41 protein-coding genes (1 of these 41 running past the window's edge) are annotated in these 47,638 nt (G+C 72.0%); 18 read left to right on the top strand and 23 right to left on the bottom strand.

Translation table 11 applies throughout. The features are described 5' to 3' along the window. Window positions 1-2,251: Tex family protein (locus ABZT17_RS08740; RefSeq protein ID WP_356345479.1), on the top strand; the 2,251-nt coding region annotated here is incomplete at its 5' end. A gap of 55 nt (window positions 2,252-2,306) precedes the next feature. On the opposite strand, the gene ABZT17_RS08735 is transcribed toward ABZT17_RS08740, so the two are convergent. From ABZT17_RS08735 to ABZT17_RS08720, 4 genes are all read right to left on the bottom strand, one after another. Next, window positions 2,307-2,762 (bottom strand): DUF1003 domain-containing protein, encoded by a 456-nt coding sequence (locus tag ABZT17_RS08735; protein WP_356345477.1) that lies wholly within the window; start codon window positions 2,760-2,762, stop codon window positions 2,307-2,309. A 32-nt stretch (window positions 2,763-2,794) separates the two neighbouring features. After that, window positions 2,795-4,435 (bottom strand): ABC-F family ATP-binding cassette domain-containing protein, encoded by a 1,641-nt coding sequence (locus ABZT17_RS08730; protein WP_356345474.1) that lies wholly within the window; start codon window positions 4,433-4,435, stop codon window positions 2,795-2,797. Window positions 4,436-4,503: 68 nt separating this feature from the next. Next, window positions 4,504-5,526, bottom strand: a complete 1,023-nt coding sequence (locus ABZT17_RS08725) for an oxidoreductase (protein ID WP_356345472.1) — start codon at window positions 5,524-5,526, stop codon at window positions 4,504-4,506. Window positions 5,527-5,767: 241 nt separating this feature from the next. Next, window positions 5,768-7,720: a Xaa-Pro dipeptidyl-peptidase gene (locus tag ABZT17_RS08720; RefSeq protein ID WP_356345469.1), complete on the bottom strand. Its 1,953-nt coding sequence runs from the start codon at window positions 7,718-7,720 to the stop codon at window positions 5,768-5,770. 269 nt (window positions 7,721-7,989) lie between these two features. Between ABZT17_RS08720 and ABZT17_RS08715 the strand changes: the two genes are divergently transcribed. Next, entirely contained in the window at window positions 7,990-9,438 is a 1,449-nt protein-coding gene (locus ABZT17_RS08715) for a M1 family metallopeptidase (RefSeq protein WP_356345497.1), read from the top strand. Window positions 9,439-9,461: 23 nt separating this feature from the next. Here ABZT17_RS08715 and ABZT17_RS08710 read toward each other — a convergent pair whose 3' ends face one another. Both ABZT17_RS08710 and ABZT17_RS08705 read right to left on the bottom strand, forming a co-directional pair. Beyond that, window positions 9,462-10,361, bottom strand: coding sequence for a PfkB family carbohydrate kinase (locus ABZT17_RS08710; RefSeq protein WP_356345466.1), 900 nt, complete (start codon window positions 10,359-10,361; stop codon window positions 9,462-9,464). Then, window positions 10,358-10,846 carry a macro domain-containing protein gene (locus ABZT17_RS08705; RefSeq protein WP_356345463.1) on the bottom strand — a complete coding sequence of 163 codons (489 nt, stop codon included), beginning with the start codon at window positions 10,844-10,846 and terminating at the stop codon, window positions 10,358-10,360. Before ABZT17_RS08705 ends, ABZT17_RS08710 begins: the two co-directional genes overlap by 4 nt. A gap of 104 nt (window positions 10,847-10,950) precedes the next feature. On the opposite strand from ABZT17_RS08705, the gene ABZT17_RS08700 reads away from it, so the two are divergent. Continuing rightward, the gene (locus tag ABZT17_RS08700; RefSeq protein WP_356345461.1) at window positions 10,951-11,667 is read left to right on the top strand and encodes a MerR family transcriptional regulator; all 717 of its coding nucleotides are present in this window, start codon (window positions 10,951-10,953) and stop codon (window positions 11,665-11,667) included. 108 nt (window positions 11,668-11,775) lie between these two features. Here the strand turns inward: ABZT17_RS08700 and ABZT17_RS08695 are convergent, their stop codons facing one another. Genes ABZT17_RS08695 through ABZT17_RS08680 form a run of 4 tightly spaced genes read right to left on the bottom strand, consistent with a single transcriptional unit; the run spans window position 11,776 to window position 17,506 of the window. Beyond that, entirely contained in the window at window positions 11,776-13,950 is a 2,175-nt protein-coding gene (locus ABZT17_RS08695) for a 3-hydroxyacyl-CoA dehydrogenase NAD-binding domain-containing protein (protein ID WP_356345458.1), read from the bottom strand. Between the two features lie 50 nt (window positions 13,951-14,000). Next, a complete protein-coding gene (locus ABZT17_RS08690; protein WP_356345456.1) occupies window positions 14,001-15,215 on the bottom strand; it encodes an acetyl-CoA C-acetyltransferase in 1,215 nt (404 codons plus the stop codon). A 21-nt stretch (window positions 15,216-15,236) separates the two neighbouring features. After that, window positions 15,237-16,379, bottom strand: a complete 1,143-nt coding sequence (locus ABZT17_RS08685; protein ID WP_356345454.1) for an acyl-CoA dehydrogenase family protein — start codon at window positions 16,377-16,379, stop codon at window positions 15,237-15,239. Beyond that, window positions 16,376-17,506, bottom strand: coding sequence for a CaiB/BaiF CoA-transferase family protein (locus ABZT17_RS08680; protein WP_356345451.1), 1,131 nt, complete (start codon window positions 17,504-17,506; stop codon window positions 16,376-16,378). The genes ABZT17_RS08685 and ABZT17_RS08680 overlap by 4 nt, the downstream gene beginning before the upstream one ends. Window positions 17,507-17,709: 203 nt before the next feature. Here ABZT17_RS08680 and ABZT17_RS08675 point away from each other — a divergent pair, with 203 nt between their 5' ends. Next, window positions 17,710-18,888 (top strand): saccharopine dehydrogenase NADP-binding domain-containing protein, encoded by a 1,179-nt coding sequence (locus ABZT17_RS08675; protein ID WP_356345448.1) that lies wholly within the window; start codon window positions 17,710-17,712, stop codon window positions 18,886-18,888. Window positions 18,889-18,925: 37 nt separating this feature from the next. Here ABZT17_RS08675 and ABZT17_RS08670 read toward each other — a convergent pair whose 3' ends face one another. The 4 genes from ABZT17_RS08670 to ABZT17_RS08655 form a co-directional block, all read right to left on the bottom strand. Then, on the bottom strand, window positions 18,926-19,072 hold the full coding sequence (locus ABZT17_RS08670; RefSeq protein ID WP_356345446.1) for a hypothetical protein: 147 nt from the start codon (window positions 19,070-19,072) through the stop codon (window positions 18,926-18,928). A 112-nt stretch (window positions 19,073-19,184) separates the two neighbouring features. Further along, the gene (locus ABZT17_RS08665) at window positions 19,185-19,508 is read right to left on the bottom strand and encodes an endonuclease V (RefSeq protein ID WP_356345444.1); all 324 of its coding nucleotides are present in this window, start codon (window positions 19,506-19,508) and stop codon (window positions 19,185-19,187) included. Between the two features lie 56 nt (window positions 19,509-19,564). Next, window positions 19,565-19,897, bottom strand: a complete 333-nt coding sequence (locus ABZT17_RS08660; protein WP_356345442.1) for a plasmid stabilization protein — start codon at window positions 19,895-19,897, stop codon at window positions 19,565-19,567. 67 nt (window positions 19,898-19,964) lie between these two features. Continuing rightward, window positions 19,965-21,059 (bottom strand): oxidoreductase, encoded by a 1,095-nt coding sequence (locus ABZT17_RS08655; protein ID WP_356345439.1) that lies wholly within the window; start codon window positions 21,057-21,059, stop codon window positions 19,965-19,967. A 249-nt stretch (window positions 21,060-21,308) separates the two neighbouring features. Between ABZT17_RS08655 and ABZT17_RS08650 the strand changes: the two genes are divergently transcribed. Beyond that, window positions 21,309-21,722, top strand: coding sequence for an SsgA family sporulation/cell division regulator (locus tag ABZT17_RS08650; protein WP_356345437.1), 414 nt, complete (start codon window positions 21,309-21,311; stop codon window positions 21,720-21,722). 61 nt (window positions 21,723-21,783) lie between these two features. Here the strand turns inward: ABZT17_RS08650 and ABZT17_RS08645 are convergent, their stop codons facing one another. After that, window positions 21,784-22,398: a GPP34 family phosphoprotein gene (locus ABZT17_RS08645; protein WP_356345435.1), complete on the bottom strand. Its 615-nt coding sequence runs from the start codon at window positions 22,396-22,398 to the stop codon at window positions 21,784-21,786. A gap of 299 nt (window positions 22,399-22,697) precedes the next feature. Between ABZT17_RS08645 and ABZT17_RS08640 the strand changes: the two genes are divergently transcribed. From ABZT17_RS08640 to ABZT17_RS08630, 3 genes are all read left to right on the top strand, one after another. After that, a complete protein-coding gene (locus ABZT17_RS08640; RefSeq protein ID WP_356345432.1) occupies window positions 22,698-24,311 on the top strand; it encodes an ABC-F family ATP-binding cassette domain-containing protein in 1,614 nt (537 codons plus the stop codon). 131 nt (window positions 24,312-24,442) lie between these two features. After that, window positions 24,443-25,219, top strand: coding sequence for a dimethylargininase (ddaH, locus tag ABZT17_RS08635; protein WP_356345428.1), 777 nt, complete (start codon window positions 24,443-24,445; stop codon window positions 25,217-25,219). A gap of 215 nt (window positions 25,220-25,434) precedes the next feature. Then, window positions 25,435-26,409 carry an acyl-ACP desaturase gene (locus ABZT17_RS08630; protein WP_356345426.1) on the top strand — a complete coding sequence of 325 codons (975 nt, stop codon included), beginning with the start codon at window positions 25,435-25,437 and terminating at the stop codon, window positions 26,407-26,409. A gap of 6 nt (window positions 26,410-26,415) precedes the next feature. Here the strand turns inward: ABZT17_RS08630 and ABZT17_RS08625 are convergent, their stop codons facing one another. Beyond that, the gene (locus ABZT17_RS08625; RefSeq protein WP_356345423.1) at window positions 26,416-29,772 is read right to left on the bottom strand and encodes a hypothetical protein; all 3,357 of its coding nucleotides are present in this window, start codon (window positions 29,770-29,772) and stop codon (window positions 26,416-26,418) included. A gap of 103 nt (window positions 29,773-29,875) precedes the next feature. After that, entirely contained in the window at window positions 29,876-30,121 is a 246-nt protein-coding gene (locus ABZT17_RS08620) for a WhiB family transcriptional regulator (protein ID WP_356345420.1), read from the bottom strand. Window positions 30,122-30,326: 205 nt separating this feature from the next. On the opposite strand from ABZT17_RS08620, the gene ABZT17_RS08615 reads away from it, so the two are divergent. Then, on the top strand, window positions 30,327-31,112 hold the full coding sequence (locus ABZT17_RS08615; protein ID WP_356345417.1) for a VOC family protein: 786 nt from the start codon (window positions 30,327-30,329) through the stop codon (window positions 31,110-31,112). Window positions 31,113-31,190: 78 nt separating this feature from the next. Here the strand turns inward: ABZT17_RS08615 and ABZT17_RS08610 are convergent, their stop codons facing one another. Both ABZT17_RS08610 and ligD read right to left on the bottom strand, forming a co-directional pair. After that, on the bottom strand, window positions 31,191-32,231 hold the full coding sequence (locus ABZT17_RS08610; protein ID WP_356345415.1) for a LacI family DNA-binding transcriptional regulator: 1,041 nt from the start codon (window positions 32,229-32,231) through the stop codon (window positions 31,191-31,193). A gap of 67 nt (window positions 32,232-32,298) precedes the next feature. Beyond that, window positions 32,299-33,345, bottom strand: a complete 1,047-nt coding sequence (ligD, locus tag ABZT17_RS08605; RefSeq protein WP_356345412.1) for a non-homologous end-joining DNA ligase — start codon at window positions 33,343-33,345, stop codon at window positions 32,299-32,301. A 74-nt stretch (window positions 33,346-33,419) separates the two neighbouring features. Between ligD and ABZT17_RS08600 the strand changes: the two genes are divergently transcribed. Continuing rightward, entirely contained in the window at window positions 33,420-34,487 is a 1,068-nt protein-coding gene (locus ABZT17_RS08600; protein WP_356345408.1) for an ATP-dependent DNA ligase, read from the top strand. A gap of 19 nt (window positions 34,488-34,506) precedes the next feature. Here ABZT17_RS08600 and ABZT17_RS08595 read toward each other — a convergent pair whose 3' ends face one another. After that, complete coding sequence (locus ABZT17_RS08595) at window positions 34,507-35,697, bottom strand: zinc-dependent alcohol dehydrogenase (RefSeq protein WP_356345406.1); 1,191 nt, start codon at window positions 35,695-35,697, stop codon at window positions 34,507-34,509. A gap of 220 nt (window positions 35,698-35,917) precedes the next feature. On the opposite strand from ABZT17_RS08595, the gene ABZT17_RS08590 reads away from it, so the two are divergent. After that, a complete protein-coding gene (locus ABZT17_RS08590; RefSeq protein ID WP_356345404.1) occupies window positions 35,918-36,913 on the top strand; it encodes a DUF3048 domain-containing protein in 996 nt (331 codons plus the stop codon). A gap of 16 nt (window positions 36,914-36,929) precedes the next feature. Here ABZT17_RS08590 and ABZT17_RS08585 read toward each other — a convergent pair whose 3' ends face one another. After that, window positions 36,930-37,394, bottom strand: coding sequence for a MarR family transcriptional regulator (locus ABZT17_RS08585; RefSeq protein ID WP_356345401.1), 465 nt, complete (start codon window positions 37,392-37,394; stop codon window positions 36,930-36,932). A gap of 203 nt (window positions 37,395-37,597) precedes the next feature. Between ABZT17_RS08585 and pcaH the strand changes: the two genes are divergently transcribed. From pcaH to ABZT17_RS08560, 5 genes are all read left to right on the top strand, one after another. Next, window positions 37,598-38,371, top strand: coding sequence for a protocatechuate 3,4-dioxygenase subunit beta (gene pcaH / locus ABZT17_RS08580; RefSeq protein WP_356345399.1), 774 nt, complete (start codon window positions 37,598-37,600; stop codon window positions 38,369-38,371). Between the two features lie 6 nt (window positions 38,372-38,377). Further along, window positions 38,378-38,983, top strand: coding sequence for a protocatechuate 3,4-dioxygenase subunit alpha (pcaG, locus tag ABZT17_RS08575; protein WP_356345396.1), 606 nt, complete (start codon window positions 38,378-38,380; stop codon window positions 38,981-38,983). Then, window positions 38,980-40,314, top strand: coding sequence for a 3-carboxy-cis,cis-muconate cycloisomerase (pcaB, locus tag ABZT17_RS08570; RefSeq protein ID WP_356345392.1), 1,335 nt, complete (start codon window positions 38,980-38,982; stop codon window positions 40,312-40,314). The genes pcaG and pcaB overlap by 4 nt, the downstream gene beginning before the upstream one ends. Next, window positions 40,311-41,450, top strand: a complete 1,140-nt coding sequence (pcaC, locus tag ABZT17_RS08565) for a 4-carboxymuconolactone decarboxylase (RefSeq protein ID WP_356345390.1) — start codon at window positions 40,311-40,313, stop codon at window positions 41,448-41,450. The genes pcaB and pcaC overlap by 4 nt, the downstream gene beginning before the upstream one ends. 64 nt (window positions 41,451-41,514) lie before the next feature. Further along, window positions 41,515-42,306: an SDR family NAD(P)-dependent oxidoreductase gene (locus ABZT17_RS08560; protein WP_356345387.1), complete on the top strand. Its 792-nt coding sequence runs from the start codon at window positions 41,515-41,517 to the stop codon at window positions 42,304-42,306. 42 nt (window positions 42,307-42,348) lie between these two features. Here ABZT17_RS08560 and ABZT17_RS08555 read toward each other — a convergent pair whose 3' ends face one another. After that, window positions 42,349-45,030: an AAA family ATPase gene (locus ABZT17_RS08555; protein WP_356345385.1), complete on the bottom strand. Its 2,682-nt coding sequence runs from the start codon at window positions 45,028-45,030 to the stop codon at window positions 42,349-42,351. A gap of 317 nt (window positions 45,031-45,347) precedes the next feature. Between ABZT17_RS08555 and ABZT17_RS08550 the strand changes: the two genes are divergently transcribed. Beyond that, complete coding sequence (locus tag ABZT17_RS08550; RefSeq protein ID WP_356345383.1) at window positions 45,348-46,394, top strand: DUF2510 domain-containing protein; 1,047 nt, start codon at window positions 45,348-45,350, stop codon at window positions 46,392-46,394. Window positions 46,395-46,529: 135 nt separating this feature from the next. Here ABZT17_RS08550 and ABZT17_RS08545 read toward each other — a convergent pair whose 3' ends face one another. Then, window positions 46,530-47,144 (bottom strand): TetR/AcrR family transcriptional regulator, encoded by a 615-nt coding sequence (locus ABZT17_RS08545; RefSeq protein ID WP_356345381.1) that lies wholly within the window; start codon window positions 47,142-47,144, stop codon window positions 46,530-46,532. A gap of 259 nt (window positions 47,145-47,403) precedes the next feature. On the opposite strand from ABZT17_RS08545, the gene ABZT17_RS08540 reads away from it, so the two are divergent. Further along, window positions 47,404-47,638, top strand: partial view of a phosphatase PAP2 family protein gene (locus ABZT17_RS08540; protein WP_356345379.1) — the beginning only. The gene runs 566 nt beyond the window's last position; 235 of the gene's 801 nt are visible here — the first part of the coding sequence; the start codon lies at window positions 47,404-47,406; its stop codon lies beyond the right edge, outside the window.

Genomic DNA, 47,638 nt, shown 5'->3' with positions numbered 1-47,638 from the left:
CATCGCCCGCTACCGCAAGGAAGCGACCGAGATGCTCGACGACGCGCAGCTGCGCACGATCGAGGAGCGGCTGCGCTATCTGCGGGAGCTGGAGGAGCGGCGCGCCGCGATCCTCGACTCGGTGCGCGAGCAGGGCAAGCTCACCGGGGAGCTGGAGGCGCAGATCCGCGCCGCCGAGACCAAGGCACGGCTCGAAGACATCTACCTGCCGTACAAGCCCAAGCGCCGTACGAAGGCGCAGATCGCGCGCGAGGCCGGTCTTGAGCCGCTCGCCGAGGGGCTGCTGGGCGACCCGTCGGTCGAGCCGCTCGCCGCGGCCGCCGCGTTCGTCGACTCCGACAAGGGCGTCGCCGATCCGCAGGCCGCGCTCGACGGGGCGCGGGCGATCCTCACCGAGCGGTTCTCGGAGGACGCCGACCTCATCGGCGAGGTGCGCGAGCGTATGTGGGTGCGCGGGCGGCTGGCCGCGAAGGTGCGCGAGGGCAAGGAGGAGGCGGGCGCCAAGTTCGCCGACTACTTCGACTTCGCCCAACCCTTCACCGAGCTGCCCTCGCACCGCGTCCTCGCGATGCTGCGCGGCGAGAAGGAGGAGGTCCTCGACCTCGTCCTGGAGCCCGAGGAGCCGACGGACGGGCCCTCCTCGTACGAGGCGATCGTCGCCTCCAGGTTCGGGATCGCGGAGCGTGGCCGGGCCGCCGACAAGTGGCTGATCGACACCGTGCGCTGGGCCTGGCGCACCCGCATCCTGGTGCACCTCGGCATCGACCTGCGTCTGAGGCTGCGTACGGCCGCCGAGGACGAGGCCGTCCAGGTCTTCGCCGCCAACCTCCGCGACCTGCTGCTCGCCGCCCCGGCCGGCACCCGCGCCACACTCGGCCTGGACCCCGGCTTCCGTACGGGCGTGAAGGTCGCCGTCATCGACGCCACCGGCAAGGTGGTGGCCACGGACGTCATCTACCCGCACGTCCCGGCGAACAAGTGGGACGAGGCCATCGCCAAGCTCGCCCGGCTGTCCAAGGAGCACGCCGTCGAGCTGATCGCGATCGGCAACGGCACGGCGTCCCGCGAGACCGACAAGCTCGCCGGTGAACTCATCACCAGGCACCCGGAGTTGAAGCTCACCAAGGTGATGGTGTCGGAGGCCGGCGCCTCCGTGTACTCGGCGTCCGCCTTCGCCTCGCAGGAGCTGCCCGACATGGACGTGTCGCTGCGCGGCGCGGTGTCGATCGCCCGCCGGCTGCAGGACCCCCTCGCGGAGCTGGTGAAGATCGACCCCAAGTCGATCGGTGTCGGCCAGTACCAGCACGACCTGTCCGAGGTGAAGCTGTCGCGCTCGCTGGACGCGGTGGTGGAGGACTGTGTCAACGGCGTGGGTGTGGACGTCAACACGGCGTCGGCCCCGCTGCTCTCCCGGGTCTCCGGCATCACCTCCGGGCTGGCCGAGAACATCGTGGCGCACCGGGACGCCAACGGGCCGTTCAAGTCCCGTACCCAGCTGAAGAACGTGGCGCGGCTCGGCCCCAAGGCGTATGAGCAGTGCGCGGGCTTCCTCCGCATCCGCGGCGGCGAGGACCCGCTGGACGCCTCCAGCGTGCACCCCGAGGCGTACCCGGTGGTGCGGCGCATGGTGAAGACGTCCGGGCAGGAAGTCGCCTCGCTCATCGGCAACACGGGTGTGCTGCGCTCGCTGCGGCCCAACGACTTCGTGGACGAGACGTTCGGTCTGCCGACCGTCTCCGACATCCTCAGGGAGCTGGAGAAGCCGGGGCGCGACCCCCGGCCCGCCTTCAAGACGGCCACCTTCAAGGAGGGCGTGGAGAAGATCTCCGATCTGGCGCCGGGGATGGTCCTGGAGGGTGTCGTCACCAATGTGGCGGCCTTCGGGGCGTTCATCGACGTCGGTGTCCACCAGGACGGGCTGGCGCATGTCTCCGCGCTGTCGAAGACGTTCGTCAAGGACCCGCGGGACGTGGTGAAGCCGGGGGACATCGTCAAGGTGAAGGTGCTCGACGTCGACATCCCGCGGAAGCGGATCTCGCTGACGCTGCGGCTCGACGACGAGTCGGCCCCGCAGGCGCAGCAGGGCGGCGGCGAGCGCCGGCAGCGCGGTGGAAGGGCGCCTCAGCAGCGGGGGCGCGGCACCGGCGGTGGCGGCGGTGGCGGGGCTCGTCAGGCGGCGGCGCCTCCGGCGAACAGCGCGATGGCCGACGCGCTGCGCAAGGCGGGGTTGCTGGATCCGAAGAAGCGCTGAGGCGGTGGGGAGCGACGGGTTCGTCGTGGCTGGTCGCGCCCCGTTCAGCGGCGGTTCAGCGGCCCTCGTTCATACGGGCCCGGTTCTCCGCCAGCAGTTCCTGGACCCGGTGTTCCACCTCCACCGGGTCCACCCCCAGGGCCCGGCCCATGTGGACCGCCCAGACCTCCGAGCGGACGTTGGTTTCGAAGTCCAGGTCGGCTCGGACGTTCTCGCGGGCCGCCTGCCGGTTCTGGCTCACCATGACGAAGGTGGAGAGGAAGATCGCCTCCAGGCTGACGATCATGGTGAGCAGACCGAAGGGGTACGGGTCCCAGACCGCGCCCTTGCCCAGCAGACCCTCGTTGCACACGATCCACACCGCGAACCAGAGGGCGTGGAGGTAGACGAACGCCATGGTCCCGGCGAAGGCCGTGATCGCGTCCGCGATGCGGTCCTGGGTGCCGCGCATGCGCGCGACCACGTCCTGTTCGTGCGTGATCTTCAGGGTCGGTCGTCTCGCCGTGCCCATGGCCCCTCTCCTCCCTGCCCTGTGGGGAACCTCTAGCGTTCGGTGACCTTGCCCGCCGCCACTTCGAGGCGGCGGGTGACATGGACCGCGTCCAGCATGCGGCGGTCATGGGTGACGAGCAGGAGGGTGCCCTCGTAGGCGTCGAGGGCGGACTCCAGCTGCTCGATGGCCGGCAGGTCGAGGTGGTTGGTCGGCTCGTCGAGGACCAGCAGGTTGACGCCCCGGCCCTGGAGGAGGGCCAGCGCGGCTCGCGTGCGCTCGCCCGGGGAGAGGCTGGTGGCCGGGCGCAGGACGTGCTCCGACTTGAGGCCGAACTTGGCCAGGAGGGTGCGGACCTCGACGGGTTCCGTGTCGGGGACGGCGGCGGAGAAGGCCTCCAGCAGGCTCTCCGTGCCGTGGAACAGCCGGCGGGCCTGGTCGACCTCGCCGATCAGGACTCCTGAGCCCAGGCTCGCGTGTCCCGCGTCCAGCGGCACACGGCCCAGCAGGGCGCCGAGCAGGGTCGACTTGCCCGCGCCGTTCGCGCCGGTCACCGCCACGCGGTCCGCCCAGTCGACCTGGAGGGAGACCGGGCCGAAGACGAAGTCGCCGCGGCGGACCTCCGCGTCGCGCAGGGTGGCCACGACAGCGCCCGACCGGGGCGCCGACGCGATCTCCATGCGCAGTTCCCACTCCTTGCGAGGCTCCTCGACCACGTCCAGACGCTCGATCATGCGCTGGGTCTGGCGGGCCTTCGCGGCCTGCTTCTCGCTGGCCTCGCTGCGGAACTTGCGGCCGATCTTGTCGTTGTCGTTGTTCGCCTTGCGGCGCGCGTTCTTGACGCCCTTGTCCATCCAGGAGCGCTGCATCTGGGCGCGGTCCTGGAGGGCGGCCTTCTTGTCGGCGTACTCCTCGTAGTCGTCCCGGGCGTGCCGGCGGGAGACCTCCCGCTCCTCCAGATAGGCCTCGTAGCCGCCGCCATAGAGGTTGATCCGGTGCTGGGCGAGATCGAGTTCGAGGACCTTGGTGACCGTGCGGGTGAGGAACTCGCGGTCGTGGCTGACGACGACGGTGCCGGCGCGGAGGCTCTTCACGAACCGTTCGAGGCGTTCCAGGCCGTCCAGGTCGAGGTCGTTGGTGGGCTCGTCCAGGAGGAAGACGTCGTAGCGGGAGAGGAGGAGGGAGGCGAGGCCGGCGCGGGCCGCCTGGCCGCCGGAGAGGGAGGTCATCGGCAGGTCCAGGTCGACGGCGAGGCCGAGGGAGTCGGCGACCTCCTCGGCCCGCTCCTCCAGGTCGGCACCGCCCAGGTTCAGCCAGCGGTCCAGGCTCGTCGCGTAGGCGTCGTCGGCGCCGGGCGCGCCGTCGACCAGGCCCTGGGTCGCCTCGTCCATCACCCGCTGGGCCTCGGCGACGCCCGTGCGGCGGGCCAGGAACGCGCGGACGGTCTCGCCGGGGCGGCGCTCCGGCTCCTGCGGGAGATGGCCGACGGTGGCCGTGGGCGGGGAGAGCCGCAGCTCGCCCTGTTCCGGAGCGAGGAGCCCCGCGAGCATCTTCAGCAGAGTGGACTTGCCCGCGCCGTTGGCACCGACCAGCCCGATCACGTCTCCGGGCGCGACGACGAGATCGAGCCCGGAGAAGAGGGAGCGGTCGCCGTGCCCGGCGGCGAGGTTCTTGGCGACGAGGGTTGCGCTCACAGGGGGCGATCCTAGTGGCCGCACCCCACCGCGCACGCCACGGGCCGGCCCACGACTGAGGTGGGGCGTCAGCGGGTCATGGCCTCCACCAGTACGCTCCCGGCCGTCCGTGCCACCACGAAGGACTCGCCCTTGACCGCCTTGGCGTCCAGCGGGATGCGGTGACGGCCCGGTTCCAGGACGCCGTCGAAGACCTCGTGGGCGTGGGTGCGGTAGAGGCGGTCGAGGCGGTACGCGGTGAGGCGCACCCGGCAGGGGGAGGTGATCTCGACTCCCGCCTCGCCGTCGGCGGCCACCAGGCGGGTCAGCCGGCGCCGTTCCTCGGGGCTGCGGTCCAGGGCGTGTTCGATCTGGGCGACCAGGAGGGGGACTATCGGGGCGAGGCCGTCCACGTACGCCACCTCGACGCCGGCCTGCTCGAAGGCGCGGCGTACGGCGGCACGTTCCTCCTCGGTGACCGCGCGGCCGAAGGCGACGGCGCCGTAGCCCCGCAGTTCGTCGGCGTGGACGTCGTCGGCGTCGTGGGCGATGTCGGCGCCGATGCCGATGGTGCGCAGGGCGGCGGCGAGCTTGGCGAGCAGGGCGACCCGGGCGCCGATCAGGAGCACGCGGCGGCGGGGCCCGGGGGACTCGCCGTCGAGGAGGGCGGCGAGCCCGTCGCGGTACTCGGTGCCGTGGAAGCGGAACGGCCCTATGCCGTGGTAGCCGTTGAGTTCCAGGTCGGCGTGGTCGTCGGTCTGCCAGGCGAAGTCCCGCCAGATGTAGTCGTCGCCGTCCCGCTCGATGACCGCGGTCACGGCGCCGCACGCCAGGTCGGCGCACTCGGGGCAGCCGTAGATGACGTAGCGGCCGCCCGGCAGCGGGGGCTCCGCGTCCAGGAGCAGGCCGCGGACCTGTTCGGTGAAGATCGCGGGCGGGATGTCGGAGGCCAGGGGGGAGACGGCGTCGAGGTCGGAGAGCTGGAACAGCAGCGGGCGTCCGTCGACGATGAAGTCCACGAAGTCCCGGTGTACCTGGAAGTCACCGTTGGCGAGAACACCACCGGCACGCATCGCCGGTGCCAGGCCGAAGGTCGCGTACGCGGCAGACATGCTGTGAGTATTCCCGGCGGGAAGGCGTTCTGAGCACGGCATGGGACATTCCGCTACGGGCCCCTCGCGCGGAGCGGTTCGCACAACGATGTCACCGTCGGCGGGGACGGCGGCACCGGCCCGACCGGCGTACGCATGGTCGAAGGTGTAAGAGGCGAGCGGGCCTTGGACCACGGGGTGCCGTGTCCCGGGCGGCCGGGCTCGATCGCCCGGCCGCCGGTGGCTGTCCGGTGGTTGAGGATCAGGGGACGCGGTGCGTGCCCTTGGGACCGCTCACGCCCTGCGGGGCCGCGGCGGCGGGAGCGGTGGACGCCGTGCCCGAGGTGGCCTTCGCGAACGCCGCCGCGCCGCCGACCAGCGGGACGCTCGCCGAGGTGCGCGAGAGGTCCAGGGTGAGCGTCGGCCTGTCGGCCGGCGGGTCGATGAGGTCCTTGTCGGTGCCCGCGACGATCAGGGCGAGACGGTGGCCGGCCGGGACGACGTGGTCACTGGCCGCGAGGTCCAGGGTGATGGTGTAGGCCTTGCCCGGGGTGAGCGGGACGCCCTTGCGGTCGGAGGCGTGGTTGCCGAGGTCGGCCCAACCGCGGCTGAACACCGTGGAGTCGACGGCCGCCGTCTTGGCCCGGGTGTTCTTGAAGCAGGCGCTGTCGCCCGAGGTGCTCTCGCCCCAGCAGCTGCGGTCGGTGAGGGTGGTGATGCCCTCGGCGCCGTCGGCGTAGTCGCGGATGGTGTCGGGACCGAGGTCGACCAGGACGGCGGAGAGGTGGGCCGTCGGGGTGGTCGGGGTCGCGGTGATCGTGACCTTGGACGAGCCCGCGAGGCGCAGGTCGTGGGTGAGGGGCCGGGTGACGAATCCGGCCTTCTCGGGGGTCGACGTGTCGATCTTCGCGGCCCAGTCGGTCTCACTCAGCTGCGGGTCGTCGGTGAAGGTCTCGGTGCCCCTGTGCTTGACCAGGCCGAGCGCGCCGACTCCCGCCCGGGCGCCGGTGGCCGGGCGCAGGGTCGTGGTGGCCGTGCCGTTCGGCGGCCACACCTTCGAGGTGACCCACTGGTCGGGGTGACGCTCGATGTCGGCCATGGGCTGACGGTCGATCCCGTTGTCGTAGCCGAGGAGTTCATGGTCGAACCAGCGGTGCAGGGTGTCGACCCAGGCGCCGCGCCGGTAGTCGAAGGGGTCGACATGGCCGGTCTGGGAGAGCCAGATCTTGCGCTCGACACCGTTCTTGGCGAGGGCGTTCCACCACTGGCCGAAGTGCTTGGTGCGGACGTTGAGGTCCTGCATGCCGTGGACGAGGAAGACGCTGGCCCGCACCTTGCTCGCGTCCTTGACGTAGTCGCGTGCCGTCCAGAAGGGCGTCCAGTCGCCGGTGCGCGGAGCCCCGTCGACGATCTTCTGCTGGACGGCGGCGCACTTGGCGCGGGCGTCGGGGCTGTCGACGTAGTCGGAGAGCCAGTCGGGGCCGGAGTCGTAGAGCGGGGCGCCCTTGGCGAAGTAGTAGTCGTACCAGGAGGAGATGGCGCTGATCGGGACGATGGTCCTCAGGCCCTTGACGCCGGTGGCGGCCACACCGTTGGCGATGGTGCCGTCCCAGCTCTTGCCGATCATGCCGGTTCTGCCGTTGCTCCAGCTCGCCTCGGCCCGGGTGTTCCCGGTACGGGTCGTGTATGCCTTGGCGCGGCCGTTCAGCCAGTCGACGACGGCCTTCGCGGACTGGATGTCGGAGCGGCCGCCGACGTCCACACAGCCGTCGGAGCGGTTGGTGCCGGCGAGGTCGACACCGACGAAGGCGTAGCCGCGCGGGACGAAGTAGTTGTCGTAGAAGAGCGGCATCTGGACGACGTCGCCGTTGGCGTCGTACGTCTTCTTCTGGCTCTCGTTGCCGCGGCCGCAGCAGGAGTAGTAGGGGCTGGCGTCCATGATCACGGGTATCTTGCGGCCCTGCTGGGCGGGTTCGCGGGGCCGGACGATGTCGGCGGCGACGCGGTCGGTCTTCCCGTCGCCGTCCCCGTCGAGTCCGGTGTCCACCCACACGGCCTCGCGGATGGCGTCGGCGTAGGAGTAGACGGGTGTGCTCTCCCGCGTCGTCTGCGGGGCGGCGTGGGCGGCGACCGGACTCATGAAGGCTGCCATGAGGACGGCGACGACCGCCGTCGCGAGCGGTCTCCAGGTCGTGAAGCGCGTGCGTATCGGCATGCGCGGGACGCTACATGGGTCAACTCCCGTACAGAAGAGGGGAGTAGACGGCCAGGTGGGGCGGCCGTGGCCGAATGTGGACCATGGGGTGAGGTGGCACGTGACGGCCGAATGGCGATCGTGTGACACCCGGCGCGATGGACACGCCCGTGGTCACAGGGACTGAATAGGCTCCGCACAGACGAACAGACCTCGTGCCCCTACCACTTGGAGCTTTCGTGCCGCACCGCAGAATCCTCGCGCCGGGCGCACTCGCCGCGGCCTCCCTGATGCTGGCGATCCCGGCGTCGGCCGCGGACCACTCCCCCGGCGCCCCGGGCATCGGCGACCCCTACTACCCGTACTACGGCAACGGCGGCTACGACGTCTCCCACTACGACCTGCGTCTGCAGTACCAGCCCGCCACCGACGAGTTGGCGGGTACGGCGACGATCCTCGCCCGGACCACGCAGGATCTGTCGAGCTTCGACCTGGACTTCCTGCTGGACGTGAGCGAGGTGCGGGTCAACGGGGCGAAGGCGTCGTTCGCGACCTCGGGACAGCACGAGCTGGTCGTCACGCCGAAGACACCGCTTGACGAGGGGACGCCGATCACCGTGGTGGTCCGCTACAGCGGGGTGCCGTCGACGAAGAGCGCGTACGGCTTCGACACCTGGCACCGGACGCCGGACGGGGCCGTCGCGGCCGACGAGCCCGAGGCGGCCTGGTGGTGGTTCCCCAGCAACGACCACCCCCTCGACAAGGCGACGTACGACGTGTCGGTGGCGGTGCCGGACGGCACCCAGGTCATCTCCAACGGGCTGCTGCAGTCGACCAGTTCGAAGCTGGGCTGGACCCGCTACAACTGGCGGGAGAACAAGCCGCAGGCGACCTATCTGGCCACGTTGGCCATCGGCAGGTTCGACATCACGACCAGCACCTCCGAGGGGGGTGTGCCGGTCGTCAACGCCTACAGCAAGGATCTCGGCGACAACGACGGGGCCGCGCGGGCGAGTGTGGAGCGGACCGGGGAGCTGGTCGACTGGCTCAGCGGGTACTTCGGACCGTATCCGTTCAGCTCGGCGGGCGGATATGTGCCGAACACGACGACCGGGTACGCCCTGGAGACGCAGACCCGCGTGTACTACAGCCCCAAGCAGTTCGCGAACGGGTCCAACACCTCTGTGGTGGTGCATGAGTTGGCGCACCAGTGGTACGGCGACAGCGTGTCGCTCAAGGGGTGGAAGGACATCTGGATCAACGAGGGCTTCGCCCGGTACGCGCAGTGGTTGTGGTCGGAGCACGAGGGTGAGGGGACGGCTCAGGAACTGGCCGACTACGTGTACGCCTCGCATCCGGCGGACGACGCGTTCTGGACGGTGAAGCCGGGGGATCCCGGGCCGGACGACCAGTTCGACATCGCCGTGTACGACCGGGGGGCGTTGGCCGTGCAGGCCCTGCGGAACACGGTGGGAGACGACACGTTCTTCGCCATTCTGAAGGGATGGCCGCGGGAGCACGCGTACGGCAACGCTTCCGTCGCCGACTTCGAGGCCTATGCGGAGAAGGTCTCGGGGAAGTCGCTGGGGGCGTTGTTCGACACCTGGCTGTTCCAGCCGAGCAGGCCCGCCGTGCCGGCGGCGCGCTCCGCCGCGGTGTCGGGAGCGCCGGAGGTGTCGGAGGTGCCCGTGCGGCCGAAGTCCTGGAAGAAGATCGAGGCGACCAACGGGGTGCACTGAGGGTCCTTCGGGTCCCTGAAGGCCTAATCAGGGACCACGGCCAGGAGCTCGGGCCGGCTGATCGCCCGTGTCTCCGTGGCAGGGACCGTGCAGGCATGGGCCCCCGCCGTGGTGCCGTACCGCGCACAGCGTCTCGGTGTCTCCCGGTTCAGCCAGCCGAAGAGGAAGGCCGCCGCGAAGGCGTCGCCCGCCCCGTTGGAATCGATCACCGGGGCGGGTGGGGCGGCGGCCGGGATGTGGGTGAGTTCGTCGTCGGTCAGCAGGTAGGCGCCCTTGGCGCCGGCCGTGGCCACGACCACTTCCGCCCGGCCCCGGTCGGCGATGCGGCGCATCGCGCGCTCGGGGTCGGGCAGGGCGGCGGTGGACAGGAACACGACGTCCGCCGCGTGGGCGAAGGTCTCGTGGTACGGGTTCCGGCCGTCCCAGTCGTGCAGGTCGGTGGAGATCGTCGCGCCCGACTCGCGCAGCAGGGGCAGGGTGTCGGCGCAGGGCTGGGTGATGGTGACGTGGACGTGACGGCTCGCCTCGGCCAGTGGCCGGACGGTGTCCTCGGGGAACCGGTCGTCGGGGCGGGACCGGCTCGTGTCGTACAGGGACAGACGGCGGCCGTCGGGGCCGACCAGGTTGACGGCTCGCTTGGTGCCCGCCGGCTGCGCGACCGTGGTGAAGGGGATGCCTCGCTCCTTGTGCAGGGCGCGGACCAGATCGCCCTCCGGGTCGTCGCCGAGCATGTCGAGGTGGTGGACACGCAGGCCGAGGGCGTCGAGACCGAGGGTGATGAAGTCGCCGGTCTGGCCCGCGCGGGTGCGGATGCCACGGTCGATCATGTAGCTGTCGGCGTACGGCAGGGGCAGCTCCGGCACAGGGACGATGATGTCCACACCCGCGCCGCCCAGTACGAGCACGTCCGTGTCGCGGTTCAACTCGCGCCCTCTCCATGGTCGTAGACGGTGACGCCGACACCGCGGCTCACCAGCCGCTCGGTGATCAGCGGTTCGACGCGGGACCACTTGCCCCCGGCCAGTCCGCACCCTATCCGGGGCATGTGGACGGAGGCGCCGAGTTCGAGCGCCTTGTCCGCGAGCTTGGCGAGGGCCGTGTCGATCGCCTCGTAGCGGACCGGGACGCCCTTGCTGCCCGTGCGTGTCCCCCGCTGGCCCACCAGGTTGGCCACCCACACATACCGCTCGACCTGTACGAACTGGGCCGCCCCCAGCCCGAAGTCGTTCGCCGCGCGATCGCGGTGCCAGGCCCGGTACGCCGCCTCGGGCTCCGGCCAGCGGCGCGAGAGCGCCACGACGAAACCCTTCCCCCATCCCCCGATGTCGTTGCAGACATGGGCGATCATCTTGACGCCCTTCACCGACGGAACGGTGGCGTCACCCCGCACGTAGACGATCTCCGACATGACGCCACCGTAGGCGATGCCACTGACAACGGCCCCGGCCCACCGGCCCCACGGGCCCCGTCACCGGGTTTCGCACCACTGGTGTGACAGCGATACTGCTGCACATGACGACCGACACCGGGGAGCCGAGCCTCACGATCGACGAACTGGCCGCGCGGGCCGGCATCACGGTCCGTACGGTGCGGTTCTACGGCACCAAGGGGCTGATCCCACCGCCGGTGATCGGTGCGCGACGCGTCGGTCACTACGGGCAGCGGCACCTGGCCCGGCTCGCGCTCATCGAGGAGTTGCAGCACCAGGGCATGACGCTGGCGGCGATCGAGCGCTACATGGAGCAGCTGCCGGCGGACCTCAGCGACCACGACCTGGCGATCCACCGGGCCGTCGTCGCCTCCTGGGCGCCGGACACGGTGGAGACCGTGACGGCGGACGAGCTGCGGCGGCGGGCCGGACGGGCGATCGGCGGGGACGACGTGGAGCGGCTCGCGGCCATGGGGGTGGTGCGGCCCGACGGGGACGTCTACCGCATCGACGCGGGGCTGCTGCGGCTCGCCGTCCAGCTGCTCGACGTACCGCTCTCCCAGGATTCGATTCTCGCCGCGAGAAAAGTGCTCGTCGCACACTCGCGGGCCGCCGCGCACGAGCTGTCGCAGCTGCTGCGGGGCGAGGTGGCGGAGCGGGCGGAGGAGGACGTGAAGTCGCTGTCCGCGCACATGGAGCCCCTCGTGCTGCAGGCGCTGCTGACGACCTTCCAGCGCTCCCTCAAGGAAGAGGTGCGGAAGTGGCTGTCGGGAGGCTCAGAGGAAGGCCGATCCGCCTGACCGGGTCGGCCATGGGGGGAGCGAGCCGCGCGTGTCACTGAGCGAAAACGAGGTCCCCGGGGTGGAGAAGTCCCAGGTGGGCCGGCCTTGGCAGGCCGGCCGTGCGCCCTAGGCGTCCGCGAAGCGCTCCCCGTTCTCCGCCTTCTCCACCAGCAGGGCCGGTGGCTGGAAGCGGTCCCCGTAGCGCTCGGCGAGCTCACGCGCGCGTGCGACGAAGCCGGCCGGCCCGCCCTCGTAGCCGTTGATGTACTGGAGCACACCGCCCGTCCAGCCCGGGAAGCCGATGCCGAAGACGGAGCCGATGTTGGCGTCGGCGACCGACGTCAGCACCCCCTCTTCGAGGAGCTTGACCGTGTCGAGCGCCTCGGAGAACAGCATGCGCTCCTGCATGTCCCGGAACGGGATCTCGGCGCCCTCGCGGGTGAAGTGCTCCCGGAGCCCGGGCCACAGGCCGGCCCGCCTGCCGTCCTCGCCGTAGTCGTAGAAGCCCGCTCCCCCGCTGCGTCCGGTCCGCCCGAACTCGTCGACCATCCGGTCGATGACGGCCTCGGCGGGGTGCGTCGGCCAGGTGCCGCCCGCCTCCTCGACGGCCCGCCTGGACTCGTTGCGGATCTTGCGCGGGAGGGTGAGCGTCAGCTCGTCCATCAGGGACAGCACCTTGGCCGGGTAACCGGCCTGCGCCGCCGCCTGCTCGACGGACGCGGGCTCGATGCCCTCGCCGACCATCGCGACGCCCTCGTTGATGAAGTGGCCGATCACCCGGGAGGTGAAGAAGCCGCGTGAGTCGTTGACGACGATCGGTGTCTTCTTGATCTGCCGGACCAGGTCGAAGGCGCGCGCGAGCGCCTCCTCGCCCGTCCGCTCCCCCTTGATGATCTCGACCAGCGGCATCTTGTCGACGGGCGAGAAGAAGTGCAGCCCGATGAAGTCGGACTGCCGCTCGACTCCCTCCGCCAGCGCGGTGATCGGCAGCGTCGAGGTGTTGGAGCACAGCAGCGCGTCCGGCTCGACGATGTGCTGGATCTCCTGGAACACCTTGTGCTTGAGCTCCGGGTTCTCGAACACGGCCTCGATCACCGCGTCGCAGCCGGCCACGTCCTGGGGGTCGGCGGTCGGCGTGATCCGGGCCAGCAGCGCGTCCGCCTTCTCCTGGGTCGTACGGCCCCGGGAGACGGCCTTGGCGCACAGCTTCTCGGAGTAGCCCCTGCCCTTGGCGGCCGCTTCCGGCGTCACGTCCTTCAGGACGACGTCGATGCCCGCGCGGGCGCAGGAGTACGCGATGCCCGCGCCCATCATGCCCGCGCCGAGGACGGCGACCCTGCGGACCGGGCGGGGCTCGATGCCCTTGGGCCGGTTGGCGCCGGAGTTGACGGCCTGGAGGTCGAAGAAGAAGGCCTGGATCATGTTCTTGGAGATCTGGCCGGCGGCCAGCTCGACGAAGTAGCGGGCCTCGATGAGCTGCGCGGTGTCGAAGTCGACCTGGGAGCCCTCGACGGCGGCCGCCAGGATGTTGCGCGGGGCCGGGTAGGGCGCCCCGTTGGTCTGCTTGCGCAGACTCGCCGGGAAGGCGGGCAGGTTGGCGGCGAACTTGGGGTTGGCGGGGGTGCCGCCCGGGATGCGGTAGCCGGGCCGGTCCCAGGGCTGCTGGGACTCGGGGTTGGCGTCGATGAAGGCGCGGGCCTTGGCGAGCAGCTCGTCCGGGGTGGCCGCCACCTCGTCGACCAGGCCGTTCTGCAGGGCACGCCGGGCGTTGTACTGGGTGCCCTGGAGAAGGACCTTCAGCAGTGCGTCGGCGATGCCCAGCAGACGGACCGTACGGACGACTCCGCCGCCGCCCGGGAGCAGTCCGAGGGTGACCTCGGGGCAGCCGATCTTCGTGGCGGAGGTGTCGAGGGCGATGCGGTGGTGGCAGGCCAGGGCGATCTCGTAACCGCCGCCCAGGGCCGCGCCGTTGATCGCGGCGACGACCGGCTTGCCGAGGGTCTCGATGCGGCGCAGGTTGCGCTTGAGGACCTGGACGCCGTCGAAGAACTCCTGTGCCGCCTCGGGGGTGACGCGGATGAGTTCGCGCAGGTCGCCGCCGGCGAAGAAGGTCTTCTTGGCGGAGGTGACGACGACACCCCGGATGGTGTCCTTCTCGGCCTCCAGGCGGTCCGCGACCACCGCGAGGGAGTCGCGGAAGGCCTGGTTCATGGTGTTGGTGGACTGGTCGGGGTCGTCGATGACGAGGGTGACGACGCCGGTGCGGTCCTGTTCCCAGCGGATGGTGGTGCTCTGTGTCATGACTCGGGTCTCCGTAGAAATCTCTGAAGTCTCTTGGTTCCGCCGGAAGTTCAGATGCGCTCGACGACGGTGGCGATGCCCATGCCGCCGCCGACGCAGAGGGTCGCGAGGCCGTACCGCTTGTCCTGGCGCTCCAGTTCGTCGATCAGGCTGCCCAGGATCATCGCGCCGGTGGCGCCCAGCGGGTGACCGAGGGCGATCGCGCCGCCGTTGACGTTGACCTTGTCCAGGGAGAGGCCCATGTCCTTGACGAAGCGCAGGACGACCGCCGCGAAGGCCTCGTTGATCTCCACCAGGTCGATGTCGTCGATGGTCAGGCCCGCCTTGGCGAGCGCCTTGCGGGTGGCGGGGGCCGGCCCGGTGAGCATGATGGTGGGCTCGGAGCCGGAGACGGCGGCGGAGACGATCCGCGCGCGGGGCGTGAGGCCGTAGCGCTCGCCCACCTCCCGGGAACCGATCGCGACCAGCGAGGCGCCGTCGACGATGCCCGAGGAGTTGCCCGCGTGGTGGACGTGGTCGATCTTCTCGACCCAGTGGTACGTCTGCAGGGCCACGGCGTCGAAACCGCCGAGTTCGCCGATGTCCGCGAAGGACGGCTTGAGCCCCGCCAGCGAGTCGGCGGTGGTACCGGGGCGCAGGTGTTCGTCGTGGTCGAGGACGGTCAGGCCGCTGCGGTCCCTGACGGGGACGACGGAGCGGTCGAACCGGCCCTCCTTCCAGGCCGTCGCCGCGCGCTCCTGGGAGAGGGCCGCGTACTCGTCCACGTCCCGCCGGGAGAATCCCTCGATCGTGGCGATCAGGTCGGCGCCGATGCCCTGCGGTACGAAGTTGACGGCGAGGTTGGTCATCGGGTCGTTGAACCACGCGCCCCCGTCCGAGGCCATCGGCACCCGGGACATGGACTCGACACCGCCGGCGAGGACCAGGTCCTCCCAGCCCGAACGGACCTTGGCGGCGGCCAGGTTGACGGCCTCCAGGCCGGACGCGCAGAAGCGGTTCTCCTGGACGCCGGCGACCGTGTCCGGCAGTCCCGCGGCGATCGCGGCGATCCGGGCGATGTCGGAGCCCTGGTCCCCGACGGGGCCGACGACGCCGAGCACGATGTCGTCGATCGCGGCCGGGTCCAGGCCGGGGAAGCGGCCGCGGATCTCGTGGATGAGACCGACGACCAGGTCGATGGGCTTGGTGCCGTGCAAGGAGCCGTTCGCCTTGCCGCGGCCGCGCGGGGTGCGGATCGCGTCGTACACGTACGCTTCGGTGCTCACGGGAAAGCCTTTCACTGAGGGTCAGTCGAGCAGGGAACGGCCGATGATCTCCTTCATGATCTCGGTCGTCCCGCCGTAGATGGTCTGGATGCGGCCGTCCGTGAAGGCGCGGGCGACGGGGTACTCGCTCATGTAGCCGTAGCCGCCGTGCAGTTGCAGACAGCGGTCGGCGACCCGCTTCTGCAGCTCGGTCGCCCACCACTTGGCCATGGAGGCGTGCACGGCGTCGAGTGCACCGTCCGAGTGGTCCTCGATGCAGCGGTCGAGGAACGTGCGGGTGACGGCGCACTCGGTGGCCATCTCGGCTATCTCGAACCGGACGTGCTGCTTGGTGGCGAGCGGCCGGCCGAACGCCTCGCGCTCCTTGACGTACGCGGTGGTGATCTCCAGGAGGTGTTCGGCGGCGGCGATCGCGGAGACGGCGATGCTCAGGCGCTCCTGCGCGAGGTTGGTCATCAGATGGCCGAACGCGCCGTTGAGTGTGCCGAGAAGGTTCTCCTTGGGCACGCGTACGTCGTGGAAGAACAACTCGGCGGTGTCCTGGGCCTTCTGGCCGATCTTGTCCAGGTTGCGGCCGCGCTCGAAGCCCTCCGTGCCACGCTCGACCACCAGCAGCGACAGGCCGTGCGCGCCGCCCTCCGGAGTCGTCCTCGCGACGACGATCACCAGGTCGGCGATGATCCCGTTGGAGATGAAGGTCTTGGAGCCGTTCAGCACCCAGTGGTCGCCGCGGTCCTCCGCGTGGGTCCGGATGCCCTGGAGGTCGGAGCCGGCGCCGGGCTCGGTCATGGCGATCGCGGTGATCAGCGTGCCGTCGCAGAATCCGGGCAGCCAGCGCCGCTTCTGCTCGTCGGTGGCGAGTGAGGTCAGGTAGGGGCCGATGATGTCGTTGTGCAGGCCGAGGGCGAGCCCCGGAGCGCCCGCGCGGGTGAACTCCTCGGCCAGGACGGCGCTGTAGCGGAAGTCGGCGGTGCCTCCGCCGCCGTACTCCTCGGGCACGGCGAGCCCGAGCAGGCCCTGCTTGCCGGCCGCCCGCCAGGCGTCGCGGGAGACGATGCCGTCCTTCTCCCACTGCTCGTAGTGGGGCAGCACCTCCCTGGCCAGGAAGGCGCGCACGGTCTCCCGGAACGCGTCGTGCTCGGGGGCGAGGATCAGCCGCTTCATGCGGGGCCTTTCAGGAGGTTCGGCAGGTCCCAGTCGCGCGCCACGTCCGCGGTGTGGGCGCCCGGCCGGGCGGGGCCGGTGCGGACGGCCGCGGGCGTCGCGGAGAAGCGGGGCGCGGGGGCGGGCTGGGTCAGGCCGCCGTGGTCGGTGAAGGTGCCACGGGCGGCGAGGTGCGGGTGGTGCGGGGCCTCGTGGAGCGACAGTACGGGCGCCACGCAGGCGTCGGAGCCCTCGAACACGGACGTCCACTCGTCCCTCGTACGGGCCTTGAAGCGGGCGGCGACGGCCTCGCGCAGCTCGCCCCAGCGCGTCCAGTCCTTGCGGGCGTCGGCGTGCTCGGGGAGGTCGAGCAGGGTCACGAACTCGGCGTAGAACTGCGGCTCCAGGGAGCCGACCGCCATGTACCGGCCGTCGGCGGTCTCGTAGGTGCCGTAGTAGGGGCAGCCGCCGTCGAGGAGGTTGGCGCCGCGCCGGTCCTGCCAGCCGCCCGCGGCGAGCATGCCGTGGATCATCGCGGAGAGGTGGGCGGTGCCGTCGACGATGGCGGCGTCGACGACCTGGCCGGGACCGCCCGCGCGCGCGTGGTGCAGTGCGGCGAGGACGCCGACGACCAGGTAGAGGGAGCCGCCCGCGTAGTCGCCGAGGAGGTTCGCGGGGACGGCCGGGGGACGGCCGGGTTCGCCGATCATGCCGAGGGTGCCGGTGAGCGCGATGTAGGCGATGTCGTGGCCCGCGCGCCGGGCGAGCGGGCCTTCCTGGCCCCAGCCGGTCATCCGGCCGTAGACGAGGCTCGGGTTGCGGGCGTGGCAGGCCTCGGGGCCGACACCGAGGCGCTCGGCCACGCCGGGCCGGTAGCCCTCGATGATGATGTCCGCGTGGGCGGCGAGGTCGAGGACGCGCGCGGGGCCGTCGGCGGCCTTGAGGTCGACGATCACCGAGCGCTTGTTGCGGTTGGTGATGTCGTAGTCCGGGTCGATCGCGAGACCGACACCGCCGGGGCGGTCGACGCGGACCACGTCGGCGCCCAGGTCGGCCAGGATCATGGCGGCGAAGGGGCCGGGCCCGATGCCGGCCAGTTCGACCACGCGCACGCCGGTCAGCGGCCCCTGTGCCGGCGTCGTCGCCATGCTGCCCCCCATGGATCGTCCGGGTATGACACAACTGATGTAACACCAGTGATGCTAAGAACGTGTTCCAGTGAGCACAAGACCCGGACGAGCAAGCGCTTAGCCAATTATGGTGACCCAGCGCCACCCGGCATCGAGGCTCCGTACTCCCCAAGCTAGCCTCGGCCACCGACAACGGCGCGCGCTGCGGACCGAGGGGTGTCATGAGCAGGCTGAATGGGACGGACCGTCCGTACGACATCGTGCTCTTCGGAGCCACGGGCTTCGTGGGGACGCTGACCGCGGAGTACCTCGCCGGACACGCGCCGGAGGGACTGCGCTGGGCGATCGCGGGCCGCAGCGAGCGGAAGCTGGAGCGGCTGCGCGAACGGCTGCCGGGCGGCGAGAAGGTCGGCGTGCTGCGGGCGGACGTGTCCGAGCCCGCGTCGCTGCGCGAACTCGCCGAGCACGCGCGCGTGGTGGCGACGACGGTGGGACCGTACGTGACCTACGGCGAGGATCTCGTGGCCGCCTGCGCGGACACGGGGGCGGATTATCTGGACCTCACCGGTGAGCCGGAGTTCGTCGACCTGACGTACGTCCGGCACGACGCACGCGCGCGTGAGACGGGCGCGCGGCTGGTGCACGCCTGCGGGTTCGACTCCGTCCCGCACGACCTGGGCGCCTACTTCACCGTGCGGCAGCTCCCGGAGGGTGTGCCGCTGCGGGTGGACGGGTTCGTCAGCGTCGACGCCACCTTCTCGGGCGGCACCTTCGCGTCGGCGCTCAACCAGTTCTCGCGGCTGCGGCCGATGCTGGCCGCCGAGCGGGACCGGGGGCGCCACGAGCCTCGGCTGGTGGGCCGGCGGGCCGCCGCGCCGACCGGGGTGCCGCGGTTCGCGAAGGAGGTCGGCGCGTGGGCCCTGCCGCTGCCGACGATCGACCCGCGGATCGTGCACCGTTCGGCGAAGGCGCTCGAGCGGTACGGCCCCGACTTCCGCTACCGCCACTACGCGGCGGTGCGTCACCTGCCCGTCGCGGTGGGCGGGGCGGCGGCCATCGGGGCACTCGTGGCGGTGGCCCAGCTGGCGCCCGCGCGGCGCTGGTTGTCAGACCGGCTGGAGCCCGGTCAGGGGCCGAGCCCGCAGAAGCGGGCGAAGAGTTGGTTCTCGGTGCGTTTCGTGGGCGAGGGCGGCGGGCGCCGGGTCTTCACGGAGGTCGCGGGTGGCGACCCCGGCTACGACGAGACGGCCAAGATGTTCGCCGAGTCGGCCCTGTCCCTGGCCTTCGACGAGCTTCCGGACACCGCCGGCCAGGTCACCACGGCGACCGCGATGGGCGAGGCGCTGACCGAGCGGCTGCGCGGGGCCGGCATCACCTTCCGGGTCGCGGCCGAACTCTGAACGGCGGCGGCCACCAGGACCGCGGCGGCCACCCGTCCTACAGCGACCACCCGGCCACGGTGTAGATCATCCCGCCGATCCAGCCGATGCCCGCCAGCACGGCGAGAACCAGGGCGGCCGTCACGGCACGCTCGACCGGGCGGTTCGGGTCGGCGAGGGGCTTGGGGGCGCGGTGCGTCGTCATGCGGGCAAGCCTGCCGAGCGGGTCGGTGGGCTCACATCCGTACAGCTACTCAGACCGGGTACTCAGATCGCACCCGTCACGCGCCCATGTCCCGTCACGCGCCTACGCCCGCTCACTCGGCCACGCCCGGTCGCTCACCCGTCCCCGTCGCCTCCCGCAGCGCCCGCCGGCACAGCGCGTCCGCCCTGCGGGTCGTCTCCGGGAGGCGGTAGGCGGGGGTCAGCGCCAGTACATGGGCACAGGCGTTGTCGAGGGTGGTGCGGTGGCCCACCACGTCCCGCTCGTCGTCGTAGGCGACGTCGACACCGGTGACATGGCCCGTGCCGGGTGGCGGGCCGGGCTCGTCCAGCACCACCCGGGCCCGCAGTCCGTCCTGTACGGCGCGGGCGTCTTCCTCGGTCGCGGGCCAGCCCGCGGGGATGCTCACGGTCGTCATGATGGGGACGAGCGTACGGCCGTGAGGCACCGGCCCGCGATCATGTCCGTACCGGCTCAGCCCTTCTTGGCGTTCACCGCGCGCTGCAACTGCTCCTTGTTCATGTTCGAACGGCCTTCGACACCGCGCTGCCTGGCCTCGTTGTACAGCTGGTCCCGGGTCGGGCCCTGGGAGCCGGAGCCGGACCGCCGGCCTCCGCGCCTGCCCGAGGACATGTCCTTGGTCGAAGTGCGGCTCGACTCCTTCGACTCGCCGGACCGGGCACGCTCCTTGTTGACCGTCCGCGCCGCTATCTCCTTGGCGCGCCCCTCACTCTCCCCCCGGTCCTGCGCGCTCTTCTTGATGTGCTCGTACTGGCGCTCCCGCTTGGAGCTGGAACCTGCGGGCATCTCCCTCACTCCTGTCGCGTTCCGTTTCGCGGTCCGCGACCGAGTACCCGCATTCCGGCCCCATGCGTCACTTCTCCAGCCGTGCCACCCTCCCCTGCTCACCCGCGGCCCAGCAGCCGAGGTCGGCGGTGCAGTCCACGGTGTCGTACGAGCCCTGGTCGACCGTGCGCCAGGTGCGGCCGCCGTCCGTGGTGAGGTCGGTGCCGGTGGGGCCCACCGCGAGGGCGGCGGTGCGGCTGTGCGGGAGCCAGGCGAGGCCGGAGCGGTAGGCGGGCGGGGGCTGGGCCGCCGGCCGCCAGGTGCGGCCGCCGTCGGCCGTGGTCGCCGCGGCCTGAGGAGAGGCCTGGTCCGCGCGGTAGTCGCCGCCGACCGCGAGCCCGTGGACCCGGTCGCGGAAGGCGAGCGCGAAGACGCCCTTGGCCGGGTCACCGGCCGGGATCGGCGTGTCGGTGGCCGTCCAGGTCAGCCCGCGGTCGGCGGAGTGCAGCACGCGCGCGCGTGCGCCCCCGCCGGTGGCCAGCCAGACGTCCGACGGGCCGGAGGCCACCAGGCACTGCCCGCTCGCCGCGAAGCCCGCCTCGCCGTCCAGGGCGGCCGGCATGCCCGCGTTCGGCAGCACCTTCCAGGAGCGGCCGCCGTCGCTCGTCGACAGGATGCGGAACTTCCCGTCCACCGGGTCGCTCATCGCGAGCCCGTGCCGACGGTCGAAGAAGGTCAGACAGTCGTAGAAGGCGCCGGCGTCGGTGTTGCGGAAGGACTCGGTCCAGGTGGCTCCGCCGTCGTCGGTGCGGTAGACGCGGGACGCCTCGCCCTCGCCGATGGCCAGGACGACCGCCCGGTGGGCGTCGAAGGCCTCGATGTCCCGGAACTGGAGATCGGCCGCGCCGGGCGGTGAGACGTTCCGCCAGCTCGCCCCGCCGTCAGTGGTGCGCAGGACCGTGCCCTTGGTGCCCGCCACCCAGGCGGTGTTCCGGCTGACCGCGGACAGGCCCCGGAAGCGGACGTCCGGCGTGTCCGTGGCCTTGAGCGCCCAGTGCGGTGCCGCGTGCTTCCCTGCCTGTGCCGGCACCTGTGGCTGCGCCTGTGCCGGTACGGCGGTCGAGGCCGCCAGCGCGGCCGAGCACACCGCCCCCGCGGCCACCGTGCGGAACGTACGTCTCATCCGTCGCCTGTTCACCGAGCGCCTCATGGCGGGCGAAGCTATCCGACCGGCCGGACGTCGTCCAGATGGCCGGGTCGTCTCAACTGCCCATGGCGGCACGGAAGGTGGGCCTTGTCACTCGCGTGCATGAACGCGGTGACGGAGGTCACTCGAAATGGGTGTGCACGGATTGGCTGATTCCGGCGTCTCTAGCAGTGCCCGACTCGTTCAGCCCGCAAGCCCGTCCAGCCGTCACAAGGGAGCAAGGCGTTGTCCACCGTCATCGAGCAACCCGTGGAGGCCCGTCTCGTCGCCGCCGCGCCTCGTATGCCCAGCATCCCGGCGACGCTGCACTACGACGGGACGGATCCGTTCGCCGTCCGTATGACCTTCCCGGCTCCCGCGACCCTGGAGGGTGTGGAGGTCTGCTGGACCTTCTCCCGTGAGCTTCTGAGCGCGGGCCTGGAGGGGCCCGAGGGACAGGGGGACGTACGGGTGCGGCCGTACGGGTACGACCGCACCGTGCTGGAGTTCCACGCGCCCGAGGGGACCGCCGTGGTCCATGTGCGCTCGGAGGAGGTGCGGAGGTTCCTGGGGGCCGCCGGGGAGTTGGTGCCCGTCGGCCTCGAGCACCTGCATCTGGACCTGGATCACGACCTCGCGGAGCTGATGCGGGACGCCTGAGTTCCCGCGGGGACAGCTCCTGGGTGGACCGGACGGACGGACGGCTGGCAGTGGCCGGGGCTCAGGCCGCCGTCGACAGCGCCGCGCACAGCTCCCCGAGGATCACGCTCACCCCACTGCGCTCGATCAGTTCCTCCACCCGCTCCTTGTGACGGGTCCGGTCGCCGTCCCGGAACGGCGCGGGCAGACCGGCGGTGGCCGCGAGGGCGGCGAAGGCCGCATCACCGTCGCAGACCCCGGGTGCCCCCTCCTCCAGGCTCCGCCGGGCCTCCTCCCCCAGCGCGTGCACCGCGGCCGGGTTCTCCAGTACGTGCTCCACACTCGGGAAGACCCCGAGGACCCGCTTCTTCTCCGCCCGCAGGTACCCCTCGGCGGTCAGCTGCTCCCTGGCGGCGTCGAACGTCACGCGCGCGTGGAGCGTCACCCAGGAGCGCCAGTGGTGGGGCCGGGACTCGCGGACCAGTTCCAGGAGTCCGTCCAGGACGCTGTCGCCGGTGAGGGTGTCCATGTCGACGGGGGTGGCGATGCCGTTCTCGTCGGTGAGCGGGCCGCGCAGGGCCAGTTCGGCGAGCGCGCCGGCCCGCACCAGACGGGCCGCGGGCATGACCTCGGTGGCGGCGGGGTCCCAGGCCAGCAGGCAGAGCCGGGCCGGGAGTGAGAGCGAACCGTGGGGCACGAGGTCTCCTTGGTGCGGCGAGATCGGGGTTCACGTTAATTCGTTGACAGCCCTCAGGGGCGCTCGTACGGTGTACAGCGGTTCTGTTGCCGTCGATAGGAGAAGGACGTTGCTCGTCTGAGGTCCTGAGACACCGCGCCACACGCCTGAGGTGTGTGTACGCCGCGTGCGACCTCGGCATTCGAGCCGTCCCGACGGGCAGGGCCTTTTCCGTGCCTCCTGTTCCCACAGGGCCCCTTGGTCGCAGGTGTCTCGATACGCGTTTGCCCCTGACCGCATCGAGCAACCGCGAGGCCCCTGTGTCCGCTTCCCTCACTTGTACGTCCCTGTCCTTCTCCTGGCCCGACGGCACCGCCGTCTTCGAGGGCCTCGACGTGGCGTTCGGCCCCGGCAGGACGGGACTGGTCGGCGTCAACGGATCCGGAAAGTCCACCCTGCTGAAGCTGATCGCCGGTGAACTGACCCCGGCCGACGGCACCGTGCGTGTCGCGGGCGAGGTCGGCCATCTGCCGCAGAACGTCACACTGGACACCGGGCTGCGCGTCGACCAGGCACTCGGCATCGCCGACCGGCGGGCCGCGCTGCACGCCATCGAGGCGGGCGACGTGGCGCAGGAACACTTCGAGACCGTCGGCGACGACTGGGACGTGGAGGAGCGCGCGCTCGCCACGCTCGGCGAACTCGGGCTCGGCCACGTCGAGCTGGACCGCACCATCGGCGAGGTCTCGGGCGGCGAGTCCGTACTGCTGCGCCTGGCGGCCCTGTTGCTGCGCCGCCCGGATGTGCTGCTGCTCGACGAGCCGACCAACAACCTCGACCTGTACGCGCGCCGACGGCTGTACACGGCCGTCTCGTCCTGGTCGGGCGTGATGGTCGTGGTCAGCCACGACCGTGAACTCCTCGACCTGGTCGACCAGATCGCCGATCTGCGCTCCGGCGAGATCACCTGGCACGGCGGGAACTTCTCCTCCTACGAGGAGGCCCTCGCCGTCGAACAGGAGGCGGCCGAGCGGATGGTGCGGGTCGCCGAGGCCGACCTCCGCAAGCAGAAGCGCGAACTGATCGACGCCCAGGTCAAGTTGGCCCGCCGCAAGCGGTACGGGCAGAAGATGTACGAGCAGAAGCGCGAGCCGAAGATCATCATGGGAGCGCGCAAGCGGGCGGCGCAGGAGTCGGCGGGCAAGCACCGCATCATGCACGAGGAGAGGCTCAGCGAGGCGAGGGAACGGCTCGACGAGGCGGTGGAGGCCGTACGGGACGACGACGAGATCCGGGTCGACCTGCCGTACACGGCCGTACCGCCGGGGCGCGGCGTGCTCACCCTCATGGACCTGGAGCTCGCGTACGGCGCGCGCGTGGCCGGCGGGTTCGATCTGCGCGGTCCCGAGCGGGTCGCGTTGATCGGGCGCAACGGCGCGGGCAAGACGACCCTGCTGCGGACGATCGCCGGGGAGCTGGCGCCGCTCTCGGGCGAGGTGCACACGCATGTACCGCTCCGCTTCCTGCCGCAGCGGCTCGACGTGCTCGACGACGCGCTGTCCGTCGCCGAGAACGTGGCCCGGTTCGCGCCGGGCGCCACCAACAACCGGGTCCGGGCGCGGCTGGCCCGCTTCCTGTTCCGGGGCGCCCGCGCCGACCAGAGGGCGGCGACCCTGTCCGGCGGCGAACGCTTCCGGGCGGCACTGGCCGCCCTGATGCTGGCCGAGCCCGCCCCGCAGCTGCTGATGCTGGACGAGCCGACGAACAACCTCGACATGGCGAGCGTCCGGCAGCTGACGTCGGCCCTGGAGTCGTACGAAGGGGCCCTGATCGTGGCCGGTCACGACCTGCCGTTCCTGGAGTCGATCGGCATCACGAGGTGGCTGCTGCTCGACGGTGAGCTGCGGGAAACGGCACCGGAGGAGATCGGGTAGGGCGTCTCGGGAGGGGCACGGCGTGACGGCGAGGGTTTTGCCCGTGCGGATCCGCGCTGCATGATGGCGGACCGGGGCCCCGCACCACGAGGGGCGCCCGGTCCCCTGCCCCGCCGATACGGAGTCCCCCAGTGCCCAGCAAGAAGGCCCTCGTCCGCCGCCCCAGCCCGCGCCTCGCCGAAGGTCTGGTGACGCACATCGAGCGGGAGCAGGTCGATGCCGATCTTGCTGTGGAACAGTGGGAGGCCTATGTCGAGGCCCTGAGGTCGAACGGCTGGGAGACCATCGAGGTCGATCCCGCCGACGACTGCCCCGACTCGGTGTTCGTCGAGGACACCGTCGTCATGTACCGGAACGTCGCGCTGATCGCGCGCTCCGGCGCCGAGTCCCGGCGGGACGAGGCGGCCGGGGTCGAGGAGGCCGTGGCGCGTCTCGGCTGCTCCGTGAACTGGATCTGGGAGCCGGGCACCCTGGACGGCGGTGACGTCCTGAAGATCGGCGACACCATCTACGTCGGCCGGGGCGGGCGCACCAACGCGGCCGGTGTGCAGCAGCTGCGGGCGGCCTTCGAGCCGCTCGGCGCGCGGGTCGTCGCCGTTCCGGTGAGCAAGGTGCTGCACCTGAAGTCGGCGGTCACCGCGCTGCCCGACGGAACGGTCATCGGGCACATCCCGAAGGTCGACCGGCCCTCGCTCTTCCCCCGCTTCCTGTCCGTGCCCGAGGAGGCCGGCGCGCACGTCGTGCTCCTCGGCGGGGACAAGCTGCTGATGGCGGCCGGCGCGCCGAAGACCGCGGACCTCCTCGCGGACCTCGGTTTCGAGCCCGTGGTGGTGGACATCAGCGAGTTCGAGAAGCTCGAGGGCTGTGTGACATGCCTCTCGGTCCGACTGCGGGGGCTGTACGCCTGACGGGTGAGGCGATCGCTCCTCCAGCCCTGGGACCTGCGGCCCCGGGGCTTCGGGCAGTTCCTTGGAAGTCCTAGAAAACGCTGTCTGATCAGGGATCTTTACAGCGGACTTAACCTACGGCAACGTAACCTACGGTTTCGTAGCCTACGCTCTCGTAGGTTCCGGCACCGCTCGCCGGTCTGTTCCGTTCTTGGCGTACGTCCCCTGGAGTTCCCGTGACGATCACTTCCCCCGCCCTCGGCAGCTCTGCCGTCTGGACCGACGCCCGTCTGCTGTACGCGCTGGAGGAAGTGGTGGAGAACGAACTCAACCGGCATCTGAAGGTCGCCAAGGACTGGATGCCGCACGAGTACGTGCCGTGGTCGGACGCCCGTAACTTCCCCGGCCTCTTCGAGGACGGCGAGGCCTGGGACAAGGAGCAGTCCAAGGTCACCGAGATCGGCCGGATCGCCCTCGTGGTGAACCTGCTCACCGAGGACAACCTGCCCAGCTACCACCACGAGATCGCCTCGCTCTTCGGCCGCGACGGCGCCTGGGGCACCTGGGTGCACCGCTGGACGGCCGAGGAGGGCCGGCACGGCATCGTGATGCGCGACTACCTGCTCGCCTCGCGCGCGGTGGACCCGGACAAGCTGGAGCGGTTCCGTATGGAGCACATGAGCGAGGGCTTCGAGTCGGACAACCGTCACTCGATGCTGCACTCGGTCGCCTACGTCGCCTTCCAGGAGCTCGCGACCCGTATCTCGCACCGCAACACCGGCCACCAGTCGGGCGACCCCGTCTGCGACCGCATGCTGGCCCGTATCGCGACCGACGAGAACCTGCACATGATCTTCTACCGCAACCTGCTGAAGGCCGCGTTCGAGCTCGCCCCGGACCTGACCATGCAGGCGGTGCGGGACGTCGTCGTCAACTTCCGGATGCCCGGTCACGGCATGCCCGGCTTCGAGCGGCTCGCCGCGCAGATGGCGATCGGCGAGGTCTACAACCTGCGCATCCACCACGACGACGTGCTCATGCCGGTCATCCGCTTCCTGAAGATCATGGAGATCGACGGTCTCGGCACCGAGGGCCGCCAGGCCCAGGAGGAGCTGGGCCTGTTCATGGGCGGGCTCGACGCGGAGGCCCTGCGCTTCGACGAGAAGCTCGCCGCCCGCAAGGCCCGGATGGCGGCCCGCGCCGGAGCCTGACGGCGCTCACTCGTAGACGGTCGCCTCCCGAAGCGCCCTGTCGCGTACGTCGGCCCGGGGATGGCGGCGCAGCTCCCGCAGCCGCTCCCGCCAGGCCGCGGGCCACCCGGTGAGGGAGCCGACCGCCCCGACGACCGCGAGGGCGAGCAGGCCCTCGGTGTGACCGCCGTGCCCGGTCAGCCGTACCGCCTCGGCCAGGAGCGCCTCGGGGTCCGGCTGCTTCTCGTGGTGCCGCAGGCGCGTCTCCAGCGTGTCGGCGACCTCGGCGGCCAGTACGGGCCGCCCGGTGCCGACGGCCGCGGCCAGCCGGTCCAGGTCCGGCGCCCCGGCGGCCAGGTCCAGATGGGTAGCGGCGAGCGCGGCGGACTGCGGGACCAGGGCGTCGTACTCCCCCAGCAGTTCGCTCGCGGCCAGGGCGGCCGGGCGGATGGCCGCCGGCGCCGTCCGGGTGTTGTGCTCCAGGCAGGAGACGAGGAACCCGATGCGCCGGTGGGCGGGCCGGTCGCGCCGCCGTTCGGCGTCGGGTTCGCTTGCGGCCGGGGCCTCGGCCAGCGTCCGCAGCGCGTCGAGCAGTCCTTGGGCGCCCGCCGGGGAGGCCATGGCGGCCGTGACCAGTCCCCGGGCCGCCGCCTGCCAGTTCGCCCGCTCGGTCAGGTCGGTCGCGGCCCGGGCCAGCACCCCGGGCGCCTCGGGCGACCAGGGAGTCCAGCGGGCCAGCGCGGCGAAGGCCGGATCGGCCGTCTCCGGATCGTCCGTGCCGCTCACCTCGCGCACCAGGGTCGCGTAGCGCTCGCGCTGGGGTTCGGGCAGGTCGAGCGGAGTGACGCGGAGCACGGCGGCCCGCAGGACCGGCTCGGCGCCCGCGGCATGGCGCATCAGGTCCCAGATCTCCTCGTGGGCGAGGAGTCCGCCCGCGAAGGCGACGCAGGCCGCGCGCACATCGAGGTGGGCCCCCGCGCGCGCGTACGTCCCGGTGAGCAGTCGGGCGGCCTCCGGCACCGGCAGCCGCACCGCGGCGAGCCGTACGGCCTCCTTGCGGCTGGTGACCCTGGCGTCGGGGGTGGTGAGCACCTCCGTGAGCAGTGCGGCCAGCCGGGAGGGCGCCGCGTGGCGGGACGCGCGCGTGGCCGCGTACACCGCGGCCCCGGCCCGGTCACCGCCGGCGTGCGCCAGCAGTTCGAGCAGCGCGTCGGCGGGCCGGGCGGTGCGGGACAGCGCGGCGAGCGCCGTCTCCGCCATGACGACGTCGGACACCCCGGTCCAGCGGCGGATCAGGTCGGCGCCGCCGTCCGGCACGTACGCGGCCCGGGCCACGGCGTCCGCCCGCCGGTGCGCGGGCAGCCCGGAGTCCCCGGCGAGCGCCGCCAACTGCCGCAGCAGTCCGTCCTGTTGACGTGGCACCCAACGCCGTACCTCGGTGGTCACCGGTACGGACCACGGCGTGCCCTTGGTCAGGAAGCGGCCGTAGGGCGGGGTCTCGGCGAGCAGCAGGTCCAGCAGGTCGGTGCGGCGCCGGACGACGGCGCGCCGCACCTCGGGCAGGGTGGCGGCCGACGGCTCATGGGCGAGAAGGCGCGCGACCCGCTCGTCGCGTGTGGCGTGCGGCTCCAGCCACAGCGCCACGGCCTGCCGCACGGTGGGGTCGTCGCCGTACCGGACGGCCTGCCACAGCAGCTCCTGCAGCTCGGCCATCCCGGCGGCGCGCCGGCCCGCCGCGCGGGCGAGCGCGAAGGCCAGGCCGTAGTCCGCCTTCTCCGCGCCGGCCTCGATCCACGGCCGCAGCGCCTCGTACACCTGGTGCTCCTGGCCGCGCCGCAGCGTACGGTCCAGGCGTCCGAGGTCCGCGCCGCCGGTGTGGCCGGAGATCCGCACCAGGGTGCGCAGCGCCCAGTTGACCAACTCGCGCGATCCGCCCGCCGCTTGCTCGCGCAGCACGGCGACGGCGAGCTCGCTCAGCCGCTGCCGGGTCTCGGACGAGGAGTCGCGGGCCTGGACGGCGTCGACGGCGACGCGGTCCAGATGCGGTTCGGCGTCCTCGGTGATCAGGGCCGCCCGGACGGCGGCGAGCGCGCCCAACGCGGCCGAGCGCACGGGATCCTGCTCGTCGCGCATCCGCTCCATGTCCCGCAGTACGGCGGTGACCGCGGCCGGGTCGCCGGAGCGCGCGGCGTTGCGGATCAGCATCGGCCAGGCCTGGGCACGGTCCTCGGCGGCCGACCGCCGGGTCGCTTCCAGGAGCCGCTCGCGCACCTGGGCGACGGGCAGATAGGACTCGGACTGGAGCACCACGCTCCACGGGCCTCCGCGTTCACGCGCCCGCTCGGCCAACTGGCTGGCCAGTTCGGCCGCGTGAGGTCGCGTCAGGACGTCCAGGACGGTGCCGTCGAAGACGTCGGACCCGCCGGGCCCGTCCTCGACGGCGTCGCGCAGCGGGCCACGACGGGCCGGGGGGAGCGCCCCCAACAGGAACCGAAGATTGCAGCGGCTTGCCAAATGCCTGCCGTATGCGAGGAGTTCGGGCCCGTCGCAGTGGCCGAGCCGGCGCAGGGTGGCCGGGCTCAGCGTGCTGATCCCGACGGCATCGACCCACGCGGGCGTCAGCAGGAGCCGCAGCACCCGTCGCGGGTCCACGGCGGCGAACCTGCCGACATGCAGGCGGAGTTCGTACGGCAGCGGGGTGGGCCCCAGCCGTTCCAGCACTCCGAGCACCCGCAGCGGCTCGGCCGGTGTCACCGCGGCCACGGCGTGCCCGTAGCGCCACCACCAGGTCTCGCGCAGAGCCGGCGGCAGCGCGGCCAACTGCGCCTCCAGCGTGTCGAGCAGGACCGCCGTGTGCCGCTTCGCCAGTGTCGTCCACGCGCCGACGGCGTGCAGCAGCTCGGGGAGCAGCCGCGCCACGGTGGCCTCGGAACATCCGGGCAGCAGCCGGGCCGCCTCGGTGTCACCCCGGTCCCGGCGCAGGGCGTCGACGAGCCGGTCGGCGAGCGCGGTGCGCGGCTCCGAGGCGACGACGGCACGCAGCAGGTCCCGCCGCACCACCTCGGGGGCATCGGCGAGTCCCGCCTCGAAGGCGGTGTCCGCGACTCCCAGGCTGTCGGCCACCCGCAGCGCGTGACCGCGCACGAAGGAGTCGGGATCGGCGATCCGCGCGGCGATCCACTCGGTGTCCTGGCCGACGGACGCGGCGACGACGGCGAGCTGCCGCCCGTAGGTCCCACGCTCCTCGAGCTCGTCCAGGACCGGCCGCAGGGCCGTCATCTCGCGTACCCGCACGGCCAGTTCACGCATGCGCCGTGGGTGCGGGAGCGGATCGAGGGCGTTCAGCAGACTCTCGGCCTGCTGGCGCGGAGCGAGGTGGACCATGCGGGGATTGTGCCCGGAGACAGGCGTGCGGCGGGCGGATTTTCCCACGGCACCGACCGGACGGCCGTGTTCGGGCGCGGCCCTGTCGGCATGGCACCGATGTTCAGCGCGCCGTACGCCTGAGCTCCAGCCGTTCCTTCTCCGACAGCCCGCCCCACACGCCGAACCGCTCGTCGTTGCGCAGGGCGTACTCCAGACACGCGGGGCGCATCTCGCAGAGGGAGCAGATGCGCTTGGCCTCGCGGACCGAGCTGCCCGGCTCGGGGAAGAAGAAGTCGGCCCCGGTCTGTGCGCACAGCGCCTCGGACTGCCAGGCGAGGTCGGCCGGGATGATCGTGTCGATGTGCATGCGCAGAGCCTGCCGGGTGCCGAAAAACGTTCGATCAACGCGGGATCAACGCCGTGTCCCGGGCCCCCGGCCACCCCGATGATGGCGTGCGCGCGGGGGTCGGCGCACGGCGGCGCGCGCAACCATCGCGGTCCGGCGGCGATTGTCAGTGGGGGATGCAAGACTCGGCAGTGCAGAGAACGTGACCCTTCCGAGGAGGGCGCAGATGCTCACCACCCGTTTCGTCAACGGCGCTCCGAACTGGATCGACGTCGGCACATCCGACATCGACGGCGCCATCTCCTTCTACGGCGGCCTCTTCGGCTGGCAGTTCCAGTCGGCGGGACCCGACGCCGGTGGCTACGGCTTCTTCCAGCTGGACGGCAGGACCGTGGCCGGCGCCATGCAGACCGGCCCCGAGCAGGGGCCGCCCTCCTGGACCGTCTACTTCCAGAGCGCGGACGCGGAGGCCACCGCCAAGGCCGCCGAGCAGGCGCACGGCAGTGTGCTCATGCCGCCCATGGACGTCATGGGCGAGGGCCGTATGGCGATCCTCGCGGACAAGGCGAGTGTGCCGTTCGGCGTCTGGCAGCCGGGCCGCACCAAGGGCGTGGACCTGGCCAACGAGACCGGCTCCCTGTCCTGGGTGGAGCTGTACACCCCGGACATGGCCGCGGCGGCCTGGTTCTACCACGAGACCCTGGGCCTGGAGACCGCCGCGGTGCCCTTCCCCGGCGGCACCTACACCTGTGTCAACCCCGCCGGGGGCAGCGAGGACTCCATGTTCGGCGGCATCGTCTCGCTGGCGGACGATCCGTCGGAGGACACCCCGTACTGGCTCCCGTACTTCGAGGTCACCGACGCGGAGGCGACGGTCGCGAGGGCCCGGGAGCTGGGCGGCACGATCCGTGTGCCGGCCACGCCGATCGAGGGCGTCGGCACCATCGCGAGGCTGGCAGACCCGTACGGCGCCAGGTTCGCGGTCATCAAGAGCACGACCCAACCGGCCTGAAGCGGAAGCCTTCAGGGGCGCGGGGGGGGGTGGGCCGGCACGCGGCTCGCCCTTCGCCGTCCAGGTGTCCGCCGCGCCTCACGCCGAGGCGCGGCGCACCAACGTCGTCGGCAGGACCACACCACCCGCCGTGCCTCCCCCGTCCTGCGTGCCCCGATGCCCCAGCCGCTCCAACAGCAACCGGGCCATCAACCGCCCCATCTCCTCGATGTCCTGACGGACCGTGCTGAGCGGCGGCTCGGCCTGCTCGGCCACCGCCACCATGTCGTCGAACCCGATCACCGCGACATCCTCCGGCACCCGCAGCCCCCGCTCCCTCAGCACCCGCAACGCCCCCACCGCGCTGAGGTCGTTCGCGGCGAAAACCCCGTCCAGGTCGGGACACCTGTCGAGCAGCACCCGCATCGCCCGCTCCCCGCCCCCGGGCGTGAAGTCGCTCTCCGCGACCAGCCACGGATCGGCGTCCCCCATGACGTCCCGGAAGCCGTCGAGCCGGTCGGCCGCGGACGTCTGGTCGAGGGGCCCGGTGATGTGCGCGATCCGGGTCCGCCCGAGGCCGACGAGATGCCGTACGGCCTCCCGCGCCCCGCCCCGGTTGTCGCTGTCGACGTACACCGCGCCACTGCCGCCCTCCCCCTCGCCCCAGCCGGGCCGGCCGCCGAACACGGTCGGCACCCCGGCGTGCCGGATCAGTCCGGGCAGCGGGTCGTCGAGGTGCAGCGAGAAGACGAGCGCGCCGTCGACATGTCCGCCGGCCAGATAGCGGCCGACGCGGGCGTGGTCGTCGCGCCCCTCGGTGAGCAGCAGTACGAGCTGGTTGTCGTGGGCCGTCAACTCCTTGCTGATACCGCGGAGTTGGAGGGCGAAGAAGGGGTCGGCGAAGACCCGTGTCTCCGGTTCGGCGATGACCACGGCGACGGCGTCGTGCCGTCGGGTCACCAGACTGCGCGCGGCCTGGTTCGGCACATAGCCGAGTTCCTCCACCGCCCGGCGCACCCGTGCGACGAGAGGCTCACGGACCCCGTCCCCGCCGTTCACCACACGGGAGACGGTGGCCCGGGACACGCCCGCCCGGGCAGCCACGGCCTCCAGCGTGGGGCGCGGTGCGGTGTCGGTCACTTGGGGCTCCTAGTCGGCGGGTGCCGATCAGGATAGCCCCGGGTGCGAGGGGGCGCAGAGAGCGCTCTCAGCGTTCGTGCGGTTCCTGGGTCCCGGCCGCGGGGGTCTCCTTCCTCGCCCGGCTGGGCTGCACCCGCTTGGGCTCCCCCGGCATCTTCGGATACTCCGGCGGGTAGGGCAGATCGCCGAGGCCGTGGTCCTGCTCGTCCCTGCGGGCGAGTTCCAGCAGGGCCTCCAGCGAATGGCGGTGGTCGTCCATGTCCGCGTGCACGTCGCCGAGTTGGGCGAAGCGGGCGGGCATGGTCGCGATGTCGAAGTCCCGGGGATGCGCGACGCCGACCTCGTCCCAGCTCAGCGGTGCCGAGACAGGAGCGTGCGGGCGGGGCCGTACGGAGTAGGCGGAGGCGATCGTGCGGTCCCTGGCCGTCTGGTTGTAGTCGACGAAGATGCGCTCCCCGCGCTCCTCCTTCCACCACTTGGTGGTCACCTGCTCCGGCATCCGGCGCTCCAGCTCCCGGCCCACCGCGATGGCGGCCCGGCGCACCTGGGTGAAGGTCCAACGTGGCTCGATCGGCACGAAGACATGCAGGCCGCGGCCGCCGGAGGTCTTGGGAAAGCCTCGCAGCCCGCCGAACTCCCTGAGTACTTCCCGCAGTTCGAAGGCGGCCCGGACGGCGTCGTCGTAGTCGGTGCCGGGCTGCGGGTCGAGGTCGATGCGGAGTTCGTCGGGACGGTCGACGTCGTCGCGGCGTACGGGCCACGGGTGGAAGGTGAGCGTGCCGTACTGGGCGGCCCACAGGACGGCGGCCTCCTCGGTGGGGCACATCTCGTCGGCGCTGCGGCCGCTGGGGAAGGTGATGTGGGCGGTCGGGATCCAGTCGGGCATGTTCTTCGGTGCCCGCTTCTGGAAGAAGTTCTCGCCGTTCACCCCCTCCGGATAGCGCTCCAGGGTGGTGGGCCGGTCGCGCAGGGCGCGCAGGATGCCGGGACCCACGGCGATGTAGTACTGGGCGAGGTCCAGCTTCGTGAAGCCGCGCTCGGGAAAGAAGACCTTGCTCGGGCTGGACAGACGGACGGTGCGGCCGCCCGCTTCCAGTTCCACCGCTTCACCCATACGGCCACGGTAGACAGACCTGGTGAACCTCGCATACCGGGCGACGAGGGACGTATGCGAGCAGAATCTAGGGCATGGATCTCCCCGTGATGCCTCCTGTGAAGCCGATGCTCGCCAAGTCGGTGGCGAAGATCCCGCCGGGCATGCAGTACGAGGCGAAGTGGGACGGGTTCCGGGCGATCGTGTTCCGGGACGGGGCCGAGATCGAGCTCGGCAGCCGTACCGGCAAGCCGCTGACCAGGTATTTCCCCGAGCTGGTGGAGGCGCTGGGGCAGCGGGTGCCCGAGCGGTGCGTGCTGGACGGCGAGATCGTGATCGCACGGGAGGGCCATCTGGACTTCGACGCGCTCACCGAGCGCATCCATCCGGCGGACTCCCGGGTGCGGATGCTCGCCGAGAGGACACCGGCGTCCTTCGTGGCGTTCGACCTGCTGGCGCTGGACGACGAGTCACTGCTCGGCGTCCCGCTGAGCGACCGGCGGGCGCTGCTGGAGCGGGCCCTGTCGGACGTCACCCCGCCCGTCCACCTCGCGCCGTCCACGACCGACATCGAGGTGGCGCACGGCTGGTTCGAGCAGTACGAGGGCGCGGGCCTGGACGGCGTCATCGCCAAGCCGCTCGGCGGGCGCTATCTGCAGGACGAGCGCGCCATGTTCAAGATCAAGCACGAGCGGACGGCGGACGTCGTCGTGGCCGGCTACCGCTTCCACAAGAGCGGGCCGATCGTGGGTTCGCTGCTGCTCGGGCTGTACGACGACCAGGGCCGGCTGCAGCACGTGGGAGTGTCGGCCGCCTTCCCCATGAAACGGCGCGCCGAACTCGTCGACGAGCTGGAGCCGCTCAGGACACAGGACGTCGCGGGACATCCCTGGGCGGCCTGGGCCGACGAGGCGGCGCACGAGAGCGCCCGGCTGCCGGGCGCTCCCAGCCGCTGGTCGGGGAAGAAGGACCTGTCCTGGGTGCCGCTGCGTCCGGAGCGGGTGGCCGAGGTGGCGTACGACCACATGGAGAACGGGGCACGCTTTCGGCACACGGCCCGGTTCCGGCGCTGGCGTCCGGACCGGACGCCGGAGAGCTGCACCTACGCGCAGCTGGAGGAGCCGGTGCGCTACGACCTCGGTGAGATCCTCGGACGCCCCTGACCCGGGGCCGCACCGGCGCTCAGGGCTGCATCAGCACCTTGACCGCGCCGTCCCGCTTCTTCTGGAACATCTCGTACGCTCGCGGGGCCTTCGCCAGCGACACCCGGTGGGTGGCGAAGTCGTCCACGCCGAGCGGGTCCTCGTCCGTGAGGTACGGCAGGATCTCGTCGCTCCAGCGGCGCACGTTAGCCTGTCCCATACGGATCTGGATCTGCTTGTCGAACATGGTGAGCAGGGGCAGCGGGTCGGCCATTCCGCCGTAGACACCGGTGAGGGAGAGTGTGCCACCGCGGCGCACCAGCTCGATCGCGGTGTTCAGGGCGGCGAGCCGGTCGACGCTGAAGCGCTCGGCGAACGGGGCGCCGATCCTGCGCGGCAGCAGGGTCGCGGCATGCTGGGCCATCCGTGCCGCCGCGCTGCCGTGGGCCTCGGTGCCGACCGCGTCGATCACGGCGTCGGGGCCGCGCCCGTCGGTCTGGTCGTGGATCGCGGTGACCAGTTCCTTCTCGCTGTCGAAGCTCCTGAGGTCGTACGTCTCCACACCCCGGGCCTTCGCCCTGCGCAGCCGCTCGCTCACCAGGTCCACCCCGAACACCCGCCCGGCGCCGCGCACCTGGGCGATCCGGCAGGCCATGTCGCCGATCGGCCCGAGGCCGAGCACGGCGACACTGCCGCCCTCGGGGATGCCGGCGTACTCGACCGCCTGCCAGGCGGTGGGCAGTACGTCGGAGAGGTAGACGAAGCGGTCGTCGGGCGGGCCCTCGGGGACCTTGATCGGCCCGAACTGCGCCTGCGGCACGCGCAGATACTCGGCCTGGGCGCCCGGGACGGCGCCGTAGAGCCGGGTGTAGCCGAACAGGGCGGCGCCCATGCCCTCGTTGGTGACCTGGGTGGTCTCGCACTGGGTGGGGAGCCCGGTCAGGCACATCCAGCAGTCGCCGCAGGCGATCTGGAACGGCACCACCACCCGGTCGCCCGCCGAGAGGTCCGGCACCCCGGCGCCGACCTCCTCCACGATGCCCATCGGTTCGTGTCCGAGGATGTCGCCCGGTGTCATGAACGCGGTGAGCACCTCGTACAGATGCAGATCGGAGCCGCACAGTCCCGTCGACGTGATCCGGATGATCGCGTCGGTCGGCTCCTGGATCTTCGGATCGGGCACGTCCTCCACCCGTACGTCCCGCTTGCCCTGCCAGGTCACGGCCTTCATGGCGTGGCACTCCCTCCGTCGCGTCGGTGGGTCCGGTGCTGCGACGGCGCCCGAGTACCCGGGGACGCCGTGCCGAAGCGCCGCGGTCTGGGCCGATCGGAGGGGTTCGTCACCGTTTGGCCCATCCGAACGCGCGCGATCAGAATCGAGCGGGTATGGCCATCAATGAACTTATAAGCGCACAATCAATAACACGGGAGATGGGTGGCCAACGGTGGGCATGGGACGGCAGGTGCGCACTCGCCGCACTTCTACGACGGTCGCGCTGCTCGCCGCCACGGTGACGGCGGCGCTGGCGGCGGGCTGTACGAGCGGGCACGGGCCGGTGGACGACGGACGCGGCCGGCCGAAGACGTCGGCGCCGACCGGGGAGGGGACCGCGAGCCGGCGCCCCGCCGCCGCGGGTCCCGTACTCGCGGTGAAGATCGACAACGCCCCCGCGGCCCGGCCCCAGACGGGGCTGCGCGACGCAGACGTCGTCTACGCCGAGCAGGTCGAGGGCGGGCTGAGCCGGCTGATGGCGGTGTACGCGACCAGGCTGCCGAAGGTGGTCGGGCCGGTGCGCAGCGCCCGCGAGTCCGACCTGGAGCTGCTGCGGCAGTTCGACGACCCGACGCTGGCCTTCTCCGGCGCCCAGCGCAAGCTGCTGCCGCTGATCGACCGTGCGCCGCTGACGGCCCAGCCGCCCGGCAAGGTCTCCGCCGCCTGGTTCCGCGGCACCCGCAACGCCGCCCCGCACAACCTCTATCTGCGCCCCGACCGGCTGATGCCCACCGCTCCCGGCGCGGACGCCCTCACGAACGGCTTTCGCTACGGCGCCGCGCCCGCCGGCGGCAGGCCCGACCCCTCGATCACCGTCCGCTATCCGGCCGCCCGGTTCACCTTCACCTGGTCCGGGAGTACGCACCGCTGGCTGGTCGCGATGGACGGCACACCGACGGTGACGACCGACGGTCACCGGGTGGCGCCGGCGACGGTCGTCGTGCAGTACGTGAAGATCCGCAGGTCCGCCTTCCACGACGTCCTCGGCAACAACACGCCGTACACCCGGACGACCGGTTCCGGGACGGCCGAGGTACTGCGTGACGGGAAGGTCTACGACGTCGAGTGGAAACGCCCGAAGGCCACGGACGGTACGGCCTTCACAACGAAGGACGGCGCGCCGGTGAACTTCGCCGAGGGCCAGGTGTGGGTGGTGTTCGCCAAGGCGCCCTGAGGGTGCCGGGTGGGTGTCAGCTCTGCGCGACGAGGGGCTGCGAGGGGTTGCGGAGCCCCTCGGCGGCGTCCGCGACCCGCTGGATGAGCTCGAAGAACACCGTCTGCTCGGAGGCCGACAGCGGGGCGAGGAAGACCTGGTTCATGCGCGCCGTGCGCACGGTCAGCTTGCGATGGGTGCGCACCCCGTCCTCCGTCAGCCGCAGCAGGAAGCGGCGGCCGTCCTGGGGGTCGCGCACCTTGTCCAGCAACCCGCGCCTGCCGAGCCGGCTGATCACCTCGGCGATCGTGGAACGGTCGAGCCCCACCCGCTCCCCCACCGTGCGCTGGTCCAGGCCCGGCTCGGCGACGAGCGCGTTCAGGACCGCGAACTGGGGCGAGGTGATCTCCTCCGAGACCATCGTGTTCCACAGCAGGTAGTGGGCCTGCTGCAGCCGCCGGGCCAGGTGTCCGGGATGGGTGGCGAGGTCCACCGCTGCCATCTGCGCTCCCCGCGGTCGAATTCGTTGGTGCACTGAACGATACCGGTCCGTTCGCGGGCCTGTCTTCCACCGTGCCCGCGCTTCTGACCGCGTACTTCTCCAGGGTCTTGACGCTGAGAGCCACCGATGGCAGCGTGAAGGAAACTTCACCTAATGCTCAGTGCCCTGATTAATTCATGTGCGGGCGATCCCGAGGTATCCCCATGACTCTCACGCAGCACGACATCGACCAGGAGATCGCGGCCGAACACGCCGCCTACGAGAAGCGTGTCGCCGACGGCGCCCCCGTGGAGCACCACCCGCGCCGCGACTACGCCCCGTACCGCTCCTCGATCCTGCGCCATCCCCAGCAGCCGCCGATCACCATCGACGTGACGAAGGACCCGGAGCTGGTGGAGCTGCACTCCCCCGCCTTCGGCGAGCGGGACATCACCGACATGGACAACGACCTGACCCGGCAGCACACCGGTGAGCCCATCGGCGAGCGCATCACCGTCTCCGGCAGGCTCCTCGACCGCGACGGCCGCCCGGTCCGCGGCCAGCTGATCGAGATCTGGCAGGCCAACTCGGCCGGCCGCTACGCCCACCAGCGCGAGCAGCACGACGCCCCGCTGGACCCGAACTTCACCGGCGTCGGCCGCACGCTCACCGACACCGAGGGCCGGTACCACTTCACGACCGTCCAGCCGGGCCCCTACCCCTGGCGCAACCACGTCAACGCCTGGCGCCCCGCCCACATCCACTTCTCGATGTTCGGCACGGCGTTCACCCAGCGGCTCGTGACCCAGATGTACTTCCCGAGCGACCCGCTGTTCCCCTACGACCCGATCATCCAGTCGGTGACGGACGACGCGGCGCGCCAGCGGCTGGTCGCGACCTACGACCACGGCCTGTCCGTACCGGAGTTCTCGATGGGCTACCACTGGGACATCGTGCTGGACGGCCCGCACGCCACATGGCTCGAAGAAGGGCGCTGAGCTGCCATGACGAAGATCGACACCAGCCGCCCCGAAGCGGTCCTGCCGACCCCCTCGCACACCGTGGGCCCGTTCTACGGCTATGCGCTGCCCTTCCGCGGCGGCGAGGACATCGCGCCGCTCGGCCACCCGGACACCGTCACGGTCCACGGCTACGTCCTCGACGGCGAGGGGAACCCGCTGCCCGACGCCTTCGTGGAGCTGTGGGGCGCCGACCCCGACGGCAACGTCTCCACCACCGACGGCTCCATGCGGCGCGACCCCGCGTCCGGCGAGCACCTGGGCCGCAACGGGGTGGAGTTCACCGGCTGGGGCCGCATCCAGACCGACGCCGACGGCCACTGGTACGCGCGGACCCTGCGTCCGGGCGCACGCGGGCACAGCGCGCCGTACATCAGCGTCTGTGTGTTCGCGCGCGGTCTGCTCGTCCACCTCTTCACCCGCGTCTATCTGCCGGGCGACGAGGCGGCGCTCACGGCCGACCCGCTGCTCGCCCGGCTCGACCAGGCGCGCCGCGACACGCTGATCGCCCGGGACGAGGGCAACAGCACCTACCGTTTCGACATCCGCCTTCAGGGCGAAGGCGAGACGGTCTTCCTGGAGTTCCAGTGACTTCTGCCGATCCCGACGCCACCGGTCTGCTCGCCCCCGGGTGGACCGGCTCCCCCGCCGCCTCCGCGACCTCGGACACGGCCTACCTGCAGGCCCTGCTCGACGCGGAGGCGGCGCTCACCCACGCCCAGGCGGCCCGGCGGCTCGCCCCGGGCCCGGCGGCGGCCGCGGTGACCGAGGCGGCCGACGCCGCCCGTTTCGACGTACGCTCCCTCGCCGAGCGCGCCCGCGGCGGCGGCAACCCGGTCATCCCCCTGGTCGCGGACCTGACGAAGGCCGTCGGCGAGGAGTACGGCCCCTATGTCCACCGGGGCGCGACCAGCCAGGACATCATGGACACGGCCACGATGCTGGTCGCCGTCCGCACCCTCGACCTGGTCCTCGCCGACCTCGCCCGCACCGAGCGGGCGCTGGCCCGGCTGGCCGCCGAGCACCGCGACACCGCGATGCCGGGCCGGACGCTCACCCAGCACGCCGTGCCGACGACATTCGGTCTGAAGGCCGCCGGCTGGCGCTCCCTGGTGCTCGACGCCCGGGACCGGACCGTCCGGGTCCGGGACGGCCTGCCCGTCCAACTCGGCGGTGCCGCCGGGACCTTGGCGGCCTTCACGGCGTACGGCGCCGAGGACACCGAGGCACTCACGGCGGCCTTCGCGCACCGGCTCGGCCTCGCCGTGCCGCCGCTGCCCTGGCACACCCTGCGCACACCGGTCGCCGATCTCGCGGGCTGCCTGGCCTTCACGGCCGGCGCGCTGGGCAAGCTCGCGACGGATGTGCTCGTCCTCGGCCGCACGGAGATCGCGGAGGTCGCGGAGGGCAGCGGCGGCGGCTCCTCGGCCATGCCGCACAAGGCGAATCCCGTCCGCTCCACGCTCGTCGTCGCCGCCGCGCACAGGGCGCCGCAGCTGGCGGCCACGCTGTACGGGTCGCTGACGGCCGAGGACGAGCGGCCGGCCGGGGCCTGGCACGCCGAGTGGGAGCCACTGCGCGACCTGCTGCGCCTGGTCGGCGGAGCCGCCCGGGACGCCGCCGAACTCACCGAAGGCCTACGGGTCCACGCCGACACCATGCGCGAACACCTCGGCCTCACCCACGGGTTGATCGTCTCCGAGCGGCTCTCCGCCGAGCTGGCCCCGGTGCTCGGACGCGCCCGCGCCAAGTCCCTGCTGACCCAGCTGGCCGAGCGCACCTACTCCGAGGGCCGTCAGCTGGAGGAACTCCTCGCCGAAGAGCCCGAGTTGAAGGACGTCGACCTCGACGACCTCACCGACCCGGCCCGTTACACGGGTGCCGCAGCCCTTCTCACCGACCGTGCCCTGGAGCGACGTTGACCGACCGACTCCTCAACCACCGCGCCGAAGGGCCCACTTCCGCGCCGGTCCTGCTCCTCGGCCCTTCGCTGGGGACGTCGTACGCCCTGTGGGACAAGGTGGCGCCCGAGCTGTCCATCACCCACCGGGTGATCCGCTGGGACCTGCCCGGCCACGGCGGCTCCGCAGCCGATCTGATCGGCCCCGGCGCCACGATGGAGGACCTCGCCCGCCTGGTGCTGGAACTCGCCGACTCGCTCGGCGTCGACCGGTTCGCCTACGCGGGCGTCTCGCTGGGCGGAGCGGTCGGCCTGCAGCTGGCCCTGCACCACCCGGACCGGCTCACCTCCCTGGCCGCGATCTGCTCCTCGTCGCACTTCAACGGTTCGAAGCCCTGGGAGGAGCGGGCCGAGCGGGTGCGGCGGGAGGGGATGGCGTGGCTGCGGGAGAGCACCCCGGCGCGCTGGTTCAGCGCCGGCTTCACCGACCGGCGGCTCTTCGACGACGAGGCGAACGCGGACCCCGAGGCGTACGCGGCCTGCTGCGACGCCCTCGCCGCCTTCGACGTGCGCGAGCGGCTCCCGGAGATCTTGGTGCGCACCCTGCTCATCGCCGGGCGCGAGGACCGGGCCACCCCGCCCCCGCATCTGCGGGAGATCGCGGACGCCGTCCCCGGCGCCACCCTCGTCGAACTGCCGGGCGCCCCGCACCTCGCGCCCGCGCAGTGCCCGCGGCCGGTGCTGACGGCCCTGCGCGCCCACCTCGGACCGGGCGCCGCGTTCGGTATGGAGGTCCGGCGCGAGGTACTCGGCGACGCGCACGTCGACCGGGCGCAGTCCCGTCAGACGCCCTTCACGGCACGCTTCCAGGACTTCATCTCGCGCTACGCCTGGGGCGAGATCTGGACGGACCCGACGCTGACGCGACGCGAGCGCAGCATGATCACGCTGACCGCGCTGGTGGCCCACGGCCACTACGACGAGCTGGCCATGCACGTCCGCGCGGCCCGGCGCAACGGCCTCACCCCGGACGAGATCGGCGCGGTACTGCTGCAGACGGCCGTGTACTGCGGGGTCCCGGCGGCGAACTCGGCGTTCGCGACGGCGCAGCGCGTCCTGGCCGAAGAAGCCGACGGGGCCGGAGAGTCGGGAGGGTGACCCTGCTGGTCGTAGCCCCAGCAGCACCTCGCACATGCCTCCACCGCGTGCCTACGGTGGAGGCATGTCCACGATTCTCGTCACCGGCGCCACCTCCGGCCTCGGCCGCCACGTCGCCTTCGAGCTGGTCCGGGCCGGCCATGTCGTCCTCGCCCACGGCCGCGACCCGCGCCGTACGGAACAACTGGTCGACGAACTGCGCACCGAGGGCGACGCCGAGGGCTTCACCGCCGACCTGGCCGCCCTGTCCCAGGTACGCGAGCTGGCCGCCCATGTGGCCGACGCCCACCCCGACCTGGATGTCCTGATCAACAACGCGGGCGTGGGCGCCGGCGCCCCCGGCGCGTCCCGGGAGCTGAGCGCGGACGGCCACGAACTCCGCCTGGCCGTCAACTACCTGGCCCCGGTGGTCCTCACCCGCGCCCTGCTGCCGACCCTCCGCGCCAACACACCGTCCAAGATCGTGAACGTCGGTTCGGTGGGCCAGGACCCGGTGGACTTCGACGACATCGAATTCAGGCGGGGCTACGACGGCTTCGCGGCCTACCGCCGGGCGAAGTTCGCCCTCGCGGCCCACACCTTCACCCTGGCCGAGGAGCTGGCGGGCACCGGGGTCGCGGTGAACGTCCTCCATCCCGCGACCTTCATGGACACGGCGATGGTGCGGGAGGGCCGTGTGACCCCGTGGAACACGGTGGCGGACGGCGCGCCGGGTGTACTGGCCCTGGCGACCCGGGAGTCGGGGAGCGGCGGCTACTTCGACGGCACGAGCCCCGCACGGGCGCACGAGACGACGTACGACCGTGAAGTGCGCAAGCGACTGACGGCGGTCACCGACCAGCTCCTCGCGCTGTAGGCGTTCCTGGGGGGCGGGCCGCGGCGATCCCGCCCGAGCGGGTCAGCGCAGCCCGCGCCCCGTGTCCAGCACGTCCCGGGCCTGCGCCACCAGGCCGTCGGCCCCGCACGACCGGGCCAGCGCGAGCCCCCGGTTGAGCTCGGCCACCGACCGCGCGGCGATCCCGTACTCCACCCGGGCCGCCGCGTGCTCGTACTGACACGGCGACGCCTCCAGGTACGCCACGGCCTGCGCGGCGAGCCGCACGGCCCGCTGTCCCGTCTCCAGCGCCGCCGCGCACCGCAGGGCCTCACCGATGGCGGTGTCGGTACCGAACCTCTCGGCCTGCCGCCGGGCCTCCGAGGCCAGCCGGGCCGCCCGCCCAGGATCGTCCACGGCGAGCGCCCGGGCGAGGTCGAGCGCCCAGGTCACGACCACCGGGTTGTGATGGCCCCGCGCGGCCGCCGCCTTCTCGGCCTCCTCCAGTTCGTTGATGCCGTCCTTGGTCCGGCCGACCGCGAGCAGCAGCCGCCCGCGCACGGTCCGTACGTCGGGCATCACGATGGTGGACGGATAGGGCGGCGCGAAGTCGTACTCCTCGGCGATCTCCCAGGCCTCCTGGACATGGCCCCGGGCGAGCAGGGTGTCGACGAGGTTGCAGGTCACGGTCCAGTACAGGGGCAGCCCGCGCCCGACGCGTTCGGCGAGCCGCAGCGACTCCCGCAGTGAGGTCTCGGCCTCCCGCAGCCGCCCGCGCCGGCGATGCGCGAGCCCGACGTAGGCGTGGGCCAGGACGAGATGGCCGCCGCTCCAGCCGGCCTGCTCGTAGGCGCGCAACGCCTCGGTGCACAGGCTCTCGGCGCGGTCGAGGCGGTCGGTGTGGGCGTAGGAGCTGGCGAGCATCAGCAGCAGCTCGATGCCCCACTCGGTGTCGGTCCAGCCGAGCCCCGGGGCGAGGCGGCCGTTGACGAGGGAGCGGTCGCAGTACTCCACGACCTCCTCGGCGTTCTCCCCGTGGATCAGGGCGTCGAAGCCGCGCAGTATGAGCAGCGCGCGCTCGGAGTTGTCGCGGCCGGTGCAGGTCTCGGCGAGGGCGGCGAGACGCTCGGAGCGGCCCGGGGAGACGGCCTCACCGGCGATGCCCTCCCACATGAACCGCACCGCCGTCAGCCGCAGCTTGGCGGGGCCGTCCTCATGGCGGGCGGCCTCGGCCTCGACGGTGCGGACGGCCTCCTCCAGCTGGTCGTTGTGGAGGAGGGCGGTGGAGAGACGGAAGACGGCGTCCACGCGCGCGTCCCCGTCCAGACCGGGCATGCCGAGCGCGGCCTGGAGGTGGTGGATGGTGGTGGCGGGCGCCGTGAGCAGGGTGGCGCAGCCGAGTTCGTAGAGCACATGCGCGTGGACGTCCGGGGTCGGCGGTTCCAGCAGGGCGCGCTCCAGGCAGCGGCGGGCCGCGTCCGGGGCGCCGACGGCGAGGTGTTCACGGGCGGCCTCGCGCAGCTGCTCGACGAGTTCCTCGTCGTCGTCCGGATGCACCTTGAGCAGATGCCGGGAGGCCATGGCGGCGCCGCGCCCGGAGTCGGTGACGACCTGGGCGGCGATGCCGTGCATGGCGGTGCGCAGGGCGTCCGGGATGGAGTTGTAGACGGCGGACGCGATCAGCGGGTGGACGAACTCCAGGTCACCCTGTCCGACGCGGCCGGCGGCCGGGTCGGGTGCGGTGAGGATGCGGGCGTCCTTCAGCAGTTCGACACAGCGCAGCGCCTCGTCGTGCTCCATGGTCGCCAGCTTGGCCACCAGGCGGACGGAGATGTCGGTGCCGAGGATGGCGGCCGCCCAGGCGAAACGGGTGGCCTCGATGCCGAGTTCCTCCAGGCGGGCCACGAGTCCGCCGCCGCGCGCCGAGCGGTTGAGGGCGCGCAGTTCGGCGGCCGCGCCCTCGGTCGGCTCCAGCTCGCTGTCCAGCACCTTGGCGAGGAGCTCCACGGTCTCGTACGGGTTGCCGCCGGTGACGGCCCACACCTCGCGGCAGAACGGGGCGTCGGCGTGCGCGCCGACCCGGGCACGGGTGAGTTCGGCGGTGGCGCCCGGGGTGAGGGCGTCCAGGACGGTGTGCGGGCTGCTGGAGGCCGCGGCGACGGCGTCGAGGAGGCGGGCGCTCTCGCCGGTGACCTCGCCGGGGCGCCGGGCCACGACGACCAGCACGGAGAGGTCGTCGAGCCGCTCGGCGAACGCGGCGAGCCAGCGCAGGGTCTCCTGGTCGGCCCAGTGCGCGTCGTCGATCAGCAGCACCAGCGGGTAGTCGCGCCGGGCGAGCCGGCGTACGGCGGCGACCAGGCCGTCGCACACGCCCTGCGGGTCGGCCTGGCGCTCGCCGGGCTCGGTGATGCCGAGGGCGGGGCCCGCGACGTCGTACCAGTCGCCGAGGTACTCGCGCGCCTCCTCCGGCATCAGCGAGACCAGGGCGGGCTGCAGCAGTTGGCGCACCACGTTGAAGGGGACCGACCGCAGGGTCTCGGCGCCGCGCGCCGACCAGACCGTGCAGTTGCGGCTCTCGGCGATACGGCGGGTCTCGGCCAGCAGGGCGGTCTTGCCGAGTCCGGCCTCGCCCCGGATCATCAGCAGGCTGCCCGAGGACGAGCGGTCGGCGACCAGGGTGTCGATCGCCCGCACGACGGCGTCGACTTCCTCTTCGCGCTCCCACAGGGAGGGCGAGGCGGCCTCCATGGGCCGTACCTCCGTCATCCCGCTACCTCCCCGAGTCGCCCGAACGACGTACAGAACTCGAGCGTAGCGGCCGGATCGCCGACGTGTGGGCCGGTCAGGCCAGCTGTTGCCGTGATGGGTGACAGCGCGTGCGGGCGGGCGACGCGCAGAGGCTGTGACCTGCCTGTGCCGGGCCGACCGGCAGTCAAGAAGCCTTCGCCGCGCGGCCCTTGGGGGAAGAGCGCCATCTGCGGCGGAACACGGGGCGGACGCCGGCGGCCCTCCGCGTCCCGGACGGTGTCCTGAAGTCCGGATCCTCTCATCCCGCTTTCACCGACGCCTCATACGGTGGGGGCATGACGCAGGTGACTCCTCCCGGGTGGTATCCCGACCCGGGGCAGACGAATGAGGGTCCCGCCGCCGAGCGCTGGTGGGACGGCAAGGCATGGACGGACCAGACCCGCCCCGCGGGTTCGGCCGCCGTATGGGGTCCCCCGGCGCAGGCGCCGACGGCCGGGGCCGATCCGGCGTACCCGGCGTTCCCCGGCTATCCGGCGTACCCCGCCCAGCCGCCCGGGCCGCAGCGGCAGGGTCTGCGCACGGGCATAGCCGTCGGTATCGCGGTGGCGGTGCTGGCGAGCATCGGCGTGGGCGTGTGGGCGCTGACCGGTGACGGCGGCTCGGGCGGCGGGAGCGCCTCCTCGCAGCGGGGGCCGGGCGGCTTCGGCGGCCAGGGCGGTTCGGGCGGCGGGCAGGGCGGCCCGTTCGGACAGGGCGACGGCGGCTCGTCGGGCGCCCCGGGCGGTTCCGGCGGTTCCGGCGGTTCGGGCGGTGGTCAGGCGCCCGCGCCCGGACAGTCCGAGCCGCCGAAGATCAAGAGCGGTTCGGTGACCGACGCGCTGAGCGGGATCAGCCTGCCCATCCCGGGCGACTGGTACGGCCAGGAGTACGCGGGTGGGGCGCAGATCAGCTCCGACGACTCCTACAAGTGCCCCGGCGACACCACCCAGACCTGCACCAAGGGCGGCGCGTCCTCGACCCTGGCGCCGGTGCTCAAGACCGCGGGCGGCACCGCGGAGGCGGTGGCGAAGGCCGACATCGCGGCGAACGCCGAGCAGTCCTACGGCGGCAAGACCTACGGTTCCATCACCTCGCACCAGGTGCTCGCCTCCAAGGCGGTCACCGTGGCCGGCCAGAAGGGCTATCTGGTCCGCTGGAAGGCGGTCACCAGCAAGGGGTCCGACGGCTATGTCGAGTCGCTCGCCTTCCCCTCCCCGGCCCAGCCCTCGCAGATCGTCGTGGTCCGCTTCGGGGTGGACGTCGACCAGAGCCAGTCGGTCATCGACACCATCACCAAGGGCATCAAGGTGTCGACCGGCGGCGGCGACGGCAGCAACGTCTGACAGCGGTCGGCCGGGTGGGGCGCCCCTCCGCTCAAGGGGGACCCCACCCGGCCGGGGGGTGCGCGCCGCCCCCGTCCCCACGGTGCGGCGCGCTCAGGTCGCCGTCCAGTCATCCCGTGGACGGCGGCCTGAGTCTCAGGTGAGACCGAGTGCCGGCAGCACGGCGGCCTCCACGAAACGGACCAGGTATTCGGGGTCGGCGTACTCGCCGTCCACGATGGGCCGGGCGCGGACCACGCCGAACATCTGGGCCGGGATGTACTCCAGCGCCGGATGGCCGGCGGTGATCTCACCGCGCTCGACCCCGCGCAGCAGGATCTCCCGCAGCGCCGCGATCTCCGGCTCGACCAGCGCCTCGCGCAGCGCCCGGGCGAGCTCCACGTCCTGGGTGACGGCGTGTCCGAGGGCCTGCAGCAGCTTGGTGTCGTTGAGCGACCAGCGACCGATGGCCCGGGCGGCCTCGCGCAGGTCGTCCGCGAGCGATCCGGTGTCGATACCGCCGAAGCGCGCCTTGCGGCGGGAGCGCAGGGCGGCCACCACGAACTGGGGTTTCGTCTTCCACTGCCGGTACAGCGTCGACTTGCTGCAGCGCGCGCTGGCGGCGACGCCCTCCATGGTGACGGCCTCATAGCCGCACTCACGGATCTGTTCGAGCACGGCGTCGAAGAACTCCTGCTCACGCTCACGCGTGATCTTGGAGCGGCGCGAGGCGGCGACCGTCTCCGGTTCGTCCGCGGCCTGCGACGTCATGTGCTCGTCCTCTCCGTCTCGTCCGTCCCGGCGTACCGCCGTTGTCTGCGTCCCGCTTTATTCGCTCTTTATTCCCGACATCCAGTGTGTCGTACCTCAATCGATACGCCAGTGTACCGGAACGGCTTCGTATCGGTACACTCCCGTATCGGAACGCTTTCGTTTCGGGACGGAGGCGTACCGATGAGTCCCGGCCGCATCCGGGGTCTGGACCCGTACGACCGCACATCCGCACCATCGTCAGCGAAGGGGCCGGGGGATGAATGCCCGCACCGAGCCTGCAGAAGGAGAGACCGGCGCCATAGCCCGGCCTCCGCTCGTCCGTGAGCTCCTGCTCGTCGCAGGGCTCTTCCTCGTCTACAAGTTCGGCCGGCAGCTGGCCACGGGCCACACCGGCGAGGCGATCCACAACGCGCATCGCGTGTGGGACCTGGAACGAGCGGTCCATCTGCCCGGCGAGGGCGCGGTCCAGTCCGCCCTGCTGCACAGCCACA

The organism is Streptomyces sp. NPDC005648 (assembly GCF_040605395.1).
Classification (GTDB): domain Bacteria; phylum Actinomycetota; class Actinomycetes; order Streptomycetales; family Streptomycetaceae; genus Streptomyces.
Note: the sequence above shows the minus strand (reverse complement) of the source record. Positions and strands in the feature narration are given on the sequence as shown.

Excerpts from the sequence above, each read along its gene's own strand:
- ABZT17_RS08655 (WP_356345439.1), bottom strand. The coding sequence starts at position 21,059 with ATGAGACGTACGTTCCGCACGGTGGCCGCGGGGGCGGTGTGCTCGGCC.
- ABZT17_RS08700 (WP_356345461.1), top strand. The coding sequence starts at position 10,951 with ATGACGACCGACACCGGGGAGCCGAGCCTCACGATCGACGAACTGGCC.
- ABZT17_RS08685 (WP_356345454.1), bottom strand. The coding sequence starts at position 16,379 with ATGAAGCGGCTGATCCTCGCCCCCGAGCACGACGCGTTCCGGGAGACC.
- ABZT17_RS08560 (WP_356345387.1), top strand. The coding sequence starts at position 41,515 with ATGTCCACGATTCTCGTCACCGGCGCCACCTCCGGCCTCGGCCGCCAC.
- ABZT17_RS08595 (WP_356345406.1), bottom strand. The coding sequence starts at position 35,697 with ATGAAGGCCGTGACCTGGCAGGGCAAGCGGGACGTACGGGTGGAGGAC.
- ABZT17_RS08695 (WP_356345458.1), bottom strand. The coding sequence starts at position 13,950 with ATGACACAGAGCACCACCATCCGCTGGGAACAGGACCGCACCGGCGTC.
- ABZT17_RS08585 (WP_356345401.1), bottom strand. The coding sequence starts at position 37,394 with ATGGCAGCGGTGGACCTCGCCACCCATCCCGGACACCTGGCCCGGCGG.
- ABZT17_RS08725 (WP_356345472.1), bottom strand. The coding sequence starts at position 5,526 with ATGTCTGCCGCGTACGCGACCTTCGGCCTGGCACCGGCGATGCGTGCC.
- ABZT17_RS08675 (WP_356345448.1), top strand. The coding sequence starts at position 17,710 with ATGAGCAGGCTGAATGGGACGGACCGTCCGTACGACATCGTGCTCTTC.
- ABZT17_RS08600 (WP_356345408.1), top strand. The coding sequence starts at position 33,420 with ATGGATCTCCCCGTGATGCCTCCTGTGAAGCCGATGCTCGCCAAGTCG.
- ABZT17_RS08625 (WP_356345423.1), bottom strand. The coding sequence starts at position 29,772 with ATGGTCCACCTCGCTCCGCGCCAGCAGGCCGAGAGTCTGCTGAACGCC.
- ABZT17_RS08615 (WP_356345417.1), top strand. The coding sequence starts at position 30,327 with ATGCTCACCACCCGTTTCGTCAACGGCGCTCCGAACTGGATCGACGTC.
- ABZT17_RS08550 (WP_356345383.1), top strand. The coding sequence starts at position 45,348 with ATGACGCAGGTGACTCCTCCCGGGTGGTATCCCGACCCGGGGCAGACG.
- ligD (WP_356345412.1), bottom strand. The coding sequence starts at position 33,345 with ATGGGTGAAGCGGTGGAACTGGAAGCGGGCGGCCGCACCGTCCGTCTG.
- ABZT17_RS08555 (WP_356345385.1), bottom strand. The coding sequence starts at position 45,030 with ATGACGGAGGTACGGCCCATGGAGGCCGCCTCGCCCTCCCTGTGGGAG.
- ABZT17_RS08545 (WP_356345381.1), bottom strand. The coding sequence starts at position 47,144 with ATGACGTCGCAGGCCGCGGACGAACCGGAGACGGTCGCCGCCTCGCGC.
- pcaH (WP_356345399.1), top strand. The coding sequence starts at position 37,598 with ATGACTCTCACGCAGCACGACATCGACCAGGAGATCGCGGCCGAACAC.
- ABZT17_RS08705 (WP_356345463.1), bottom strand. The coding sequence starts at position 10,846 with ATGTCGGAGATCGTCTACGTGCGGGGTGACGCCACCGTTCCGTCGGTG.
- ABZT17_RS08680 (WP_356345451.1), bottom strand. The coding sequence starts at position 17,506 with ATGGCGACGACGCCGGCACAGGGGCCGCTGACCGGCGTGCGCGTGGTC.
- ABZT17_RS08670 (WP_356345446.1), bottom strand. The coding sequence starts at position 19,072 with ATGACGACGCACCGCGCCCCCAAGCCCCTCGCCGACCCGAACCGCCCG.
- pcaG (WP_356345396.1), top strand. The coding sequence starts at position 38,378 with ATGACGAAGATCGACACCAGCCGCCCCGAAGCGGTCCTGCCGACCCCC.
- ABZT17_RS08590 (WP_356345404.1), top strand. The coding sequence starts at position 35,918 with ATGGGACGGCAGGTGCGCACTCGCCGCACTTCTACGACGGTCGCGCTG.
- ABZT17_RS08665 (WP_356345444.1), bottom strand. The coding sequence starts at position 19,508 with ATGACGACCGTGAGCATCCCCGCGGGCTGGCCCGCGACCGAGGAAGAC.
- ABZT17_RS08720 (WP_356345469.1), bottom strand. The coding sequence starts at position 7,720 with ATGCCGATACGCACGCGCTTCACGACCTGGAGACCGCTCGCGACGGCG.
- ABZT17_RS08660 (WP_356345442.1), bottom strand. The coding sequence starts at position 19,897 with ATGCCCGCAGGTTCCAGCTCCAAGCGGGAGCGCCAGTACGAGCACATC.
- ABZT17_RS08620 (WP_356345420.1), bottom strand. The coding sequence starts at position 30,121 with ATGCACATCGACACGATCATCCCGGCCGACCTCGCCTGGCAGTCCGAG.
- ABZT17_RS08715 (WP_356345497.1), top strand. The coding sequence starts at position 7,990 with ATGCTGGCGATCCCGGCGTCGGCCGCGGACCACTCCCCCGGCGCCCCG.
- ABZT17_RS08735 (WP_356345477.1), bottom strand. The coding sequence starts at position 2,762 with ATGGGCACGGCGAGACGACCGACCCTGAAGATCACGCACGAACAGGAC.